The organism is Variovorax ginsengisoli, from assembly GCF_030486595.1.
Taxonomy (GTDB): Bacteria; Pseudomonadota; Gammaproteobacteria; order Burkholderiales; family Burkholderiaceae_C; genus Variovorax; species Variovorax ginsengisoli_B.
The window spans coordinates 1-57,671 of record NZ_JAUJZH010000040.1 but is presented as its reverse complement, the minus strand read 5'-3'; the positions used below and the strand labels follow the sequence as shown (position 1 = coordinate 57,671).

The following is a 57,671-nucleotide window of genomic DNA, read 5'->3' as shown; positions in this document are numbered from 1 at the left end:
GCATAGGCAGCGATCGCGTAGTGGCCGTGCGAGAGCAGGAAGCGGTCACGGCCTTCCCACTCTGGGTCCTCGGGCTTGTAGGTCATGGCGTGCTTGTAGGCGACCGCCAGGACGTCGGCCCAGCCGAGCGCCTGGCCGATGTAGCCCTGTCCCTGAACTTCGCCCATCTGCAGTGCGTATCGGCGAATGCGGTAGGCGCTTTGTTGAAGCGACGATAAATCAGACATGAAAATCTCCTTGCTAGAGGTGAGTTGGGAGGGTGAGCGGGGAGGTGAAGGGGTCAGAGGAAGCCGATGGAGATCCATGGGATCGCCGCGACAAGAACCGTTCCGAGGAACAAGGCGACCATGTAGCCCACGATAGGCTTCATGCCCTCGTTCGGATGAATCCGGCTGATGGCGCACGCCGCGTAGTAGCCGACGCCGAATGGCGGCGCAAAGAGACCGATGCCCATCGCAAGGGTCACGACCATCGCGTAGTGCACTTCGTGGATGCCGACTTGGCGGGCGATGGGGAACAGCAGCGGTCCAAGCAGCACGATGGCGGGGATGCCTTCGAGCACCGAGCCGAGGATGATGAAAGCCACCACCGACACCGCCATGAAGGTGATCCCGCCGCCCGGCAAGGCTTTCATCGCGTCGGCGAGAGCGGTCGAGAATCCCGATTGCGTCAGCGCCCAGGCCATGCCAGTGGCGGCACCGATGATGAACAGGATCGAGCCGGAGAGCGACGCTGTACTCACCAGCATCGGATAGACCCGCTTCCAGTCGAACTGACGGTACACGAGAAGCCCGGCAATCACCGCGTAGACAATGCCGATTGTGGACACCTCGGTCGCCGTGGCGACGCCCTCGACCACCGCTGCGCGGATGACGACCGGAAGAGCAAGTGCCGGGATCGCAATCATGAAAGATTTGGCGATCTCGCGACCGGAAGCCTTGCGCACGCCCTTGAGGTTCTCGCCCCGATAGCGCCACCACACGAGTGCGGCCAACGTCGCCCCCACCACGACACCCGGCAGCAGGCCCCCAGTGAACAGGGCTGCAATCGAGACGCCCGTCGCGGAGCCGATCGTGATCAACACCAGCGACGGCGGGATCGTCTCAGTCTGCGCGCCCGTTGCCGAAAGCAGGGCCACCAGGTCTCCAGGCTTCGCGCCCCGCTTGCGCATCTCCGGGAACAGGGCTGGTGCCACGGCTGCCATGTCGGCCGCCTTGGAGCCCGAGATGCCCGAGACCAGGTACATCGCGCCGATCAGCACATAGGACAGCCCACCGCGCACATGCCCCAGCAGGTTGGCCAGGAAGTTGACCATGGCGCGGGCAATGCCGGTCATTTCGATGAGCAGGCCCAGCAGCACGAACAGCGGAACGGCAAGCAGGATCAGGTGGCTCATGCCCTCGTCCATGCGGCCGACGACAACGACAGTCGGCGTCGTGGTGGTCAGCGCGATGTAGCCGAAGGTCGCCAGTCCGAACGAGAACGCGATCGGCACCCCAAGCAGCACCAGTGCACCAACGCCAACCACGAAAAAGAGCAACAGATTCCAGTTGCCGAGCTTCGCGAACAGCGGGCCTACCAACGCCATCGCCCCAATGACGAGGGCGACGAGGCCCAACGCCAGAAGCGCGTCCTTCAGTCGGGCGATTCGGAACATCTGGATGACGCCGACCAGCAACATCAGCCCGAGGCCGATCGGCAACGCCGAAGCCCGCCAGGAGTTCACGATGCCCATCGCCGGCGTCGTGACAAAGACCTCGTCTTGCGCGAACTCGTAGGCAGGATGAACCACGAATGCGAGGAACGCAATAGCCGCAGCGATGGCGACCAGATCCAGGAAGGCTCGTTTTCGGGGTTCGAGCTTGCCGACGATCGCCGTCATGCGCATGTGTTCGCCGCGTTGGAAGGCAACGATCGACCCCAGCATCGCCAGCCACAGGAACAGGATCGATGCCAGTTCGTCAGACCACACGAGCGGCTCGTGAAAGACGTAGCGGCTCGTCACCCCTGCCAGCAGCACGACGACCTCGGCCAGCACCAACAGTGCGGCCGGAATTTCGATCAGCGTGCCAAGCGCCTTGTTCAGCGTCTCCAGCCAGGCAATCGGCTCGCGCCTGGCCACGGCGCTCGCCGCTTCAAGCTCATCACTACTAATGTTCATGGCTTTCTTTCGGGCGAACGGTGGCCGAGGGCCTGCGCAGCAAGGCGCGGCTCACCGATCAAAATGAATGAATGAATGATCCACCGGGCCCCGGAGACATCCGGAGCGAGGCAGCGACCTGTCAACCGAGCTTGCCGGAGACCTTTTCGAGGAGTTCCCACGGCGCCGCGCCGTACTTTGACTTCCACTCGCCGTAGAAGCCCGTGCTCGCCAGCTTCTTGCGGAAGTCTTCCTGCTGCACGTCGAGGAAGGTGATGCCCTTGGCCTTGAGGTCGGTCATCAGGCTGGTGTTGAGCTTGGCAACGTCGACCCGTTGATCGGTCGCGGACTTGTCGAGCTCCCGCTTGATGACCTGTTGCACGTCCACCGGCAGCTTGTCGAATGCGCGCTTGTTGCCCAGCACCCAGTAGCCGTCCCAGACGTGGCCGGTCAGGCTGCAACTCTTTTGAACCTCATAGAGCCGCGCCGTTGCGATGATGGCGAGCGGGTTCTCCTGGCCTTCCACCACCTTCGTCTGCAATGCGGTGTAGACCTCGTTGAAGTTGATGGGCGACGGGGCGGCCTCCAGCGCCTTGAAGAGGGAGGTCAGCGGCGGCGCAGCAGGCACGCGCACCTTGAAGCCCTTCAGGTCGGCTGCGGTCTTGATCTCTTTTCCGGAAGAGGTGATTTGACGGAAGCCGTTGTCCCAGATCTTCGACACGGTGAAGATGGGCGTCTTCGCGATCTCGGCCCGAATATGGTTGCCCAGATCGCCATCCATCGCCTTCCACACGTCGTCATAGTTCTTGAAGGCAAAGCCAACGCTGGTCATGCCCGACACTGGCACGAAGGTCGACAGAATCAACGACGAGAGGTTGAAGAACTCGACCGAACCATTGCGCACCTGTGTCAGCAGGTCGGTATCGCTGCCCAACTGATTGGCCGGAAACAGCTTGATGTTGACCCGACCCGAGGTGGCTTCGCGGATGCGGTCGAGCGCTTCCTTGGCACGCACGTTGACGGGGTGCGTCGGGTCTTGCCCGGTGGCGTACTTGAGTTCGAACTCGGCCGCGTCCGCACGGCGCGTGAGGATCGAGAACAGGGGCAGTGCTGCACCTGCGGCCAGCAGTTGCCGACGGTTGAACTTGGTAGGGGCGAGCTTGGGATCGGTCATGTCTGTCTCCTGGTTGTAGAAGTGAAAGCGGTCGCTGATGACTCAATGGATCAACATGCCGCCGTTGACGTCGAGCGTGATGCCCGTGCAATACAGCGACAGGTCGCTGGAGAGGAATACGCAGGCGCCAGCAATGTCCTCGGCGCGGCCCAGGCGGGCGAGCGGGATGGTCTCGGCAATCTCGGCCTTCTTCTCTTCGGTGAGCTTGCCTTTGATGATGTCGGTGCCGATCAGGCCGGGCGTGATGCTGTTGATGCGGATACCGACTGGACCGAACTCCCGTGCCATCGCGCGTGCCAGGCCCAGCACACCGGCCTTCGCCGCGGAGTAGTGCGGACCGCCCAGAATGCCGCCGCCGCGCTGCGCGGAAACCGACGAGATGCAGACGATCGACCCGCTCTCTTGCTCCTGCATGGCCGGCAGGACGGCCTGCGACATGTACAAGGTGCCGCGCAGGCTCACGTCGAGTACGCGGTCGTAGTCCGAACCGCTGATGTCGAGCGTCTTCACCGGCTGCGTGATGCCCGCGTTGTTGACCAGCGCATCGATGCGACCGAATGCCTTGAGCACCGCTGCGGCAGCGGTATCGCATGAAGCCTTGTCGGTGACATCGGCCACGATGCCGAGATGGCCCGGGCCAAGTTGCGCGGCCGCCGCCGCCGGGTCGGCGCGCTCCAGGTCGAGCACGGCGACCCGTGCACCGTGGGCAGCCATCAGGCGCGCCGTAGCGAATCCGAGACCGTTGAGGCCGGCGCCGCCGGTGATGACGATAGCTTTGTCTTTGAGAAGCATCGATTTGTCTCCAGAGTGGTGTGAAACGGCTGCGGCGCGGACATGCAAATTTGTTGTCTGTGACCGCCTGCAGCGAAGTGGTCTCGTTGCATTGGGGCCAATGGTCCTCCGGTGCGAGCATGACGACAAGCGAAGTGTTTTCAGCCTAAGATGACGTTCTTTCATCTAACGACCGGGTTGACCCTATGTCCACATTGCCCGCCGTGACCAACCTGCAGGCGTTCGAGGCGGTAGCGCGTCGACGAAGCTTTGCGCTTGCAGCGTCTGAGCTCAATCTCACTGCCTCGGCCATCAGCCATCAGGTCTCGCGACTCGAAGCGCATCTCGGCGTGAGGTTGTTCGAGCGCAGCGCGCACGGCGTGCGCCTGAGCGCTGCGGGGGACATGTACCTGTCGAAAGTTGGCGGCGCGCTGTTGGCCATCGCATCCGCGACAGACGACTTGCGCCAAGGCGTGAGCAACAGCCTGTATGTGCACTCGGCGCCCAGCATCGCGAGCCTCTGGTTGATGTCGCGGCTGCGCGGCTTCGCGCAGGCCTTCCCGGACATCTCGCTCAACTTGTCAGCTGCGCACACGCCCAGCGATTTCGCCCTCGGACAGTCCGACGTCGACATCCGCTACGGCATACCGAACTGGCCCGACCTGGTGGTGGAACCCTTGTTCGAGGAACGCATCGTGCCGCTCGCCAGTCCTGCGTTCATCAAGCAGCACGGCCTGAAACGCATCGATCAGCTTTCCACCGTGAAGCTGATTCAGAGCAATGTCAGCGTGGTGCAGTGGTCGGACTGGTTTGGGCAGTTCAGCGACAAGCGGGCGCCGGACTGGTTCGCCGTGCGCTTCGATCGGGCCCAGATGTCGCTCGATGCCGCCACTCAGGGCCTCGGCGTCGCGCTTGAAAGCACGACGATCGCCGCCAAGCATATCGCCGAGCGCAAGCTGAAGCCTGTGTTCGGCCTCGATCAAGCCGTCAAGGTCAAGGCGCACTTCGCCGTGTATCCACCACGGCACGCCAAGCGACCCTCCGTCAAGGTGTTTCTGGAATGGATCCACGGCGAAGCGGCAAGAAGCTGATCGCACTCACGGCGCTAACTTCAGCGCTGGCCATAGAGAGCATTTCACTGCCAAGCCCGTGCGGCGCGTTGCGTGCTTTGCGAACGCCCGCTTTCCGTTGCAGCGGACCTTGTGGATTCCCAAACGAAAGACGGCACCGGGCCCTGAACGCCAGTTTTCGCGATTGAAGAGCAGTCGTTGGCCGACGCTTCTGCCACTTCCCGTCGCCGACCGACGAGCGAAGTCAGGTTCCGGCGTAGAGCCGACGCTTGTCCGGAATATCGCCAAAGTCGGCTCTCGGTAACCGCTGTCGTTCCGCTGCAAAAAGCGACCGGCAGCAGCCAGTCTGAACCGGTAGTAGTCTCTGCGCAGACCCCACGCAGGACCCGGCATCGCGGGCGAGTGTACGAAGCCGACACGGCTTAATATCGACCAGCGACGATAGAAAGCTCGATGAGCATGTCGAACGTGTTCGCGCAGATGGTTGTGCTGGCCGGCAACGCGGCGCTGCAGTGGCGGCGCATGTAGACCGGCGAACCGACGCAGGCTGTCGGAGCCGCGCCGACGATCCCCGACGCACGCCCTCAGGGCCGCATCCCGACACTGAAGATGCCGGCTGCGTGCGGCTGGTCCGACGGGCGCAAGCCAACACCGGCGCCCGGTCTCGAGGTCAGCGCTTTCGCCACCGGACTGCAGCATCCGCACTGGATCCACGTGCTGCCCAACGGCGACGTGACGGTGGCCGAGGCGCTGTTCGAACCGGGCCCGATCAAATCGGTGTTCGAATATGCGATGGTCAGCACGATGCGGCGCGCCGCCGCGATCGGCCCGAGCCCGAATCGCATCACGCTGCTGCGCGATGCCGACCGCGACGGCGTCGCCGAGGTCCGCTCGGCGCTGCTCGAGAATCTGAGTCAGCCCTTCGGCATGGCGCTGATCGGCGACGTGTTCTATGTCGGCAACACCGACGGTGTGGTGGCGTTCCCGTACACCCCTGGCACAACGCGCATCGACGCGCCGGGCCACCGCCTGAACGAATTCGAGCCGGGCGGCCACTGGACGCGTAGCCTGCTCGCGAGCCCCGACGGCAGCAGGCTCTACGGTCGAAACCGGGCGCGCCTGCATCTACGGGATCGACCTCGCCAGCGGTCGCAGCCGGACTTACGCGGGCCGCCTACGCAACCCGGTCGGCCTCGCTTGGGAACCGACCACCGGTCAATTGTGGACCGTGGTCAACGAGCACGACGGCCTCGGTGACGAGAAGCCGCCCGACTACCTGACCTCGGTGCGCGACGGCGGCTTTTCGGCTGGCCGTACTGCTACTGGCTCCGCACGGTCGACGACCGCGTGCCGCAGGACCGGGCCGCGGTCTCGCGTGCGCTGACACCCGATTCCGCACTCGGCGGGCACACTGCGTCGCTCAGCCTGTGCTGGCTGCCCGCCGGCGCCCTGCCCGGCTGGCCCGCGGGCATGGCGATCGGTCAGCACGGCTCGTGGAACCGAAGCAAGCTCAGCGGCTACCGGGTCGTGTTCGTGCCGTTCGAGGGCGGCCTCCCGGCAGGCCTTCCGCGCGACATCCTGGGAGGCTTCCTGTCGCCCGACGAAAGCGAGTCGTACGGGCGTCCGGTCGGCGTCGCGATCGGGCCCGAGGGCGCGCTACTGGTGGCTGACGATGTGGGCGACGTCGTCTGGCGCGTCACCGCCAGCGGCGCGGGCTAGTCCAAAAAGGCCCGCCACCTGCTCGCGGTTCGGGTCTACACGCTCGACAGCGCCCAGCCTCGGTCCTATAGTCCGATTTCTCTTGGGTCACGAACAGCCGCAGGAGAGATCCGCGGCTTGCCGGCGGTGCAAGAGATTTCGACAGTTGTGCATATCCAATAATCCAGGAGACACAATGAACAAGTCGCTTCTCAAGTTTGTCGGCGCAGCATTGGCGGCGCTTCTCGTCGCCGCACCGGCGATGGCCCAGAAGAAGACCCTGGCGGTCGTGGTCAAGGGTCTGGACAACCCCTTCTTCACCGTGCTCGGCGATGGCTGCGCGCTCTGGAACAAGGAAAACCCAAGCTCCGAATACACCTGCCTGTACACCGGGCCGGCATCGAGCGCGGACGAGGCCGGCGAAGTGCAGATCGTCGAAGACCTCATCAACAAGGGCGTGGCGGGCATCGCCATTTCGCCCTCCAACGCGCCGGCCATGGCCACCATGCTCAAGGCCAAGGCACCGAAGATGCCGATCATGACCATCGACGCCGATCTTGCCGCGGCCGACCGGTCGCTGCGCAAGACCTACCTGGGCACCAACAACTACGACATGGGCGTGCTGATGGCCAAGCACCTCAAGCAACTCAATCCCAAGGGCGGCACGGTGTGCATGCAACTGGGCAACGTGGCCGCCGACAACATCAATGCCCGTGCAGCCGGCTTTCGCGACACCATTGCCGGCAAGAAGGGGGTCGACCGGCTGAAGGGTGACGGCGGCTGGACCGAGATCGACGGCTGTCCGCTCTTCACCAATGACCAGATCGACCTGGCCAACCAGCAGATGTCGGACGTGTTCACCAAGAACCCGAAGCTCAATGCCTTCATCCTCGTGGGGGGCTGGGCCCAGTTCGGTCCGTCCGCGTATGCACAGGTGACGGACCAGGTGATGGCCAAGCTGAAGTCAAAGGATCTGATCATCATCGCCGGTGACACGTTGCCGCCGCAGCTCGACGCGCTGAAGAATGGCCGCAGCCATGCGCAGATCGGCCAACGCCCCTTCGAAATGGGGCATCGCGCGCCCGCCGTGCTGATCGACCTCATTGGTGGCAAGAAGGTCGCCGACCCGCTCTACACCGGGCTGGACGAATGCGTGCCGACCAATCTGGACAAGTGCCCGGCGAAGTAATCGCATGGCCGTTCTGGAGCTCGCCCGGGTCTCCAAGCATTTCGGCGCCATCCAGGCGCTCATCGACGTCTCCCTGCGCATCGAGCCCGGCGAGGTCGTCGGCCTGATGGGCGACAACGGCGCCGGCAAGTCGACGCTGGTGAAGATCGTCGCGGGCAACTACCCGCCCAGCGACGGGACGGTGATGATCGAAGGCCGCACGGTGGCCTTTCACAAGCCGGCCGATGCGCGCGGCGAAGGCATCGAGATCGTCTACCAGGACCTCGCGCTCTGCGACAACCTGACGGCGGCCGAGAACGTCTACCTCGGGCGCGAACTCACGCGCGGCTTCGGCCCCGTCAAGGTGCTGGACTATCGCGCCATGTTCAAGCGCGCGGCCGAACTCTTTGCCGAGTTGAAGTCGGAGACACGGCCGCGCGACCTGGTGCGCCGGATGTCCGGCGGCCAGCGGCAGGCGGTGGCCATCGCGCGCACACGCCTGGCCGATCCGAAGATCGTGCTGATGGACGAGCCCACGGCCGCCATCAGCGTGCGCCAGATCGCCGAGGTGCTGAATCTGATTCGGCGCCTGCGAGAGCACGGCATCGCGGTGGTGCTCATCAGCCATCGCATGCCGGACGTGTTTGCGGTAGCAGACCGCATCGTCGTGCTGCGCCGCGGCGTGAAGGTGGCCGACAAGCCCATCGCCCACAGTTCGCCGGAGGAGGTCACCGGCCTCATCACCGGCGCCATCGAAACCGCATGATCACACCCGACCCAACGACAAGGCAGTCCGACATGGCCGCAAGTCTCGAGGACAGCATCGACCGGCGCGTGCATGGCAACTGGCTGAGCTGGCTCGTCAGCCAGCAGACCTTCTGGGTCTCGGTGGCGGCCGTTGTCGCGTTCGTGGTGCTCACCTTCGCGAGCGATGTCTTTGCGACGCAGCAGAACCTCTTCAACGTCACTCGCAACTTCGCCTTCGTCGCGATCATTGCGATCGGAATGACGGCCGTCATCGTTACCGGGGGCATCGACTTGTCGGTGGGCGCGGTGCTCGTGCTGTCGGGCATGGTGGTCGGGATGACGATGCACACGGGCACATCGATCTGGGTGGCGATTCCGCTGGCACTGGGCGCATCGTTGCTGGCGGGTGCGATCAATGGCTTCATGATCGCCTACATCGGCGTGCCGCCGTTCGTGGTCACGCTGGGCATGCTTTCCATCGTGCGCAGCCTCGCGATGGTGCTGTCGAACAACCGCATGGTCTACGAGTTCGGCCCGGACCAGCCGAAACTGCTCGCGCTGGGTGGCGGCTTCGTCAGCGTGTCCTTGCCCTTCGTCGACCCCATCCGGGTGCCGAGCCCGGTTCTCTTCCTGATCGTTCTGCTCCTGATCGCGAGCTTTCTGTTTCGCTGGACGCGCTGGGGCCGGCACCTGTATGCCATCGGCGGCAATGAACGTGCGGCGACGATGACGGGTGTGCCGGTGAAGTTGGTGAAGGTGAGCGTCTACATGTTCTGCGCGCTGTGCGCGGGCATTGCGGGCGTGCTCGAAGTCGGCTGGCTCGGCACTGTGACGACCAGCCTGGGACAGGGCATGGAGTTGTCGGTGATCGCGGCGTCCGTCATCGGCGGAACCAACCTGGCGGGCGGCATCGGCACGGCTTTCGGCGCCGTGGTGGGCGCGGCCTTGATCGAGGTGATTCGCAACAGCCTGATCCTTCTGGGCATCAGTACCTTCTGGCAGGGCACCTTCGTTGGAGGATTCATCATCGTGGCGGTGCTATTCGACAGACTACGGGCGCGCAGCGCGAACGAGTGACACGTTGGGCCACGCGCGCCCGCAAAAGGAGCTCAGCCGATCGGTGCGGCCGGACTCAGCAGGCCGGCGGACTGAAGGTCGCGCCACAGTGCGGCCGGCACGGGCTGATCGGCATCGGTGGAGTTGACCTGGACCTCCTGTGGCGTCACGCCACCGAGCAGCACCGTCACGACCGCGGGATGCGCCATCGCGAACTGCACCGCCGCGCGGCGCAACGGTGTGGCATGCGCTGCGCAGATCGCCTCGATCTTGCGCACGCGCTCCATGATGTTCTCGGGCGCCGGCCCATACTCGAACTTGGCGCCCGGCACGGCGCCGGTTGCGAGGATGCCGGAATTGAACACACCGGCCAGCATCACGCCGATGTTCTTCTCGAGCGCCAGCGGCAGAAATTCGTCCAACGCGTTCTGGATCAGCAGCGAGTAGCGGCCCGCCAGTATCGCCACGTCGAAATCGCCGGCCTTCGCGAACTTCACCGCGATGTCGGACTCGTTGATGCCGAACCCAATGGCCGCGACGATCCTCTCGCTGCGCAACCTCTCGAGCGCCTTGTAGGCGCCCTCCATCACCTCCTTGAAGCGCACGGGCGCATCGACTGGACCGTGCGTCCACACGTCGCAATCGTGGATCAGGAGGATGTCCAGGCGATCCAGGCCGGTGCGCAGCAAAGACTGTTCGACCGAACGCATCGTGCCGTCGTAGGAATAGTCAAAGCGCGGCGCATGCGGATGGCCGCCGGCAAAGCCCGGCGAAAAAACTTCGGGGTTCTTCGGCGGTGGCTTGGCAAAGGCATCCATGACTCGCCCGATCTTGGTCGAGACGATCACGTCCTGGCGCGGCAGATGGCGCAGGCCTCCACCCACGCGCGCTTCGGCCAAACCGTTGCCGTAGTGCGGCGAGGTGTCGAACACGCGCACCCCGCTGGCGTATGCCTGTTCGATGGTGACGATGCAGGTTTTCTCGTCCAGCGGTTCGTACAGGTCGCCCAGGGGTGCCGTACCCAGACCGAGGGCCGAGAAGGCGAGTTCCGTTCCATTTCGAGTCGTGAAGCGGCGTGACCTCATTGCGTTTCTCCTCGTCGGATTGCGAGTGGAAGGCCCGCGCAAAGCATAGCGCGCGCGCCAGGGAGATTTCGGACATCGCGCAGGACATCGCCGAAGCCAGCGCTCGCCCAATCCGCGCGATCCGCGGCGGCCCTTGGTACCTCACGCACTGGCACTTCGCGCCCCTCCGATATTCCCGATCGCGCGCGTGCTCGGCGCCGCCCTGATCGTCGCCGGGTTGCCCATTTTGCTCGATTCGTTCGCTCGCTTCGCGTTGCAGGGCCCAGGCACACCGACGCCCGTCATGCCTCCCAAGCGCCTCGTCGCCACCGGGCTCTATCGTTACGTCCGCAATCCGATGTACATCGCAGGCACGGCGATGATCGCCGGCCAGGGCCTCCTGTTCGGGAGCGTCACGGTGCTGGCGTACGGCGCGATCGTGTGGGCCGGATTCTTCTTGTTCGTTGTCGCCTACGAAGAGCCTGCGCTGGGCGAGCAGCTCGGCGACGAGTTCAAGCGCTATCGGGCGAACGTGAGGCGATGGTTTCCGCGCATCACCCCATGGCGCGGGTAGGTGGGGTGCGCTGATCGTGAGTCAGCTCATCGCTGCATCGCAGACGTTCATGCGCCACATCGCCAACGCCCGGAACGGGACGTGAGCACCAGTTCGCGGCCGCGCTTGTTAGCTGACCTTCGGCGTGGTCACGCTGTTGGCCAAGGGCGGCTATCGGTGAGTTTGGCGAACAGGCACGCACGGCCATCGCCGGTCGGTCGCCCTCACCTCTGCTACGGTAGGTTCCGCCCTGACTGCAATCATTCAATCTGATTCAGTCAGCTTTCGCCTCCGTCCACTGCGCACCTTCTGTCGAGCCCTCTCCAAAATTGATGCTGGTGCGGCGCGGGCTGCGATTGACCATCAACCTGACCACGTCGCCACGCGCATAGTGCCCCGACGGGTCGTAAGCCGCCTTTGCAACGGCAATGGTGGAAAGATCGATGTCGGCGTAGAGAATGCCTTCCTGATCCTGCGGCAGGTGCTCCACCAACGGCTGGCCATCGGGGCCAAAAATCATCGAGTAGCCACCGCCGGGCTTGCCGCCGTCGGAATTCAGCAGGAGCGCTTTTTCGGGCGTATCGCACATGACGTCAAACATGTCCTTTCCCGTGATGGCACTCGAATGCAAGACGAAGCAGCCGCCTTCCAGCGCATAGATCTGACTTGCGGAGAGATTCACTTCGTGGCCCAGCGCATAGGCGGTGCCACGGTACAGCGTGAACGACGGCCACGAAGCGACATGGACCTGTTCGTGCATTGAGTACATCGCGTACTTCGAAAGCGGCTGGATGTGCTCGGCGCAGCAGAGTGCACCCAGGCGACCAACACTGGTGTCGACCACCTGAAAATCTGAACCATCTCCCTCTCCGAAAAGTGTGCGCTCTACGTGCGTCGGTTTGAGCTTGCGACGCTTGAAGACCATCTCGCCCTTGTCGCTGATCAAGGCCTGGCTGATGTAGAGCGATCCACCATCGATTTCTGAGAAGCCGATCACCACATTGATGTTCGCCGCAGCGGCAGCCGCCGCGATGGACGCTAGTTCCGGACCATCCGCGCGCAATGAGTTTGCGTGGTAGCGCGAGACAAACTGCATGCCCCAAGCCGGCGTGCCGAGCCAAAGCCACCAAGGGTAGCCAGGGATGAACACCTCGGGAAAAGCCAGCAGCTTGGCCCCATTTGCGCCTGCGTCGGTGATCAGGCCAATAGCCTTTTCCGTGGAAGCGGCGGCGTCTAGGAAGACAGGGGCAGCCTGCACGACAGCGATCTTGAATGCAGTTTCAGACATTGGGTTTCCTTGCGTGATGAAGAACAGTGGAATTACTTGCGCGGCATGTCGCGTCTCACACCGAAGGGATCGACAGGCCACTTGCGCGCGATGAGACTCCAGGCGCCACCAGGAGCGAAGACCATCGTGAGGATCGCGAGAGAGCCCAGCCCGATGAAATACCACGAGCCGTACGAGGCGAAGTTCTCGCGCAGGAGGAAGTAGAGGAGCGTGCCGAGGATCGGTCCTTCCAGCGTCCCGATGCCACCGAGCACCGCGATGAAGATCGCTGCCGCCGACCAGTTGAGCGAGAACGTCGCGTCGGGCGTGACTTGCAATGTGTTCATGTAGGCCACTGCGCCTGCCACGCCGGTGATCGAGCCCGCGATGACCCACAGCGCCAGCTTGGCCCTGCGGATTGACACCCCGGAGGCCGCAGCAGCTGCTTCCGAGTCGCGCACGCTCATGAGCGCCAGGCCCAGTCGCCCTCGCAGGATGCTGCGCGCGACCACCAGTGTCCCGACGCCGACAACGAGCGCGGCCCAGTAGACACCGGCGTTGCGTGTCCAGCGATCGAAGCTGCCCAATGCTTCCAGCGGCATGCCGCCGCCCGCGCCGAGCCATTCGCCATTCAGCGTCAGGATCCTCAGCATTTCGGCCAGCACCCAGGTGCCGACCGCAAAATGAGCGCCGCTGAGCCGGAACATCGGATAGGCGCTCACGATCGCGAAGAGCCCGGCGGCGACCGCCGCGAGCGGCAACATCAGCCATGGATTGAGTTGCAGCTTGTTCGAAAGCGCGAACAGCGCATACGCACCCACGCCAACGAACATCTGGTGGCCGACGACCACGAGCCCGCCGTAGCCGGCCAGCAGGTTCCACGCCAGGGCGATGGCGAAGACGGTGAAGACTTCCACCATCAGGCGCTGCGTCGCAAAGCTGGTGAACCAAGGCGCGGCTGCGAAGAACACGCACAGCACGAGCAATGCGATCGCAATCGACGCACTTCCGGTTCTTGCGCGCATGGCAACGGGGGGCTGCAAGGTGGTGCCGGCGTTCATCGCTGCGCCTTTCCGAGCAAGCCCTGGGGCCGTGCCAGCAGCGCGACCAAGAAGACCAGATGGCCGAAGAAGGGACCCAACCCCGAAGAGACCTTGGCGCCGAACAGTTGCGCGACACCGATGATAAGGCCGCCGATGAAGGTGCCCCAGATGTTGCCGAGCCCACCGAGGACCACCGCCTCGAACGAGTACAGCAGGCGCTCCGGGCCCGCGGTGGGAGAGAAAGGCGTGCGGATCCCGTACATGACGGCGGCGAGCGCGATCACGGCCAGGATGAATCCGGTAACGAGCGCGAAGAAGTTCCGATCGTCCACCCCCACCAGGCGCGCCGTGCCGGGATCGTCCGCCACGGCCCGCGTCTGGCGGCCGAGGTGCGAATGGCCGATCAGCCAACTGGTTCCCGCGAAGATCAGCACGCTGATCAGCGTCGAGACCAGAGGCAGCAGCCCGACCGACACGCCCGCGATGTCGAAGCCGCGAACCGACAGGTCACCAGCCTGCAGGCTTCGGGTGTCGGCGGTGAACGTTTCCTGCAGCACGTTCTGCAGGACGATCGAAAGGCCGAAGGTGAGCAGCAACGGCGACAGCGTGCCCTTGCCGACCACCCGATTGAGCAGCACGCGTTGCAGGACGTAGCCGATGAAGAACATGATCGGCACCACCGCGACAAGTGACACGAAAGGTCCGATGCCAGCCAGCTGCATCACGGTTGCGCACAGGTAGGCACCAAGAACGATCAGGTCGCCATGCGCGATGTTGATCATCTTCATCACGCCCAGGCTCAGGCTCAGGCCGAGCCCGAAAAGGGCATACAGCGCACCCAGCATCAGTCCACCGAGCAGCGTTTCAATGAATGTTGTCATTTCAGATCCCGAAGTAGGCTTGCGCCACTTGCGCGTGGTCGGCCGATTCCGATGCGCCCTCCAGCACAACCTTGCCCTTTTGTATGCAGTAGTAGCGATCGGATTCCGCCAGGGCGCGCTTGACGTTCTGCTCGACCAGCACCACGGCCAACCCGTCGTTGCGGGCCCGCCCCAGCAGGTCGTAGACCTCGTTGACCGCCACGGGTGAAAGCCCCAGCGAGATCTCGTCGCACAGCAGGTACGCCGGATTGCAGACCAGTGCGCGCGACAGCGCGACCAGCTGCTGCTGGCCACCGGACAAGGCTGTCGCCGGCCGATGCTGGAAGGCTTGCATCACCGGGAACTCGCGCATCAGGCGGTCGATCGTCCAGGCACCGGCTCGGCCGTTGCGCGCCGCGAGTTGCAGATTCTCCAGCACGGTCAGGCTCGCGAAGAGTCGACGCCCTTCGGGTACCAGCGCGATGCCGCGGCTAAGTTGCTTGCGCTCGGACTCGCCGCCGACGGGCTGGTCGTCGAGCACGACGCCGTCGCGACGGGTTCGCACCGAGCCGACGATCGAACGCAGCAAGGTGGACTTGCCGGCACCGTTCGAGCCGATCAACGCCACCGTTTCGCCGGGAAACACCTGGAAGCTGAAACTGAACAGCGCCTGGAACAATCCGTAATAGGCGTCGAGTCGGTCAGTGCGCAGCATGGTCGAGTTCCTCCTCAATGTCCGATCCCAGATAGGTGTCGCGCACCATCTGGTCGGCCATCACCGTTTTCGGATCGCCATCGCAGATCACGGCGCCGCTTGCAAGAACGACGAGCCGATCAGCGGCTGATACGAGGGCGTGAACTAAATGCTCGATCCACAGAATGGTCACGCCGCCTTGATGAATCGTCACGATCAACTGCAGCAACTGCTGCATCTCGTCATCCGTCAGCCCCCCGGCAACTTCGTCGAGGAGCAACAAGCGCGGACGCGTGGCAAGCGCTCTCGCCAGTTCGAGCCGTTTGCGCTGCAGAAGCGTCAAGGTTCCCGCGAGTTTGTCGGCCACAGCTTCAAGTCCGCAGCCCTCTATAGCGTCGACGGCGGCGGCCTGCGCCGCATGCCCGTGCCGCCCATTGCCGAACGTGGCGGCGACCAGCGCGTTCTCAAAGGCCGTCATGCCTTCGAAGGGTTGCGGGATCTGGAAGGTGCGCCCGATGCCGGCCTTGCAGCGCTCGGCGGCATCGAAACTGGTGATGTCCTTGCCGTCCAGGAATACGCTTCCGCTGTCGCACGCAGTGCTGCCGGAGATCAGCCCGAACATCGTGCTTTTTCCGGCGCCGTTCGGGCCGATGACGCCGATGAATTCACCGTCCTCCACAGACAGCGAGAGTTTGGGAATCACCACCATGTCGCCGTAGCGTTTGCTGGTGTCACGCAGTTCGAGCAACATGGTGTTGCCCGTCAGGCGATAGCCAGCAGTTCGAACTTGCGCTGAACCGGGATCTCGGGCGCCGTCTTGTTGTTGGTGATGAAGAGCTCTGGCTTTCCACCGTTGAGAATGCGCCATTGACCGCCGACCACGCGCATCTTCGACACGTTCTTGATGCCGCTGGAGGTGAAGTCGAGCTTGCCTATGATCGTGTCGTGCTTCATCACGCGCAGCGCGTTGGCGACCTTGACGGGATCCTTGGGATCACCGCTCGCCTTGAGGGCCTGAATGCCTGTTTCGAACAGGGCGTGCACGACACCCAAGGGTTGCGTCCACTCGCGCTTGGTGGCGGCTGTATACGCGTCGGCGAACTGCTTTGCGGTCTGGCCGGTCAGGCTCGACTTGAACGGATAGGCGGGCGTCCACCAAATCTCCGTTGACATGCCATCGGCGCGCGGGCCGAGGGCGGCAACCCCGCCGGGAAACAGCAGCGCTTTCGCCACCGTGGCCGCCTTCGGCTTGAAGCCCATCTGTGCAGATTGCTTGACGAACGAAGCCCATTCAGGAGGATTGAAAAGGCCCGTCACGATCTCAACATTTTCCTTCTTGAAGGCCTGGATGTACGACGAGAAGTCATCAGCACCGACCGGGAATCGTCCAATGTCGACGATCTTGTATCCGGCCTTGGTGAAAGCGGCTGGCATGCCAAGCTTCATGTCGCCCATCGCGTTCCCCGGCACATCGTTGCTGAATGCCGATCCGATCACCTTGTTCGACGGCACACCTTGCCAGATGTCGAGATAGACGTCGGCGATGTCTTCCAGACCCCAGAAGAAATGGAAAGCGCTCTTGAAGCCCTTGGATGGATCGCCCTTCAGAGGAAACATCCATGCTTGCCAAGGACCGACCGTTGAAAGGCATGGCACGCCGTTGAGTTCACACTGCTGGGAAGCGTTTGGACCGATCGCCACCTGCGCCAGCATCAGATCGATGTTTTCCTTGTTGATGAGTTCGGCGGCCAGGTTCGATTGGCGATCGGGGCTGCTTTGGTCGTCTCGCGCAAGGATTTCGACCTTGTATTTTTTGCCGCCGACGACAAGCCCATCGGACAAGGTCTTGCGGACCTGGTCGAGTATGAAATCGTCGGCTTCCGCAAAGGGCGAGAACGGTCCCGTCTTGGGGCTGATGTAGCCGATCTTGATCGTGTCCTTGTCGGCCGCCCATGCCAGGCTGGCCTGACCCAGGGCGGCGACTGCCGTCAGCGCGGCGGCGCCACGCAGGAGGTCCCGGCGACTCGATGAAAGCCCCGCGACGGTGGCAGTTTGGGTGTCGTTTGCAGTGGTCACAGTGCTCTCCTTTGAAGTAGAGGCCTTCACAAGGCCCTGAGAGCAATGGTCGGCCTTTGAGGGCCAAAAAACTTTGTTGCATCAGCCTGGAAACTTGTCTCAAACGGCCCTAGACCGACCGTTCCAACCGTGCCGTCAGCGACAAATGCAAGGGTTTGTTTGGCATCAACCTTGCATCGAATGGTCGAAAATCACTAGAGCTTCTGGTTTTGATCCGTTTCGGTCTTGCTCAGCACCATCAATGTGCGAGCCAAGTCCTGGTCGTGCGCAATGCAACCCCTTACTGCAGAACCCTCCCCACGAGTCATCGACGCTTCCACTGCCGGTCTGAACCAAACCGACAAGTTCGAGTTCTGGCAGGAGGTGGTGTGCAAGGCTCTCGTCGACCTCGAATGCCGACCTGACGGCAAGAATCCGTTTGAAGCTTCTGTCAGCGGGACTCGCCTCAGTGCGCTCAGCGTTGCGCGCATCGAAGCGTCGCCTCACCGCGTCGCGCGGTTGCCTGCGGGGATCTCGCGCTCAGGTGACGAATCCCTGATTTTCAACTTCATCCTTGCCGGCGTAGCACTGGCCGAGCAAGACGGCCGCTCTGTGGTGTTGAAGCCGGGCGACGGTGCGGTATGCGACGCCCAGCGACCCTATTACTTGCGTTTTGACGACGCATTCAAGCTGATCACCGTCAAAGTCCCACTCGCCTCGTTGTCTCACCGTTCTGCGGGTGTTCATCGCATCACGGCACGCAGCCTGACGGAAGCGGGCCAGATGTGCCCGATCCTTTTCGGCTACCTCGTCGGCTTGAATCAGCAACTGCCGTCCCTCGACGCTGTTGCGTCCGAGAAAGTTGCGCGCAATTTCACGGAGCTTCTCGCGTCGGCGCTCGACGAGGCAACCCTCAACTCGCCGTTGCCACTCTCCGAATACCGCGCAGTGGCACTTGTCCGGGTGAAGGACTTCCTGGAACGCAACCTCGACGCTTGGGACCTAGACGCGACCATGGTCAGTGCCGCGCTCAATCTGTCGCCGCGATATATCAACAAGTTGTTCGAAGCCGAGAATACGTCCCTCGCGCGCTACATCTGGCGCCGGCGCCTGGAACGTGCGGCAAGCGATTTGCGCGATCCGGCGCGCCAATCGCTCGGGATCTCAGCGGTCGCGATGGCCCATGGCTTCAACGACCTGAGCCACTTCAGCCGCGCATTTCGTCAAAGGTTTGAGATGTCGCCGCGTGCCTATCGCGTCGCAGGGGGGCGCGGTCCGCTGGAATGACAGCCTAGGTGAAGTTGCCGCTTGCGCCCTCGAGCGCGCCGGGCAAAGCGGACACTGACGTCGCCCCGAGGAGGGTCATGGTGCGCAGCAGTTCAGCTGCAAGCAGCTTGATCACCGCCTCGGCACCTTCAGCCCCGTCGGTTGCCAAGCCGTAGAGCGCAGGACGACCCAGGAAGGCCGCACTCGCACCTAGCGCCAGGGCTTTGGCAATGTCGCCGCCGCGCCGGATCCCGCCGTCCATGAACACAGGAATCCGACCGTCGATCGCCGCGACCACCCGTGGCAACGCTGAAATCGCCGACGGCGAAGCGTCATTCTGGCGCCCCCCGTGATTGGAAACGATCAAGCCGTCGACGCCATGGTCCAAAGCCAATCGAGCGTCGTCGGGGTGGAGGACTCCTTTCAGCAACAGTGGGCCTCTCCACAGCCCGCGCAACCACGCGAGCGTGTCCCAGACGACTGAGCGATCCATCGCCCGGGCAAGAAGCGCGGCCTGCACATTGGCCGAACCCGCGTCGCCGCCTGCCGTTGTCAAGTTGGCGAAATCTGGCGCGCCATTAGGCAGCATGCGCATCGACCACCTCGGGTGCGTCACCACGTCCCAGGCCAGCTTGGCGGTCGGCTTGAAAGGCATGCGAAAACCGTTGCGCAAGTCTGGTTCCCGATTGCCACTGACCGGGACGTCGACCGTCAACACCAGCGCTTCATAGCCCGAGCGCGCCGCGCGCTCGACGATTTGTCCCGCCATGTCCCTGTGCATCACGTAGAGCTGCATCCAATGCATGCCATCTGGAGCTCCGGCACGCACGTCTTCCAGCCGCATGTTCGACGCAGTAGACAGCGCGAATAAAATGCCGTTGCGCGCCGCAGCGGTCGCAAGCAGTCCGTCGCCCCTAGGCCGAACGAGGCCATTCAACCCGGTCGGAGCAATGCCGAAGGGCAGCGCCCACTTCCGGCCGAATACCTCGATCGATGTGTCGACTGCTGTGGTGTCACGCAAAATGCGTGGCGTAAGTTCGACGGCCGCCAGATCGCTCAGATTGCGACGAAGACAATGGCCGTCGTCGGCCGCTCCTTCGATGTAGTCGAAGACAAAGCGCGGAAGGCTTTTCCGCGCCTGGCGGCGAAAGTCTTCCGTGTTGATGCGCATGGTGTCGATCACAATCCCAAGGCCATGTTTGGATCAGTCGAGTGTAATCTGCCGGTCACGAATGAGCTTGGGCCAGTACTTCGATTCATCGCTCCAATGCCTGGCCATTCCGGCGGCGTCGCTCGGCGTAGCTTCGAGGCCCATGGTTGCGAACTGCGTCTGGATGGCCGGAGATGCGATGGCCTTTTGCAGTTCGGTACTCAACTTTGCAATCACGTCCTTGGACGTGGATGCCGGCACGACCAGGCCTTGCCAGGCAGCGGCTTCGATGTCGGTGTAGCCAAGTTCCATCAGGGTCGGAACATCCGGCATCGACGGCAGCCGGGTCTTCGAGAAGGTCGCCAGCGGCTTGAGCTTGCCGGCCTTCATCATCTGCATGCCCGCCGCCGTGTCGACCACCATGATCGGGAGTTGACCGCCCACCACGTCCTGAATGGCCGGGGCTGCACCCTTGTACGCGACGTGCGCGGCGTCGACCTTGGCGCGCTCCTTGAGCATCTCCATTGCCAGATGGTGAGGACTGCCGACGCCCGGCGTCGCATAGCTGAGCTTGCCGGGTTGCTTTCGCATGGCTTCGATGAGTTCCTTCGCGCTTCCATACCCCGAACTGGGGTTGACTGCCAGCACGAGAGGAAACTTGGCCATCAGCCCGACAGGTGCGAAGTCCTTGTTCGGGTCGTAGGGCAGCTTCTTGAAAAGCGCCGTGTTGAATATCAGAGTGCCATTGTCTGCCGTGAGGACGGTGTAGCCGTCTCCTGCCGACTTGGCCACCGCGTCGGCCCCAATCACGGTTGCGCCGCCAGGCCGGTTGTCTATCAGGACCGATTGGCCGAGCTGTGTGGAGAGCTGAGCGCCGACCGCGCGTGCCAGTGCGTCGGAACCGCCCCCGGCCGAGTATGCAACTACCCATCGGATGGGCTTGGTCGGATACGCATCGGAGGCGCTGGCGGCGGTCACGGCGACCGACAGGCACGTGCACGCGATGGCAAAGATCTTCGAGAGTTTCATGATTTGTCCCCTAGTGGATTGAGGTATCGGACCAAACGCGTCATGTCAGGCGAAAGCACGAGCTTCCGCAAGGCGCACGAGCGACAACAGCGTCTCGGTAGTGGGTAGCTTCATCTCGAGGCGCCTGGCCGCAGCGACCACAGCACCATTGATGGCCTCGATCTCGGTGCGACGTCCCGCAACAATATCCTGCAGCATCGAGGGCTTGTGTCCTTTGTGCTGTGCGATGGCGCCTGCGACGTTGGTCTTGCACATGTCAGGATTCACGTTAATGCCAAGGCGTTGTGCGACCGAAAGCACCTCCGAGACGACCTCGTCTGCAAGGCGGCGACCGTCAGATACCAAACCGAGCTGATCAACGGTGCATCCGGAAACAGCGCAGATGCTGTTGAGTGCAGCGTTGAACGCAACCTTCTCCCAGATTGCAGCCCACACAGTGGCATCCGACGTGCACTCTAGGCCAGCACGTGAGAGCGTTTCGGAAACCAATGTGACTATCGGTCGAGCGATCCCATCGGCTGCCATGAGCCGCACGACGCCTTTGCCGTGAGAATGCACGTGACCCGGTCCAACCAAGTCGGCCGGCCACGTGGTCACACCGATGAGAACGCGCTCCGTATCAACGAATTCGGAGATCGCCTCAACATTGCCCAAGCCGTTCTGCAAGCTCACCAAATGCACATCAGGTCCGATCAGATGTTTCACACCCGAGAGTGCGGCGTGCGTGTGTAGCGTCTTGGTGAACACGACGAGTAGCTCTGGGATGTCAGTGGCCTCTTCCGGCCGGCAAATCTTGAGCGCCTTGATATGCCGATCGCCGCTATCGGTAGTCAGGCGTAGGCCGTCAGCGTGGATTGCGCTAACGTGCGCATCGTTGACGTCGATCAGCGTGATGTCGTTGTCGCATTCGGCCAGCAGGCCCCCGAACATGGAGCCCATAGCTCCCGCACCGACGATAGAGATTCTCATGATCTGTTTCGATTGCTGAGTTGCACGATGAGATAGGCGTGAACAGGCCTGGCGGTTAGTTCGTGGCCGTCGCCGCTTGGCTCGGGCGCAGCAGTACCGCGCGCTTCGGGATGTGGCGCCTGACGGCCAGGAGGGCAACCATCGCGAAGACCATCGCCGAACCAAGCAGCGTCAGATAGGCCGTAGCGCCGCCCGCCGTGATCACCGCAGCGCCTGCAAAGGCACTGAGGATGGCGCCCAGCCGTCCGAAGGCAAGGGCGGAAGCCGTCCCGGTCGCCCTGACACTCGTGGGGTACATGAAGGCGCACAGCGCATACATTGTGGACTGCACCGCATTCACGAACATGCCATGCACACCGAAGCCGAAGATCAGCAGGTTCGTATCGCGTCCCACATTCAAGGTTTGCAAGGCGAACGCACTTGCTGCCGCACCCGCGCAGCACAGGACCAATGGCCAACGTGAACCGAAACGGGTGATCGCAACGGCGCAAACCAAGGCGCCAACGACGCCTCCGAGGTTGTAGGCAGTCAAGCCCGAGCCCGCAACAGCCATCGACAGGCCTTCGGAAGCGAGCATGGTCGGCAACCAGCTGAAGGCGCTGTAGACGGCGGTAAGACACATGAAGAAGGCCGCCCAGGTCGCCAGCGTGTCACCTGCCAAGCCACCTGAGAAGAGCGCACCGAAACCAGCGCGTTTCTCGACGACCTGTTCTGCAGCGTCGCTGTAGGTCACGTCGGCAGCCATCGGACGATTCATGCGGCCCAGCAGCTTGCCCAACTCACTCCAGCGCGCCGGATGGCGTGCGAGAAAGCGGGGCGACTCAGGCAGCGTGAACAGAAGAATGACGGCCAGAGCAATCGGAAAGCTTCCACCGATCATGAACAGGCCGCGCCAGCCGAAGGCCGGAAGGATTTCCGCAGCGAACAATCCAGCGAGCATGCCGCCGAGCGGTACGCAGACGATCGTTGCCGTGACCGCCAGTGTTCTGCGTCGCGCCGGGGTGAACTCCGCCGTGACCGTAGTCGAACTCGGCAGCGCACCCCCGATGCCTAGACCGGCAACAAACCGGAGTGCGGCGACAGTCAGGACGTCCGGTGCGAAACCGATGGCACAAGTGACTGAACCAAACACAAGAACACTTGCAATGACTGCCATCCGACGGCCGAAGCGGTCAGCGAAGAGACCCGCGCAAGCGCTGCCAATCCCCATGCCAATCAGGCCCGCGGCCACCGCCGGTGCGAAGGCGCTGCGGGTGATGCCCCATTCCTTGATCATGAGCGGAATCGCGAAGCCGATGAGTTGGCCATCGAAGCCGTCCATCACGATGGACATGGCTGCCAGAAAGACCACTACCTTTTGCATGGTTGTGTAGGCGCCATCGTCGAGCAAACGACCGATGTCGGCATTGCCCCTGAAGGGGATTGCTTGGGCGGTCATGCGCATGCTCCGGAGTCACAGGTAGCTTGCATCGAACGCTGAGGGGGGCGGTGCGAGCGCAAGGATTGCGCGACAGCCGTCAACGGGGTTCGTTTAATCATGTCTTGTCTCCTGGTTGAGCGCTTCGGCGTCGCCTCGCGCTTCGGTAATGCAGTGTCAAAGTTGGAGCACTATCTGGAAATTGCTTTAATGAGAGATAGTCATGCCACCCGAGCATGGCTTTGGACGCAGTCCGCCTCTGCACGGGCGGTTCTGCATGGACTCAGTCCTCGAAGGCGTCGAAGGGAAGACCCACGTAGTTCTCCGCCAGTGCTGTTGAAGCAGCGCGCGACCCCGTGACGTAGTCGAGTTCGGCGACCTGCACCTTGTGCTGGAACTCATCGGCACCGGGGAATCGATGCAGCATCGATGTCATCCACCATGAAAAGCGCTGCGCCTTCCAGATTCGTCGCAACGCGGTTTGGCTGTAGCGCTCGAGCAGATCCTCTCGGCCCGCCTTGTAGAACTCGCCGATGGCGCGCGCAAGCACACGCACGTCGGCCACGGCCAGATTCAGGCCCTTGGCCCCAGTCGGTGGCACCACGTGAGCCGCATCACCAGCCAGAAAAAGCCGCCCGTACTGCATCGGTTCGGTCACGAAACTACGCATGCCGACGACAGTCTTGCTAAAAATCTGGCCCTCCTTCGGTGCCCAACCGTCGCGCGTCGCCAAGCGAGCGCGAAACTCGCTCCAGATGCGGTCGTCGGACCAGTTCTCGATCTTGTCAGTTGGCTCGCATTGAAGGTACATGCGCTGCACATCGGGCGAGCGCGTGCTCACGAGCGCAAACCACGATCACTCAGGGCATAGATCAACTCCTCGGACGATGGTGGCGCCTTGCAGAGGATGCCGAGCCATCCGAAAGGATAGGGGCGCTCAAAGCCTCTCAGCACGCCTTTTGGAATTGCGGGCCGGCTGACGCCCTGCGTGCCATCGCAACCGGCGATGAAGTCAGCTTCGATCGTCTGCAACTCGCCGCCTTGCTGGCGAAAGCGCACGCTCGGCGACGTCGTATCCAGGTCATGGACGCTGACATCGGTCACTTCGAAGCGGATGTCGCCGCCGCTGGCCAATCGCGCTTCAACCAGATCCTTGATGACCTCGTGCTGCGCGTACACCATCACAGCCTTGCCGCCGGTGAGCTCCGGAAAATCGATGCGGCGGTCGATGCCATCGAAGCGCAGGATCGTTCCATCGTGGCGAAAGCCTTCGCGTTCCATCCGGGCGCCGACGCCGATCTCCTTCATGAGATCGACCGTGCCCTGTTCAAGCACGCCGGCACGGATGGTGGCCTCGATGGCCTCGCGGCTACGTGTTTCGAGTACGACGGACTCGATGCCCTGCAAGTGCAGGATATGGGAGAGCATGAGGCCAGCGGGGCCAGCACCAATGATGGCAACTTGGGTGCGCATGATGATTCCTTCGACTGCGTTGATGCGTTGACTGGGTGCGGGGGTGTCCGTACTGCTCGTTGGAGCTCAGTCCCCGACGATCTTTTGCTCGCGAATGACCTTGCCAAATCGCTTTCCGTCCTCGAGCGCCTTGTCTCGGAACTGTTCCGGCGTCATAGGTGCAGCTTCGCCGCCGAGGGCTGCAATGCGCTCGCGTGGGCCGGGCAGCGCGAGGGCCTTGTTGATCTCGAGATTCAATCGAGCGATGACTTGAGTTGGCGTACCTGCGGGTGCGTAGAAGCCAAACACAGTATCCGCATCGAAGCCTTTGAGCCCTGCCTCGTCCAGCGTCGGCACGTCGGGAAACAGCGGAGATCGCCTGAGGCTGCCGACGGCAAGAACCTTGACCTTGCCCGCCTTGATGTGCGGTATCGCAACACCCGGGTCGAACAGGAAGTCCAGCTGGCCAGCCAACAAGTCCGTCAGAGCAGGTGCGGCGCCCCGGTATGGCACATGCGTTGCAAAAACGCCGGCTTGCGACTTCATCATCTCGGCTGCGAGGTGAGGCGAGCTGCCATTGCCTGGCGAGCCAAACGAAAGCTTGCCCGGGTTTGCCTTGAGATGAGCCAGGAAGCCCTTGGCGTCTTTGGCAGGGAAGGCAGGCTGCGTCACCAGGAAAACCAGCACGCGCGCCGCCGAGGCCACTGGCACCAGATCCTTGGCGGGATCGAACGGCATCTTGGGATAGATGTGCGGATTGACGGACACCATGCCGCCAGAGCTCATCAACAGGGTGTAGCCATCGGGCGCCGCTTTTGCCACAGCTTCGCCGCCAATATTGCCGCCGGCACCGCTCTTGTTCTCGACGACCACCGGCTGGCCTAGCGCTTCCTGCAGCGGCTGCGCCAGGGATCGTGCAATCTGGTCTGCGGCACCGCCGGGAGGGAAGTTGACCACCACCTTCACAGGCTTCGCGGGCCATGCTTGGGAGAAGGCTGCGGTGGGCAAAGCCAACGCAATGATGGCAGCCAACACAACACTGGCGTTCCGGCCGCGGGGGCCCGTCGCCGGTGCACGAGAGTGAATCAAGCGCATTGTTGTCTCCTTGGAATTTGAGGACGCACCGGTCCAATCCGACCGCAATGACGCGGTCGGTGTGCGCCAGAAAGCACCGAGTTGTTAGAAGGGATAGTGACGCGGTGTTGTCTGCACAGTCATCCAGCGCAGTTCGGTGAATGCGTCCACGCCAGCCTTGCCGCCGAAGTGCCCGATCCCACTTCCCTTGACGCCGCCGAACGGCATCTGCGCTTCGTCGTGCACCGTCGGGCCGTTTACATGGCAAATCCCGGACTCGATGCGTCCGGCCACCTGGATGGCCCGCGCAATGTCACGGCCAAAAACAGCGGCTGCCAGGCCGTACTCGTTGTCGTTGGCGCAAGCCACCGCCTCGTCGACGCCACTGACGCGCACGATGCCTTTCACCGGGCCAAACGCTTCCTCTCGGAAGATGCGCATGTCGGCGGTGACATGGTCGAGCAGTGTCGCTGGCATCAGCGTGTCGTTCGCCTTCCCGCCCGTCACGAGCGTCGCGCCCTTGGCGATCGCATCGTCGATCAGATCGTTGCAGCGTTTCGCCGTGCTCATGTCCACTACGGAGCCGAGGACCACCGGGCCGAGGCGCGGGTCACCGAGCGGCAGACTCGATGCGCGCGCGCCGAGCTTCGCAACGAATTCGTCAGCAATGCTCTTGTCGACGACGATGCGCTCGGTTGACATGCAGATCTGGCCCGAATTGGCGAATGCACCGAAGACGGCCGCATTGACGGCTGCGTCGACATCAGCATCGTCCAGGATGACCAATGGTGCCTTGCCACCGAGCTCAAGCACCACTGGCTTCAGGTGCTTGGCACAGGTCGCGGCAATGAGCTTCCCGACGTGGGTCGACCCGGTGAAGTTGACGCGCCGCACGGCTGGATGCGCAATCATCGCTTCGACCACGGCAGCTGCGTCCGCCGGCGCATTGGTAACAAAGTTCACGACGCCCTTGGGCAGACCAGCTTCCTGCAACGCTTCGATGATCAGGCCGTGGGTGGCCGGACAGATTTCACTTCCTTTCAGCACCACGGTGTTCCCGCAAGCCAGAGGTGTTGCAATGGCGCGCACCGCAAGGATCACAGGCGCATTCCAGGGGGCAATGCCCAGGACGACGCCCGCAGGCTGACGCACGCCCATCGCGAGGCTGCCCGGAACGTCCGAGGGGATGATTTCGCCACTGATCTGAGTTGTCAGCGACGCGGCCTCGAGCAACATGCCAGCCGCAAGGTGAACGTTGAAGCCCGCCCAGATCGCTGAGGCACCCGTCTCGGAAGCGACGGCTGCTGCAAATGCCTCGGCCTTGGCTTCCAGCGCCTGTGAGGCCTTCATCAGCAGCGCGCGGCGTTCGCTCGGGCCGGTGCGCGACCAGGCCTTGAAAGCCGTGGCGGCGGCCTCAACGGCAGCGACAGCGTCTTCCGCGGTGGCTGCGGGTGCGATAGTGGCGACACTGCCGTCGAGCGGATTGCGTCGCTCGAAGGTGGCGCCGTTGCGAGCTTGGGTTGGCTCGCCGTTGATCAACATCGAAATCTTCATGGCTTCTGTCTCCGGCTGGTGATTTGAATGTGGGAATCGGATAGGCGTGAAATCGAGAGGTGGGAGCAGTCAGGCGACGCGAACCTCCACGACGCAGGGGGCGTTGCTGGCCAGGGCGCGATCAAGCACCTCGCGCAGTTCGCCGGGAGCGGTGACGCGGGAAGCGGCGCAACCCATTCCCTTTGCCAGCGACTGGAAGTCGATGTCGGGCAATTCGGTCCCCTGGACAACATCGGTGGAAGAGAACCCGAATACCGGCGCGAACTCTTGTAGCGCTGCGTAGCGCCGGTTGTTCAGGATCACGAATGTGATCGGCAGTTTGCTCTGGGCTGCACTCCAAAGCGCCTGTATGGAGTACATGCTCGACCCATCGCCGATCAGGCAAATGACGCGGCTTTCCGGTTTGCCAAGTGCGACGCCGACAGCCGCAGGCATGCCGTATCCGAGGCCGCCACTGTCCATCGTGTAGAAGGTTTCGCTGCGCGTAATGGGTAGGTAGGACTGCATCACCGCACGGGCGCTGGGTGCTTCTTCGACCACGATGTCATCGGGTTCCTTTGCTTGCGCAAGCGTCTGCAGCACGTATGCAACGGACATCAGCGACGAAGGCGCTGCTCTCGGTACTGCGCTTTTCGCGGGTGGAATGGGACGATCTTTTTGCGGCGGGCGCGCCAGCAGATCGAGGACACCCAGACGGATACTTCCGACGGCCGATATGCCGACTGGCGCCCAGGCTGCGGTGTCCGGGTCTTCGGTCAGCTGGCACAAAGTCGCGCCAGCGGGAATGTGCGGGCCCGCACCCTCGATGTGGTACGCGAACGCAGGCGCACCAACGGCCAGGATCAGGTCATGACCGCCCAACAGTTCGACGATCCGTTCCCGCATTGCAGGCAGGAACCCGGCAAACAACCTGTGGTCTTCCGGGAAACTGCAACGGCCCGACATCGGTGCAACCCACACGCGGGCATTGTGTGCTTCAGCTAGCGCGACGACCTCGTCCCACGCGTTGTCGCGGTCGATCGCGGCGCCCACAACGATTGCAGGTCGATCGCTTGCGCCTATTGCATCAGCGATCTGCGCAAGGACGGCAGGCTGAGGACGCAATTCGGTACTGACAACTCGCGCCGGCACCAATTCAGCCGCCCGGTCCCAATCGTCGACGGGCACCGAAACCAGCACCGGGCCGCACGGCGGCATCATCGCAATGTAGTACGCCCGAGCAATCGCCAACGGGACGTCTTCGGCACGCGCTGGCTCGATGCTCCATTTCACGTAGGGCCTCGGCAGTTCTGTAGCCTGCGCGGAGGAAAGGTACGGATTGAACGGGAGGATCGAGCGCGCCTGCTGACCGGCCGTGATGACCATCGGCGTGCGATTCTTGTGCGCCGTGAAGATATTGCCCATTGCATTGCCGACACCCGCGGCCGAATGCAAGTTCACGAAGGAAGCATTGCGGGTTGCTTGAGCGTAGCCATCGGCCATGCCGACGACGCTGGCCTCCTGCAACCCAAGTACATAGCGAAAGTCGCTGGGAAAGTCCCGAAACATTGGCAGTTCGGTCGACCCCGGATTCGCGAACACGGAGGTCATGCCGAAGCGGCGCATGAGATCGAACACTGCGTCGCGAACGGTAATGCTGGTGGGTTGCTGGGCCGTCTCGGCGACGGCGTGCGGTCCTGGTCCGGTCATTTCGCGCTCTCACTTTCTGGCTGTGCGCTGGGGAACGTCCCAACGCTTGTCTCGATGCCTGAAGTGTGGAATCTCGCGGCCTCCTTGAAAATTGCCTTTTCGAGCAAAAGTCATTACTGTTACGTATGACTTTCGATCTTCAACATCTCATCGCTTTCAATGCCATCGTCTCGTCCGGAAGTCTTGGCCGAGCAGCCGCTGCATTGAACGTGACGCAACCTGCCTTGAGCCGCACGATTCGCAGGTTGGAGGAACAGGCGGGCGCGCCGTTGTTTGAGCGTCACTCGAAAGGAATGGAGCTGACGGAGGTGGGGCGCGCGCTGCAACCGCACGCGGTCCTTTTGCAGCGCGAATCGGAGCACGCAAACGAGGACATCAAGGCAATGCTGGGCTTGGCAAAGGGCACCATTCGTGTCGGCGCCGTCGGTAGCATCGCGTGCTTGGTCCTTCCATTGGCGATCGGCGCTACCTGCGAAAAATGGCCGAACCTGCAGGTTCAGATCATTGAAGGCGTGTGGGATCGCCTTGCGAATGCGCTTGTTTCACACGAAATCGATCTTGCGCTCGGTGTCGACATCGAGGACACCGATGAGATCGTAGCGGTCAAGGATTGCCGGTGGGAAGACACAAGCTACGTCGTCGCGGGTCGACGCCATCCATTGCGAAAGGAACCGAAGCTGAAACTTTCAGACACGCTGTCTGAGCGATGGGCCATCCTTCCAAAGGGAACTGGACCTTTTGAGCACATGAAGAAAGTGTTTTCCCGACAGAACCTGGCACTGCCAAACGTCGTAGTCGAGACGCGTTCCGTCACCGCGCTCAAAAGCTTGATCGGCCGCTCAGGCTTCCTTGGCTGGATGCCTGAGCCGATGTATGACGCCGAGCGGAAGGCTGGACTGATCGACGCCCTGGATATACCGGGTGCTTCCGACCGCCGGACGCTCACCGCCTTCAGACGTAGGGCAGGTATGCTGCCCGGTCCCGCGGTAAAACTTCTTGAGGCACTACGTTCGATGACAGCAAAGTAGGAAACCTTTTGCGGCGGTGTGATGGCAACGTTCACCAGCGGTCCAATTGCGTGTGACAGGTGTCGAGTGCAGTGCAGTCGCGCGTCGGGTTGAGTCACAAGACGGCTTGGGCCCCTCTACCTGCGCCCGTCGTGTGGCTGCTGTGCAGATGCTATGAGGGGCTGAAGGAAAGCGTAAAACAGCGGCTCCAGTTCTCTTAAAGGAGCATCGAAATGACTACAACTGGAACAGCGCCACGGTGCCAGGAGAAGGCCAAGCCCGAAGACCTGTACATGAGCTTTGAACTGGGCGACAAGCAGTGGAAGCTGAGTGTCGGCGACGGTCGCAATACGGTGAGTCGATTCACGATCTCTGCGGGCGACCAAGTTGCCGTGACCGACTGCATCGTGCGAGCCGGCAAGCGATTCAAGACGCCCGCGTGCGCTCAAGTGCACACGTGCTACGAAGCCGGCCGCGACGGCTGGTGGCTGCATCGCTGGCTCAGCGAACTGGGTGTAGACAACATCGTGGTTGACGCCGCGAGTATCGAGGTCAACCGGCGAGCCCGACGCGCCAAGACCGATCGGCTCGATGCCGACAAGCTGCAGACGATGCTGGTGCGTCACCACCGCGGGGAGCGAGTGTGGTCGGTGTTGCGCGAGCCCAGCAAGAGCGACGAGGACGAACGCCGTGAACCTCGTGAACTCGAACGGCTGATCCACGAGCGCACCTCGCACACCAACCGAATCGGTTCGCTACTGGTGCTGCACAACCTGCGCCCACGCGTGCACATCGGCGGCCGCGACTGGTCCACTTGGTGGGCACAGCACGGTGAACAGTTGGGCAGAAAGCTGTGCGCGGAAATCGAGCGTGAACTCGCGCGGCTGCAACTCGTCAAGGAGCAAGTTCGCCAGATCGAGGCTGCACGCCGCATCGCGCTTCAACAGGGAGAAAAGCCGATGGTCGCGCAGTTGATGCGCCTATGCGGGATCGGTGAGACGGGAGCCTGGGTGCTCGTGCACGAGATATTTGGCTGGCGTCGGTTCGCCAACCGGCGGGAACTCGCCAACTGCCTGGGCCTGGCACCCACACCGTATGCCAGTGGCGACAGCCAGGTCGAACAGGGCATCAGCAAGGCTGGCAACCGAAGGGCCCGAACTCTGCTGGTGGAACTGGCGTGGGGCTGGTTGCGCTTGCAGCCAGGCAGTGCGATCGCCCGCTGGTTCAACAAGCGCTTCGCGGGCGAAGGTGCACGCATGCGACGGGTGGGTATCGTGGCCCTGGCAAGGCGTCTGGCCATTGCCCTGTGGCGCTTCCTGCAAGACGGCGAGATACCGGCCGGTGCGCAAATGAAGGTCGTCCAAACCTGATGCCCCGGCGCCGAGTCACTTGTTGATCCAGATGAACTTCATGATCGAATGTCGAAGCGCCCGTGCAACCACAGGGTCACATCTCTATTGTGACCGGTGCTGCAGATGGGGCGCCTCGCAAAGCGGGAACCTGCCAGCGCGTCTGGCGCGCATGCAGCATGAGGTGCAGGGTTCACGGACCCGCACGGATAGAAGCTCGTCCGGGCACGGACTCGGACTTCCATCGGTTCCCGACCTTCGATCGCTCAGTCTTGACGATCGACCGCCATGAAGGGCCTTGACATTCCAGCCCTCATAGAAGCGGTTGCTGTTCTTCCCCGCTGCCGGGCGAACTCACGCTGCGATGCCGTTCGCAGTCGTCTGGAGGCGCGTAGACCTCTGATTCGAAGGCCGCTTCCAGCAGTGATGCAGACGTTGCCCGCCGCTGGCCCGTTGAGCGGCCGATGTCACGCCTTGGATTTGGGACCGATTGAATGGCCGCTCTCCTGGTTGCCGCACAGGTGCTCCGGGCCCCAACGCTGACACTCTGTCGAAGGGTTTGACCCAATGAAGCTGACGTCCGCATCCCGGGCGCTCAAGCACGCCGTGTCGGCGCGGAAATGCCAAGCCATCAGACGTCATAGCGCCAGGCCGGCCTTGCTCAGACCCTCGTAAAAACGCTCGCGCTCAGCCCAGAATTCAGGGCTCCTGGAGCTTTCGGTCGCCCTCAGGCCACTCACGGTCTGATTCGGAATGAGCTTCTGGAACGACGCGAGGTTGGACCGCGCCGACTCGTCGCGGCCATGCAAGGCATCGATGACCGCGATCCACTGCCAGGGAAAGCCATTGCTTGGATTGGCCGCCGCGGCTTTGCGCATCTCCGCGTAGGCTTCTTCGTCGCGTCGCAGATGAAACTGCGCCATCCCGAGAAAGACGTGCCCTTGCGAAGCCCACTGGCTGTCAAGCGGATTCAAGCGCAAGGCAAGCCGGACCCGCTCGACCAATTCCGTCGGCCGACCTTGCTGCAGGCGGTAGAAGCCCAGTCGCTGCAGCGCGTAGATGTGGTTCGGCCACAGCGCGAGGGCCTGCTCGCAGGCCTGAGCAGCCTCGTCGATGCGACCCCGCACGTACAGGATCTGGCTGCGGCCGTAGTGCGTCATCGCATAGTTGGGCGCGAGTACCAGCGAGCGGTCAAGCAGCTTCGAGGCAGTCTCGATGTGTGAGTCGCGCTTCGTGCTCCAGCGGTGCGACACCTCTGCGATGTGCGTAAAGGCCAACCCGTCGAGCGCGACGACTGAGTCCGGATCGGCCAACAGCGCCGTCGCGAACAAGCGCCTCGCGCGGTGCATATCCTCACGCACCTTGGCGTGCCGAAGCATAAAGTCGCCCTTCTGCGTTGCCTCGATGGCGCCCATGGCGTAGCCGGCATCCGCTGCGTGCGGAACGTGTGCGTCCCGAAGCCGGGTGTCCAACGCGTTGGCCACACGCTGCGTGATGTCGCGTTGCCAGTCCCAGTGCGCCACACCGGTGTATTCGAAGCGTTCGCTCCACAGGAACGTGGACTCCATGGCGTTGCGCAAATGGGCGCGGATCAGCACCGACTCTCCGTCCCGCAGTACGCTGCCGGTCAGCACGTGTGTGGCGCCCAAGGCCTTCTGCGCCCTTGACGCATCGACCTTGGCATCGCCGAATCCGGCTGTTGAGCCGGTGGAAATGACGAGCGTCTCCGAATGCTGCGCGACTGCGACCGTCAGGTCTTCGACGACCGCCTCGGCAAACGCCGGTGACACCGGCTCGCTCAGATCGCTGAAGGGCAGGAGGCGATGACACGGGTGGCCGCGATGGCTCGATCAATGTTCGGGTGGCCCTGTTGCAGCCACCACGTAACTCCCACTCCAACCAGAGAGAGCGATCAGCAAGGCGAGCACCAGCCGCTTTTGCACCCCGCCTCCTGGCGAACGGGCATTTGCGACGCTTGCCGCAGCCGCATCGCTCGAATCCGGCCTGGACGCCAGCGCACTCGACGAAACCACCACGTCGAGCAGGTAGCCGCGCCGCGGTATGGTCTTGACCAGCACCGGCCCGCGCGCGCCAAGCGCCGCTCGCAATTCGCCTACGCACTGGACCACCGAGTCTTCGGTGACCACCGTGCCCGTCCATGCCTATTCCAGCAGCTCGTCTTTCGAAACAAGCCGACCGACATGTGCCAGCAAGTAGCACAGCAACGCGTAGGTCTTCGGCCGCAGTGGAGTCTCGACATCGGCCGACCGAAGCGTTCCGCGACGCAAGTCGAGTTGAGAACGATCGAAGGCGTTGATCTCGCAGCCGCTCGCCATTGTGCCAGGCCGGTTTCCGACTTTCGGCGATGTTTCGGCGTCTATTCGACGTTCCTTCGGGACCGAATCGCGGCCCGACGTCCATCCTAACCCTCGTTTGTGGGCCAGCGCGCCAAGGCGCTGCCGTTGCGCCCGATCCCACAGCGTCCACCACCAAGGAAGAGACCGATGGACCACTCGCAACGTTCCAGAATGTTGTCGCCCTGCTCGCCCTCAGGAGCCCATTGGATGGGGCATCCTGACGGGAAGCTTCATTTATGGATGGGACAAGATCGCCGGCATAGGGCTCTCCGGCCAAGCCGTCGTGCGGAAACCAGGGGCTTTGGTGGTCATAGTGCTCGGCGCTGGCAGGAAAGCCATTCACCTATACCGCGGGGCCGACCGGTCCGGGCCAGTACGTCATCGACTTCAAGGTCGAGTGAACAGGGCCATCGTCGTCACGATGCGCTTGCCGACGGGCTCTGATGAAGAGTCGATCACCTTGCTTTGTGAAAACGACGAAACAAATCCGAATCAGGCTTTAGGGGAAAGGGGCGGCTTCGCACAGATAGCGCGGCTTTCATGCGGGACAGCGGTGAAGAACTCGCGCGGCCAGGCATCGAGCCCGGCATGAAGGTGCTCGATGTGGGCCGCGGCGACGACGCATGACAACGTTGCCGGAAGCGAAGCTTGGAGCTGACGTGCCTTCTTCGACCTTGCCCGCAACCTGATTGCCGCGGCCGGCGATGCGCGCGACGGCGTCCAAGCCGTTCGACGTGGCCGGGCGTTCGAGCGTGTCGCCAGGCACGGCGGCCGGATCATCATGGGCAATTGGATTCCGAACGATCCGACCTTCGTCGCGCGAGTCCTGACGATCAGTTCCGCGTATACGCCGCTGCCGCACGAAGGCTTCATCAGCCCGATGACCTGTAGATCCGCCGCCAGCCCGAGGTCGGGTCCGCGGGGGACCCCGGCGGCCGTGAAACGCTCGACCACGTGCGCATGTTCGAGATCGCGTCACCGATCAGCCAACGGCGGCCAGCAGTTCGTCCAGACGCTCCACCGGCAGTTCCGCATGCTCGCGCTGGAACACCAGCGGTGGGCGGATCTTCAGCACATTGGCCTGGGGGCCGGTGGCGCTCAGCAGCACCTTGCGCAGGCGCAGGCCGTTGACGACCTTCGCCGCCTACGCCGTGGCTGGTACGCGCGTGGCGCGGTCGGCCACCAGTTCCAGGTCGATGAACAGGCCGGCACCGCGAACCTCGCCCACAAGGGCGTGTCGCTGCCCCAGCGCGGCCAGGCGATCGCGCCGGTAGTTGCCGACCTCCAACGCGTTGCGCTGCGGTTGCTGCTGCTCGAGCACATCCAGCACGGCGGCGGCCGCGGCCATCGAGACCGGGTTGCTGCCGAAGGTGTTGAAGTAGCGGCTGGCTTGGCCGAAGGCCTCATCACCTCGGGCCGCACTGCCAGGCCGGCCACCGGGTGGACGTTGCGCATGGGTTTGCCCATGGTCATCACGTCAGGCACCACGCCGGCGCATGGAGCCCCAGAAGCCCCGCCCGTTCGGCCAAATCCGGGCTGCACTTCGTCGGCGATTAACACGCCGCCAGCTGCGTGGATGGCATCCAACGCCGCGCGCAGAAAGCAGGCTGGCGCGGTGAGCACGTCGTCGCTGGAGAACACGGTGTCTGGCGTTGTTGCAGATGAGGTAGGCCGTGTTGTCGGGCGGGCGCGCACGAGGTCCAGTAGCACGAAGGTCTCGCCCTCGGTCAGTGGCAGGACGGAGTGGCAGTCTGCCGCGAAGCGAGCAATGGTGGTCAGCGCGTCGCCCTTCTCATCGATGTGGTACGACGCGGCCACTGCCAAGTCGTTCACCAGTGGCGCATGCGCCATGTCGCCAAAGTCAAGGATGCCGGAAACGCGCGCCGGTTCATCGGGATCGACCAGCAGGTTGTACAGGTTGAAGTCGTTGTGGCGCACGCGCTCGGCGCGCTGGATGTCCCAGGGCAATTCGCCCTCGCCGGCCGGGTGACTCAGGTGGGCCAGGGCCCGGTCGAGCCGCGCCAGCATGCTGGCCACGATGCTGCGCTGGGCGGCCGAGCGTGGCGCCTGCGGCGTGGGCATGCCTTCGAGGTAGCTGAACACGCGGGCCACGCGCGTGCGGTCCTCGGCGTCCTGAATCTGCACCGAAGCCACGCCGTGCAGATCGGGCAGCAAGCGCTGCACCGGCAGGCTGGGGTCGGAGCGGGCGACATGCAGGAGCGCCTGAGTCCGGAAGTCGGCCACCAGCGGCGCCTCGATCGGGTGCGAGAGCTTGAACATGCACCGGGCGCCGCCGTCGCTGGCTCCAGCAGGAAGTTGGCATCGCGCTTACCGGGCAGCGGATTGAGCTGCCCGTGCAGGCCGCAGACGCTGCACAGCAGACATGATGGGCGCCGCCCAGTAGACAGGCGGCGACCATCATGTCTAGGCCGCGTGCGCCTGGCGCGCCCGCTCGACTGGTGGCACGATGGCGCCCGCCGAGGCGATGGCCTCGGCCAGAAACTCCGCATCCCGCGCCACGCCGGAGAACCGGCCCGAGCCCCAGGTATGCAACCACGGCAACCCGAGGAAATAGAGCCCCGGCTGCCCGGTCACGCCGCGCAGATGCACCGGCTCGCCGCGCCCGTTGAACACCGGCGCATCGACCCAGCCGAAATCGGGCAGGAAGCCGATGCACCAAACCACGCTGGTGATGCCCGAGGCGCGAAGGCCCAACCTGGTGCGCTCCCGGTCGGGTTGCCAGACCGGCACATACGGCTCCCCCGGCGGAGCGTCGATGCCGCGGCTGGCGATGAACTTGTCGATCGACGCATTGATGCCGTTGAAGATGCGGTCCGCATGGTCGAGGTTCTCGCGCAAGTTCGGCTGGAACTCGAGCTCGTCGCCGTCGAGGCCGGTCATCAGGCCGTAGAGTTCCATGCCTTCCAGGGCAAAGCGCCGCAGGTCGATATCGCGGCCGCCGTCGCGGCCAGTGACGTAGTGGTTGGTGTTGTCGCGCACCCCTTCGCGCAGCGGATGCTGGGTCACGGGCATGTCGTAATAGTTCATCTCCGCCAGCCAGTCGACCACATCCTTGCCGCGATAGAAGCGGGCACAGCGCGGCGCGTTGCCGGTCGCGAGGTAGACCTTGCGCCCCGCCAGATGCAGGTCTTCGGCGATCTGCGCGCCCGACTGACCGCAGCCGACCACCAGCACCGCGCCCTCGGGCAACTGCGCAGGGTTTCGATACTGGGCCGAGTGGTATTGCACGATGTCCATCGGCAGCTTCTCAGCCATCCGCGGCACCACAGGCTTGTGGTAGCCGCCCGAAGCCACGACCACCTGACCGGCGGTGAAGCTGCCGGCGCTGGTCTGCACGGTGAACTGGTCGGCGTCGCCCGCCCGCGACACCTTTTCGACGGTCACGCCTTCGATCGCCGGCGGCTGCACCTGCTCGACGAAGCCCGCGAGCCAGTCGTTGATCTGGTCCTTGACCATGAAGCCGTGCGGATCGTCGCCCTGGTAGGACCAGCCCGGCAAGTTGCATTGCCAGTTGGGCGTGACCAGGCAAAACGAATCCCAGCGCTGGCTGCGCCAGCTATGGACCAGCGTGCGCTTCTCGATCACCAGGTGGTCGATGCCGCGCTGTTGCAGGAAATGGCTCATCGACAAGCCGGATTGGCCGCCCCCGACGATGATGACGCTGTAGTGGGTGGTCTTGGGAGACATGATGTTCTTTCGGATGTGAAGCAGTGGGAGTGTTCATTCGAAGGCCACGACCGTGACCTCGGCGTCGGGCCGATCGGCGAACTGGCCAGCGATCCGTTCGATTTCGGCCAGCTGGTCCATCGCCTGAGAGCAGGCAAAGCCGAACTTGGCGCGGACCCGCTCGGAGGCGATGCCGAGCGCTTCGCGGGTGCGCTGCAGAAATTCTTCCAGCGCATAGCTCTGGCCCGGGGTCAGATAGTCCTGGACCACGAGGGACGGCGAGTAGCAGCGCGTCTCGCGCTGGTCGGGCCATCGAATGCTGAAGTGCATGACGGGCATGGGGTTCTCCGTACGGGTTGCGATCTAGGAATGGGAGGCGTGCAAGCCCTGGCGATAGAGCAGCGCGTGCCGCCGTGCGCTCGCAGTCCAGCTGAACTGCCGGCCCAGGCGCTCGGCCGAGCGCGCGATCCGGTCGCGGTCGCGGGTATCGACCGCACGGCCCAGCGCGAGCGCAATCGCCGCCGGATCGCAGGGGTCCGCCCACTCGCAGTCCTCGTCCCCGAGGTATTCGGTGAACGGCGCGATGCGCGACACCACCACCGGCACGCCGCTGGCCAGCGCCTCGAGCACCACCAGCCCGAAGCCCTCGACCAGCGACGGCATCGCCACCACGTCGGCCTGCCGGTAGAGGCCAGGCATGTCGTCGTCGGCCAGCGGTCCGGTGAGCACGATGGCTGGCCCGGGCCGATGCCCAGGCCGCTCGCCCGTGCCAGCGCCTTGAAGTCGAGCGTGTAGCACGCATGGTCCAGCAGGCTCGCACCGCCAGCCACGACCAGTTGGGCATCAGGCCTCTGCCCGCGCAGCGTCACGAAAGCCTGCAGCAGCCGCAGCGTGTTCTTGCGCTCCTCGATGCCGCCCACCGCCAGTACGACCGGAGCGTCGCGGCGAATGCCGAGCCGCTGTCCGAGCGCAGCGTCCGACGGCTGCCCGACGGCGCTGAAGCGCGCTCGATCGACACCATTGCTGATCTCGGACGCGCTGACGCCATGCTGGTGCGCCAGGATGTCCCGCCACATCCGGCTGGCGCAGAACACCTGGCTGGCGCGCCGGAAGCCGCGCGACTGCCAGGCCATGAGCTGCGCCGAGGCGAAGACTTCCAGGTGATGCACCGTGCGCACGAAGCCATCGATGAGGCCGGCGTCCTCGAGGTCGGCCAGCGCGTTGCCCCCGATCGGATCGTGGGCATGCAGCACGTCGAAGCGCGTACGCTCGAACTGCGGCGCCAGGTGGCGCTTGAAGGCCTCGATGCGGGTGGCGACCATCTCGACCATGTCGGTCGGCACAGCTCCCACGGGCACCAGTTGCGTCGCGCAACGCACCGGCCGGAAGAAGCGCTGCCCCTCCACCGCCGGCGCCATCACGGTCACGACGTGCCCGGCGTCATGCAGCGCATGGGCCAGTTCGAGCGTATGGACGACACCGCCGCGCGGATTGACCGAGTGCGTCAGCAGCCCGATCCTGAGCGGGCCCCGAGCCGGCATGTCATGCATGCAAGCCCTGCGCAACGGCAGCCTCGCGGATGAAGACATCGTCGTTCAGGTCCCAGAGCAGTTCGTGATCGCTGTCCCGGCGGAGTACCAGCTGGCGCGTGTCGTCGACCTGCCCCACCACTGCGCAGTCAATGTCGCGCGCGGTAAATCGCCGCTTCACTTCGGCCGCGTGCGACGGCCGCACGCTCAAGACGAAACCGAAGCTCGGGAAGGCGCCGAGCCAACGCGGCAAGGGCGCGCCGTTCGGCCTCGGGATGGCGTCGACGTCGATCGTCGCGCCGACACCGGAGCATTCGAGCAACATCAACGCGGTGCCGACCGCGCCGGCCATGCTGATGTCCTTGGCCGCATCGCAGAGGCCGTCTTCGGCCAGCTGCGGCAGCAGTTCGAGATCGCCGCACAGGCGATCCGGCGGCGCAGAGGTGGAGGCGTTCCAGTACGGAAACGGTTCCTCGTAGGCGCCGCGCAGGTCGATCGCCATCAGCAGGCTGTCGCCCGGTCGGGCATCGAAGCTGGTCAGCAGGCGCTTGGCGCGACCCAGGATCGAGACCGCCAATTGCGGCCGCTCGCTGCGGTTGTTGCTGTGGCCGCCGACGATCGGCACGCCGTAGCGGCTGGCCGCGGCCGCCATGCCCTTGAGCATCTGGTCGGCCGGGTCCATGCCCGCGCTCCACAAGGCGTTGACCACGGCCACGGGCCGGCCGCCCATCGCGTAGATGTCGCTGACGTTGACCATCACGCCGCAGTAGCCGGCGAACCACGGCATGCGGACGATGAAGTCCTCGACCAGGCCCTCGATCGCGAACAGCAGATAGCCGCCCTGGCCGTCGGGCAGGGCCGCGCAGTCGTCGCCGACCGGTACCGCCTGGCCGAGGTCGGCGCTGCCGTTGGGCAGCGCTCGGCCCAGCGCCGAGACAACATCGCTGATGTCGCGCTTGTGCGCAAAGCCGCGACTGGCCCGCAGCGCGGCGCTGAGTTCTGAAAGGCTCATGAGGCACTCCGCGCGCGCGAAACGAAGCCGCTCACCGGGTCATGGCAAGGCGGGTAGAAGTCGAGCCCGGCCCGCATCTCGGCATGCGGCCGCCCATGCACGACGAGCTCGCCTTCGAGCGTCCAGTGCAGCTTCTGGAACAGGGGCACGTTCTGCGACTGCACGTGGGCGTGAAAGTCGATGCAGCCTTGGGCATGCGCGCGGCACACCGCCAGGCGAATCAGCGTTGCGCCCAGGTGGCCCTGGCTCCTGAAGGCCGGATGCACCGCCAGCCGCGAACCCCACCAGACCTGCGGCGCGCTCTCGTGGATGCGCACCGTGCCGACCACTCGGTCGGGCATGCCGCCGATGCATGACATCGCGACCAGCAGTTGCGCGCGATCGTCGATGGCGTCGCGATCGTCGCCGACGAAGATGCCCTGTTCGATGCAGAACACGGCGCGGCGCAGCGCATGCGCCTGTTCCCGCTCCCAGTGCTGCACGGCTTCGCGCACCAGGAACTCGATTGGCTGGTACTGCGCTGCCGGCTCGAGCCGGTCATCGACGATGCAGCCCATGGTCAGCTTTCGTAGACCGACAAGGACGAGCAGGCGCCGCACTTGCCGCAACCCGCCTTGATGTCGCTCGAGCGCAGGTTGGCTGCCGTCACCATCCGCCCGAGCGGCTCGAGAATCGACTTCATGAACGCCGGCGTCGGCGCCGGATGGTCTTCGAGCGGCGTTCCGCTGATCGGCACGAAGGGCACCACGAAGGGATAGACGCCGAGCGACAGCAGGTGCGCGCACATCTCCAGGATGGCTTCGCGCGTGTCGCCGAGCCCAGCCAGGACGTAGGTGCTGACCTGGCCCCGGCCGAAGACGCCGACCGCCGCCTCGAAGGCCGTCATGTAGCGCGACACCGGCACGCTCGCCTTGCCGGGCATGATGCGTTCGCGCACCTCTGGCGTGACCACTTCGAGGTGCATGCCGAGCGTATCGATGCCGGATGCCTGCATGCGTCGAAACCAGCGGTCGTCGTCGGGCGGCTCGCACTGGCCCTGGATCGGCAGATCGACCGCCGCCTTGATCGCGAAGGCGCTCTCGCACAGGATCTGCGCGCCGCGATCGGTAGCGTTCGGCGTGCCGGTGGTCAATACCATGTGCTTCACGTCGTCGAGCAGCACGGCAGCACGGGCCACCTCTGCGAGCTGCTCGGGCGTCTTGCGCGCCACGGTCCGGCCGGCCGCCAGCGACTGGCCGATCGCACAGAACTTGCAGCTCTTGCGCCGGCTCTCGTAGCGGATGCAGGTCTGCAGCACCGTGGTGGCCAGCACGTCGCTGCCGTGCAGGGTCGCGATGTGCGAGTACGGCACGCCATCGAAGGTCTGCATCGCGTAGAAGCGCGGCTGCTTCGGAAAGCTGATGCTGGCGATCGGGATGCTGCCACGCGTGAGCGTGCTGCGGCCCTGTGCGTCGGGCGCCTGCGCCGTGAAGGGCGAGTGCCAGGCGCTCGAAGTATGGACCGGCACCATGATCGTGTGGCCGTCGACCGTCACGGCCTTGTGGTCCGAGGGTCCGGCACCGCCGCGGCGGCTCGCCGCCCCGGCGCTCGGGTCATCCAGCCGCAACCCGAAGGACTGCAACTCGGTCATCAGTTGCCGGCTCGATGGCGAGGCTGGATTGGCGGTCGTGGTCATGGAGGCTCCCGTTGGAGAGGGTTGAAGAATCGGTGGCGGACGCGGGCATCGCGAAGGTGGTCGCCGCGGGACGGCCATTGACGGCCAGGCTCAGCAATTCGGGCCGCGCGTAGTGGCCGACCGAATCCATCATCCGTTTGCGCTTGCTGATCAGCGCCATGTCGAGGTCGGCGATCAGCATGCCCTCTCCCTCGGTCAGCGGTGGCGCCAGGTGCTTGCCCTCGGGCGAGACGATCGCCGTGTGGCAGCCGCCGCGCAACGCCTTCTGCAGGCCGGCATCGGGCGTGATGGCGGCGATCTGCGCATCGGTCAGCCAGCCGGTGGCGTTGATCACGAAGCAGCCCGACTCCAGCGCGTGGTGGCGGATCGTGACTTCCATCTGCTCGGCGAAGATGGGGCCCACCAGCGAGCCCGGGAACTGGGCGCAATGGATTTCTTCGTGCTGGGCCATCAGGCTATAGCGCGCCAGCGGGTTGTAGTGCTCCCAGCAGGCCAGCGCGCCGACCCGGCCGACCGCCGTGTCGACCACTTTCAGGCCGGCTGCATCGCCTTGGCCCCAGATCATGCGTTCATGATAGGTCGGCGTGATCTTGCGGCGCTTGAGCACCAGCGCGCCATCGGCATCGAACACCAGCTGCGTGTTGTAGAGACTGCCATGGTCGCGCTCGTTGACGCCGAGCACCACCACGATCCCGCGCGAGCGTGCCCGCTCGGCCACGGCGGCCGTCACCGGCCCCGGCACCACCACCGCGCGTTCCATCAGCCGCAGGTGCGGCGGGCCCTGGAGTACCGGAGGCAACACGAAGGAAAAGTAGGGGTAGTAGGGCACGAAGGTCTCGGGGAAGACCACGATCTGCGCGCCCTTGTCCGCGGCCTCGTCGATCGCCGCGCAGACCTTGGCCAGCGTGCCGCCGGGGTCGTCGAAGTCCGGGGCGATCTGGACCGCCGCGGCGCGGACGATGCGTTGTGATGTCATGGCAGCCGCCGCCGTCACAGCGTCCAGGTGTCGAGGATCACCGCGCCGGCCTTCTTGTGCAGCAGCACGATGTCCAGCACGTCGAGCGGGTTGATCGGCACGATGCCGGGGATCAGCGCGCCTTCGCCGTGGCCGTACAGGGCCTGCAGCGCGAAGCGGCAGGCATAGACCTTGCCGCCCTCTTCCATGAACTTGGTGATCTGCTTGTTGAAGTTCTGGTGGCCAGGAAAGGCCTCGTCGCCGAGCGTCGGAAAGCCGCGCTGCACGCCCAGTGTCACGCCGGGCCCGTAGAGCAGCACCGAGGTCTCGTAACCCTTGCGCTTCAGGCGGGTGGCCTGCAGCAGGTTGACGAAGCCGATCGAGCCCTCGAAGGCGACCGTGTGGAACGTGACCAGGGCCTTCTCGCCCGGTTCGGCTTTGACGTCTTCGAAGACCTTTTCTTCGTAGTCGACGAGGACGTCGCCGGTGACGTTGGCTGCTTTGGTGACTTTGGGCATGTTTGCTCCGAGATGAGGATGAATGAAAGGTGTTGCGCGCCCTCTTCATTCGCATGCGCTGTGCCATTGCCGGCGGCCCCTCGTGCGATCAATGCGCGATCAATCAAGCGCCGCGCCCGATGCAGGGCCAGAAAAATAATCAAAGCCCTCCGGCGGGCGCCCTCAAGACGCCGGTAGCACCGCTCATTGCACTCAATTGATGCACTTTCGATGCAATCAATGCACCCGATCAAGGTCGGTGGATGCACGTGATCCATGCATCCATCACCCGTAGGGCCGGCACGCTTCATGCGTTCATCTACAGGTACCGATGCAATCAATCCATGCGATCAACTCCGCCATGACCAAACTCACCCAGCATTGGCAGAAGCGCCTGGAGGCCAGCCCGAAGCCGGCCTATCTGCTGCTTGCGGACCTGATCGCCGAGGACATCCGGACCGGGCGCCTGAGCGCGCGAGACCAGTTGCCGACGCTTCGCGACCTGGCGGCTGAACTGCGGCTCAACTACACGACCGTGGCGCGCGGCTATGCCGAGGCCCGCAAGCGCGGGCTGATCGACTCGCGCTCGGGCAGCGGCACCTTCATCCGCGGCGTCAGCCCGAGCCTCCCGCTGCGCGGTGGCGGCGGCGCCGAGATGACGATGAACCTGCCGCCCGAGCCGCAGGATGCGGCGCTGATCGAACGCATGAGCATGTCGGCCAGCCGTGTGATGGCGGAGGCTGGCCTGTACGACCTGCTGCGCTACCAGGACTTCGGCGGCTCGACGCGCGACCGCGAGGCCGGCATGCAATGGATCCGCCCGCGGGTGCCCGATTGCCGGCTCGACCAGATGCTGGTTTGCCCGGGCATCCACAGCGTGCTGACCGCGCTGTTCTCGCAGTTGGCGCGCCCCGGCGAGCTGATCTGCGTCGAAGCGCTGACCTACCCGGGTGTCAAGGCGATCGCGACGCAGTTGGGCATCCAGCTGCATGCGCTGCCGCTCGACGAGGAAGGGCCGATGGGCGAATCATTCGAGCACGCGTGCAAGACCCTCAAGCCCAAGGCGCTCTACTGCAACCCGACGCTGAACAACCCGACCACCGCCACCATCTCTCGCGCCCGGCGAGAGGCGCTGGCCGACATCGCGCTGCGCTATGCCATCCCGATCATCGAGGACGACGCCTACGCGCTGCTGCCGCGCCAGGTACCGCCCGCGATCGCCACGATGGCGCCCGAGCTCACCTACTACATCACCGGCTTCTCGAAAACGCTGGGCGCGGGGCTGCGCAATGCCTACGTGCGCACGCCCGGGGCGCGGCAGTCGCAGCGGCTGGCGGGCGCCCTGCGCGCGACCACCGTGATGGCCTCGCCGATCACCAACGCACTGGCCACGCTGTGGGTGGAAGACGGCACCGCCGACGCCATGCTGCAGGCGATCCGCAACGAATCGACGGTTCGCCAGGCGCTGGCGGCTCGACACCTTGGGGCGCACAACGTCGCCGCGCAGAGCGAGGGCTTTCACCTGTGGCTGCCGTTGACCTCGGCCTGGAGCACGGTGGAGTTCGCCTCCTACCTGCGTTCGCAGAACGTCGGCGTCGTTGCCAGCGCGGCGTTCTCGACCGACGGCTCACCCCCCGAGGCGGTGCGGATCTGCCTCGGCGGCCCGATGTCGCGCGAGGAGTGCGATCACGCTCTGCGCCTGATCGCTGACACACTGGCGCATCCACGACACCCCCATGCCACAGTGATGTAGGTGCACTCGAGGCCGGGTCAGCCGGGGCATGCTGGCCAACGTCATCCAGACTGAAGGCGATTCGTTTTCCGCGAGCATGCAACCGAGCCGCAGCAGTTATGCCCTTCCAGCCCTCGACACGGCGCGCGCCAGCGATGAAACTCGGGACATGCGGTGCCCACAGTGTCGCCATCCCAGTGCGCTGGATGCAAAGTTCTGCGAAGAATGCGGCGCTGCGCTGCCACGCCCGTGCGCCAACTGCGGCCATGAACTTGCGGCACAGGCGAAGTTCTGCAGCCAATGCGGCACGCCGGCCCGAGTCGCGGCGCCTGCACCTTCCATGCCAGAGGCGACGCACAAGCCCGCGCAGGACGAGCGTCGGCCGGCAACAGCAGCCACGACGACCGCGGACCGGCGACAGGCGGCTGTGCTGTTCGCCGACATCACTGGCTACACCGCGCTGTGTGCCAGCAGCGACCCGGAGCAGATCCAGGAGATGCTTGGGCGTTTTTTCGACGCGATGGACAAGGTCGTCGAATCCCATGGCGGCCGCGTGATCGACCGGGCCGGCGATGCCGTCATGGCGGTCTTCGGCGCGCCGGTGGCCCATGGCAACGATGCGCAGCGAGCGCTGCATGCCGCGCTCGCTATGCACAGCGCGGCCGCCGGCGTTCCAGACTGCCACGGCGCCCCGCTGCGGCTGCACATCGGCATCACCAAGGGCGAGGTGGTGGCCGCGGTGATCAGCGGCGGTGGCAAGGCCAAGTACTCGGTCACAGGCGATCCGGTCAATCTGGCCGCCCGGCTCGATGCGCTGGCCGTGGCGGGCGAGACGCTGATCTCCGACGCGCTGTACCGCGAAGTCGCGGCCAGCATCGAGGTGCAATCGGCCGGCAACCAAATTGTCAAGGGCTTCGCCGCGCCGGTGGAGATCTGGCGTGTGCTCGGCTTTCGCCTGGCCCGCGGCGAACGCATGCCCTTCGTTGGCCGGCAAGCTGAACTCGGGCAACTGGTCGGTGCGCTCAACGCCGTTCGCGAGACTGGCGTCGGAGTGACAGTGCTGGTCCGCGGCGACGCAGGTATCGGCAAATCCAGGCTGGTGGAAGAGTTCCAGGCGCGCGCGCGCGATCAGGGATTCGACACGCCCTCGGGGCAGGTGCTGGATTTCGGCGTCGGCAAGGGGCAGGACGCCATTTCGACGCTGCTGAAGACGGTGTTGCAGGTGAACGCGCGCGACGACGAGGGCCAGCGCCGCGCGGCGGTGCTGGCTGCCGCCGCAAATGGCCTTGTGACTGACGACGAAATGCTGTTCGTCAACGAGTGGCTCGACCTGCCGCAGCCGAAGTCGCTGGAGGCGATTTTCGAGGCGATGGACAACGACACCCGGCTGCGGCGCGCGAGCGAGGCGCTGGGTTCCCTGTTGCAACGGGCCGCCGCGGCGCGTTCGCAACTGGTGTTGATCGAGGACCTCCACTGGGCCTCGTCGGAGTTGCTGCGGCTGGTCGCGGCGGCCGCCCGGGCGGCCGCCCGGGCGCCGCTCGTCCTGCTGCTGACCTCGCGCATCGAGGGCGATCCGCTCGACAAAGCGTGGCGGGCATCGATCCACGGCAGCGCCTTCATGACCATCGATCTCGCACCCCTGCGGCCGCAGGAAGCTCGCCTGCTGGCCGGCGGGCTGGTGGAGGCGTCGAGCCGATTTGCGCTGATGTGCATCGAACGTGCGGAAGGCAATCCGCTGTTCCTCGAACAACTGCTGCGAACCGCGCGCGCCGGCGAGACACCTGGGCTCGTGCCAGCCGTGCCGCCGACCATTCAGAGTCTGGTGCTAGAGCGCATGGACCGCCTCGCCGCGCCCGATCGCGCTGCCCTCCAGGCCGCCGCGGTGATCGGCAAGCGCTTCTCGCTCGTCAACCTGCGCGGTGTCGCAGGCGCGCCGGATGCAAGCTGCGACGTCCTGGTGGCCGCCGACATCGTGCGGCCCGACGGCCCGGATTTTCTGTTCGCGCACGCACTGATCCAGGAGGCCGTCTACGCGTCGACGCTGAAGAGTCGGCGACGCGAATTGCACCAGGCCGCCGCGCGATGGTTCGGCGACGACGATCCGGTGCTGCAGGCCGAGCATCTCGACCGCGCCGACGACGCGGCGGCCGCGGCGGCCTACTTGCGTGCGGCGACCCAGGAGGCCGGGCGGTTGCGCTTCGAAAGCGCCCTGCGCCTGGCAGAACGCGGCGGCACGCTGGCAGCCGACCCTGCGCGAAGCGATGCCGACGCGGGCTGCGAACTCGCGTTGCTGTGCGGCGAGACGTTGCGCGAGATTGGACGCTCGACCGAGTCGATTGCCGCATTCCAGCGTGCGCGCGAACTGGCCGGCGATGACTTGCGACGCTGCCGCGGATGGATGGGCATCGCCGCGGGTTATCGCGTGACGGGCGAGTTCGAGGCGGCGATGCAAGCTCTCGGCGAGGCCCAGCCGATCGCCGAACGGCTCGAACTGGCTATCGAGCGTTCGCGCATTCATCACACGCGGGGCAATCTCTATTTTTCTCAGGGCCGAATTTCCGAGTGCGACGCGCAACATGTGCTTGCGCTGGAGGCTGCCGAGCAATGTGGCGACGCGGAGAGCCGAGCGCGGGCGCTGAGCGGCCTCGGTGACGCCCGCTACGCTCAAGGCTTCATGGCCAGTGCGCTCGATTACTTCAGACGCTGCGTCGCGCTGTGCGAGGGGCAGATCCGCATCGCCGGGCCCAACCGCTGCATGATTGGGCACTGTCTGTGGTACGCCAACCAACTGGACACGGCCATCGCCGAGGCCCATTCGGTCTGCGAGGACGCGCAACGCTTAGGCGTCGTGCCCGTGCGGGTCTTCGCACAGGCCACGCTGACCCAGGTGCTCACCGAAGCTGGCCGCTTCGAGGAAGCCCGCGCGTCAGGCGACAAGGCGCTTGTGCTCGCGCGGCTGGCCGGTTCACGGCGCTATGAGGCGACCGTGCTGTACTTCTCCGCCGAGCACAAGCTGCGACAGGGAGATCGCGCACGGGCGCGCGACGATCTGGACCAGGCACTCGCGCTGGCACGGCAGACCGGCCTCGGATTCATCGGCGCCGCGCTCGAGGGGCGGCTGGGACGGGTGGCAGATTCAGCCGAAGAGCGGGCCGCGCACCTGGCCGCAGGCGAAGCCTTGCTGAAAAACACTGGGCTCGCCCACAACTACCTCTGGTTCTACCGCGACGCCATGGAGGCCTGCCTCGCAGCGCGCGACTGGTCGTGCGCACTGCACCATGCGGCCTTGCTGGAGCGGATGTTCCAGGTCGAGCATCTGCCCTGGGTCGAGTTGATGGTCGAGCGAGCGCGTGCGATCGCCGCGGCGGCGGCGGCGGGCAATGACGCAGCGGCCACGGCTCGGCTGCGAGCGGTTCGCGCAACGGCTATCGCGGCAGGCAATGGCTGGGCTCTCGCGGGCATCGACCTGGCGCTGACATAATCGTTGGAGGCGTTCGGTTCGGACCTCCTGCCGCAATCCCGAGCCTGAAATCGTTCCGCTGCTCGAGAACGCGCCCAGCCTGGACAGAACGGCTTGAGCCGTTGACGTGGCCCGGCCCAGAGTGGCGACTCGCTTCTTTCGCCCACCTACAATGCTGCGCTGCACCATGTGTCCATGGCGACATCCGATTCCCGGCCCTGACCTCGTCAGCAAGCCCGGGCCCTGACAACCGGCGATCGCGGCTGCAGCTGCCCGATCGGCCGATTTGGAGCAATCAATGAACCGCACGCAACCCCCATCGTCCGACGGTGTCAAGCCCTCCCTGCTTCGCCGCATTCCACTGGCATTCGGCGCCTTGTTCGGTTTGTTGGCGAATGCAGATCTGGCTGCGCGGTATGCCGCGCTGCGCGATGGCGCTGCTGTACCGACTCCGGCTTCGCCAACGGCTGCAACGGCGCCCCCATCGTCGGTGCTGAAGGAACTGAGCCCCGACGCCGCGCTGCAGCTGCTCGCGCTGCTGCAGCGCGAGGCGCGGTTGATCGATTTCGTTGGCGAGGATCTCAGCGGCTATGCCGACGCCCAGATCGGCGCGGCGGCACGCTTGGTGCACGAAGGCTGCGCCAAGGTGCTGCGCGAGCATTTCAGCCTCGTGCCGGTGCGCGACGAGGCCGAAGGCAGCCGCGTCACGTTGCAGGCGGGCTTCGACGCCGCGGCGGTCCGGGTAACTGGCAACGTGGTCGGTCAACCGCCCTTTGCCGGCAGCCTGAGGCATCGCGGCTGGCGCGTCACCGAGGTGCGCTTGCCCAAGCTGGCCGAGCGACACGACGCGCGCGTGGTGGCGCCGGCGGAGGTCGAGCTGTGACCGGGCCGCGCTTTGCGATCGGCATCGACCTCGGGACCACGCACAGTGCACTGGCCTACGTCGACATTGCCGGCAGCGACGGCGAGGCCACCGTTCACGGCACGCTGCCGATTCCGCAGCTCACCGCGCTCGGTGCGGTCGAATCGATGTCGTTGTTGCCGTCGTTCCTGTACCTGCCGCATGCCGATGAAATGGCGGCCGGTGAGCTGATGTTGCCCTGGCCGTCCGACGGCCGGCAGGTGGTCGGCGAACTGGCACGCAGCCGCGGCGCGACGACGCCGATCCGGCTGGTGTCGAGCGCCAAGAGCTGGCTTTGCCACCCTGGCGTCGACCGGCGCGCCTCGATCCTGCCGCACGACGCGCCGCCCGAGGTGGCTCGGGTGTCGCCGCTCGACGCCTCGACGCATTACCTGGAACATGTGCGCAACGCCTGGGACCACGCGCACCCCGAGGCGCCGTTCGCGCAGCAGGATGTGACGGTGACGATCCCGGCGTCGTTCGACCCCGCCGCGCGGGAGCTGACGGTCGAAGCCGCCAAGACCGCGGGCTGCAGTTCGCTGACGCTGCTCGAAGAGCCGCAATCCGCGCTGTACAGTTGGATCGAGGCCAGCGGCGGCGCCTGGCGCAAGCAGGTGCAGCCGGGCGACATCATCTTGGTGATCGACGTCGGCGGCGGCACCAGCGACTTCTCGCTGATCGCCGTGCTCGAACGCGACGGCAACCTCGAATTGCACCGAGTCGCGGTCGGCGAGCACATCCTGCTCGGCGGCGACAACATGGACCTGGCGCTGGCGCATGGCGTCGCCCGCAAGCTGGCCGCTGCCGGCACCACTCTCGATGCGTGGCAGCTGCGCGCGCTGACCTATGCCTGCCGCAGCGCGAAGGAAGACCTGCTCGGCGCTGCCGACGGGCCGGCCGACACCGCCGCGCAACCCATCGTCGTGCCCAGCCGCGGCAGCAAGTTGATCGGCGGCTCGATCCGTACCGAGCTGACGGCCGACGAAGTGGGCATGACGATCGTCGACGGCTTCTTCCCGCAGGTCGAGGCTTCGGCACGGCCGATGAGTCGCTTGCGCGCCGGCCTGGCGCAGCTCGGTCTTCCGTATGCACAGGATGCGGCCGTCACGCGTCACCTGGCGGCGTTCCTCGGCCGGCAGCTCGGCGCGGTGGCCGAACTGGAGGGCTTCGACGACCGCATCGGCAAGGGCGCGGAAGGCGCCAGCTTCCTGCATCCAACCGCGGTGCTGTTCAACGGCGGCGTCTTCAAGTCGGCGCTGCTGGCCGATCGCACGCTGGCGACCGTCAACGGGTGGCTTGCCGCCGAGGGGGCCGCGCCGGCGCGGCTCCTGGCCGGCGCTGACCTCGACCTGGCGGTGGCGCGCGGCGCCGCCTACTACGGCTATGTGCGGCACGGCCACGGTGTGCGCATCCGCGGAGGCACCGCATTCGCGTACTACGTCGGGGTCGAATCGTCGATGCCCGCGGTGCCCGGGATCGAACCGCCGGTGGAGGCGCTGTGCGTGGCACCGTTCGGCATGGAAGAAGGCACCGAGGCCGAGCTGCCCGGGCTCGAACTCGGGCTGGTGATCGGTGAGCCGGTGCACTTCCGCTTCTACGCCTCATCGGTGCGACGCCAGGACGTGGTCGGCACGCTGATCGGCGCCTGGGCGCCCGAGGAACTGCAGGAGCTCGCCCCCCTCTCGGCCACGCTGTCGCCCGAAGGCCGCAGCCCCGGCGAGGTGGTGCCCGTGCGGCTGCACGCCCGCGTGACGGAAGCCGGCACGCTCGAACTCGAAGCGGTGCCGCGCAGTGGCGACGAACGCTGGAAGATCGAATTCGATGTGCGCGGCGAGCGCCGGCAGGACGCGTAGCGGGCCGCCGCCGGTTGGTCTTCTCATGAGCGCCGCCTGGACGGTCGGCATCGACCTCGGTACCACGCACACCGTCGTCGCCTGCGCGCCAGCGCAAGGCCGCGTGGACGCCATCCGCTTGTTCGACATCGAACAGCTGGTCGCGCCCGGCGAGGTGGCGGCGCGGCCGCTGCTGCCCTCGATGCGCTACCACCCGGCGCCGGGCGAACTGGCGCTGGGTGACTTGGCGCTGCCTTGGGCGCCGGACGCCGCCGGCAACGCGGCCGTGATCGGCAGCCTGGCGCGTCAACTCGGTGCCCAGGTGCCCGGGCGGCTGGTGGTCAGCGCGAAGAGCTGGCTGTCACATGCCGCAGTCGACCGGCTGGCGCCCATCCTGCCCTGGGGCGCAGCGGCCGATGTGTCGAAGGTCTCCCCGGTGGAGGCCAGCGCGAGCTACCTCGCGCACCTGCGCGCGGCCTGGAACCATCGCTATCCGACGGCCTTGCTCGAGCACCAGGAGCTGGTGCTGACGGTGCCGGCCTCGTTCGACGACGCGGCGCGCGCCCTGACCGTCGAAGCGGCACGCGACGCCGGCCTGCCGCTGCTGCGCCTGCTCGAAGAACCCCAGGCGGCGCTGTACGACTGGCTGTTCCGCCACCGCGACGCGCTCGGCAAGGCGCTGGAGCGCACTCGGCTGGTGCTGGTGTGCGATGTCGGCGGCGGCACCACCGACCTGAGCCTGGTGCGCGTCGACTGGGATGGGGGCGAGCCACGGCTCGAGCGCATTGCGGTCGGCCGCCACCTGATGCTCGGTGGCGACAACATGGACCTGGCCCTCGCGCATCTGGTTGAAGCCAGACTCGACACGGCGGCGGGCCAGACCGCGGCACGCGTGTCGGCCGGCCAGCTGTCTCAGCTGGTCGAGCGCTGTCGCGCCGCCAAGGAACGGCTCCTTGCCGCCGACGCGCCGGCCAGCGCGCAGCTCACATTGCTCGGCGCGGGTTCGCGCCTGGTCGGCGGCGCACGCTCGGTGACGCTGAGCCGCGAAGAGGTCGAGCGCATCGTGGTCGATGGCTTCTTTCCGCAGGTGGCGGCGACCGAACTGCCGCGGCGCGAGCGCGCCAGCGGCCTGGTCGCGTTCGGCCTGCCCTACGCCAGCGATCCGGCCGTGACGCGCCATATCGCCGGCTTCCTGCAACAGCACGCGTCGGCCGGCTTGCCCGACGCGCTGCTGCTCAACGGCGGCGTGTTCCGTGCCGATGCGATTGCCGCGCGTCTTCACGCGACGCTCGGCGCGTGGCGCGGCGCGCCGCTGCAGACGCTGCACAACGCCGACCCGGACGTCGCGATCGCGCGCGGCGCGGTTGCCTACGCGCTGGCGCGGCGCGGCTTGGCGCCGAAGATCGGCGGCGGTTCGGCGCGCAGCTACTTTCTGCCGATCGACGACGGCAAGGGGCGAGCCGTCTGCGTGCTGCCGCATGGCAGCGAAGAAGGCCGCGAGATTCGCCTCGAAGGCCGGAACTTCGAGCTGCGCGTCGGCGAACCGGTACGCTTCCGCCTCGTTTCGACCACGGCCGGTGGCGCGGGCCAGCCCACGCCGCTGGCCGGCGAACTGGTTGATCTCCGCGAGCGCGATGTGCAGCCGCTGCCGCCGGTTGCCACCGTGGTGCGGGCCGATGGCGGCACCGCGCGACGCCACATTCCCGTACAGCTGGTGACGATGCTGACCGAGGTTGGGACGCTCGAGGTGCACTGCATCTCCGCCAGCGACCCGATGCAGCGCTGGAAGCTCGAGTTCCAGCTGCGCACCGATTCGACTGCCCCGGCATCCGCCGGGGCCGGACTGCCAGCGCGCTTTGGGGAGGCGCTCGAATGCATCGAGCGCGTCTTCGGCGCCCGCGACCGCGAGGTCGGACCCAAGGCCGTCAAGCAGTTGCGCACGCAACTCGAAGCCCTGCTCGGCAGCCGCGAGCGCTGGCCGACCGCGCTGCTGCGTCCGCTGTTCGACGCGCTATGGCAACGCGCGCGTGGCCGCCACCGATCGGCCGACCACGAACGTCTGTGGCTGAGCCTGGCCGGCTGGTGCCTGCGGCCGGGATTCGGCGACGCGCTCGACGGCTGGCGCATCGAACAGTTGTGGTCGATTTTCGAGCAGGGCGTGCAGCACAGCCGCGATCGCCAAGTCGATGCCGAATGGTGGACGCTGTGGCGCCGCGTTGCCGGCGGGTTGGACGACGCAGCCCAGGCGCGGCTGCTCGAGGATTTCGCGATCAACCTGCGTGGCGAAGAGGCGGGCATCCACGCAAGACCACCGCGGCTCGTCAAGGGGGGCTGGGACGACATGGTGCGTATGGGCGCTTCGCTCGAACGCATCCCGGCCGATCACAAGGTTGAGATCGGCGACTGGCTGGTCGAGCGCCTGCAGCGACCGGGCGCCGCAGGCGATCCTCAGGCCCGCGACACCTGGACGCTGTGGGCCATCGGCCGTATCGGTGCGCGCGCCCCTCTGTACGGCAGCGCCCATGGCGTGGTGCCGGCCGCCGCCGCCGTCGCCTGGCTCGACGCCCTGCTCGCGCTGGACTGGAGAAGAGTCGAAGGCGCCGCCGCCGCCGCTGCCAACCTGGCCCGTCTGAGCGGTGATCGTGCTCGCGACCTGTCGCTCGAAGCGCGCGAACGAGTCATCGCCCGGCTCGAGGCCCATCGGGCTCCGGCGCCGTGGATCGCCCGAGTGCGCGAGGTCGTTCCGCTCGACGAAGCCGGTGAACGCGGCGTGTTCGGCGAAGCCTTGCCGCCGGGCTTGAGGTTGATCGGCTGAACGCCGACCCAAAGAGGCCTCGGTCTCAGTGCATGAACTCGCGCACCAGCACACGGCGGCTCTCCGGCTTCGACGGCCATGGTCGAGGGGGCAGTCTCAGCCAGCACCGATACGGGCCATGCGAATACCGCGAATGGCGGCTCGTTCGCGATGAATCCGGACGGCATCATCAACACGGTCTTGTGGAAGGACTTTGCGCAACGCGGCATTCACGAGATGGCAGTCAAGACGAAGCCTCTCACTCAAGCCTATTAAGGATCGCCAGCACGCCATGCCTACTGAAACGGCTTCTCGACCGGCGGCCGCCAAGGTCACATGGAAGCGCAAGCCAACCCGGCGGATTTCGACGGCATCCTGGCGGGCGCACCGGTCGTGAACTGGAGCAAGTTCATTACCGCCGAGCTCTATCCGCAGAGGCGAGATCTCGGTGGTGTGCCACTCACCACTGCGCAGGCGGCGTCGATGGGGAACGCCGCCATCAACGCCTGCGACGTGGTCGGAGGCGTGCACCTGGGCTACATCCCCGACCCGGCACAGTGCCACTACGATCCTACGCTCGATCCCGCCGTTCTTTGTGCGTCCGCCGGCGGCACGGCACCGGACACCAGCTGCGTGACGCAGCTGCAGGCGCAGGCCATGAACAAGATCTGGTATGGCCAGTCCGCGGACGGTTCCGTCCCCGCGCCGGGCACCGACAACGGCTTCGGCCTCGAGTCGACGGGCAAGCAGCGGTGGTACGGCCTCACACGTGGAACCGCCCTCGGCGCCTCGGCGGGCCGACGCCGTTCACGATCGCCGCCGACATGGTCGCGCTGGAACTGCAGGATCCGACCATGGCGACGACATCCTTCGTCAACGCTACGGGGAGCGGTGCGAAGCTCTACGGCGCACTCACGGACTGGGTCGAGAATGGCAACTCTCCGGATCGCATCGATGTCAGCGCTCCTGCCACGCCCTCGGCGCCGACGTCGACCCGGCCGCTGCGCCTCTATCCTGCAAAAGCGACCTTCATCGGAGGGAATCCCCAGGCAGCGTCCTCATACACCTGCGCATAGGCCGCACGAGAACTCAAAGGCGCGCGTCCGGGCCTACAGCAAGAGGGGATGCGTTCAGACATGGTCGAGTCCGGAAACACCCAAGATGAGCTGTCCAGCAGAGCAGTTTTTGGAGGTCATCATGAGCGACGAAGCAACTTTCTCGGAAACCCCGAGCACCACGAGCGGGATCACAGCTTCCGCATCCCCCATGGTCGCCGGATTCAAGCCATCGGCGGCCGAGGCAGGACAGGCGGTCAAGGAGGCCGTTTCCGATGTGGCCGGCCAAACCCGCCAGTCCGTCGCGAAGGCCGCCGAGCAGGTCCAGCGCGCCGGCGTGCAAGCTGTCAATGCGACGAAGGCCTACGCCCACGATGCGGTTGATGCGGCCGGCCGCAAGTTGCAGGCTGTCAAGACGCAGTTCGAGACCACCAAGTCGAGCGCTGCCGAATACATCCATGAAAACCCGGTCCGCGCCGTCAAGATGGCGGCCATCGGGGGCGCCGTGCTGTCCGCAGCGCTCGTGCTATTCACCCGCCGGGCGCGTTGACCGAAGGCGACTGGGCGCTGTGCGGGGTGGTGCGGCCGAACGCGACTCACAGCGCGGCTGACGCTGTCAGGTGGAAAGGAGCGATTTCGCATGTTCACGCGCCTGCGTCCTGCTTGGCGTGGCGGCAATGGCGTTGTCGATCAGTCTCGTGGCCGCGCAGCCACTTCCCAAGCCGTCCGCACGGCCAGGGTCGGAAAGCCAGCGGTCGGGCGCCGACCCGGCGATGGTCGTGAGGCCCCCGCCGTCGGGCGACCCCAAGATGGCGGAGCCTGCCCCGCGTCAGATCGATCCGGGCCTGGCCGAGCGCCCCCCGGCGGATCGACGTCCGGGCGATCGAGCGAAGCCCGGCCTCGATCCCTCGGCACGCTCGCGTCAGGACGACTGCAGGGGGTCGGCCGCGGACTGCAAACAGACTTCGGCGCGATAGGGGCAAGTCCACGGTCGGCTGAAGCGCCCTGCCTGGGCACCTACTTCTGCGGCTTTCCCAGATGTTGCCGGACGGCGTCGGCACTGACCCCTACGGCCACCACCGTCTCGCGCAGTTGCGGGGGCTGTGCTCGGGCGATGGGAAGCTCCTGTCTAGCGGGTGGCTTCCCGTGAATCTACGTCCATCGCCCACGTCATTGCCGCAAGGTGTGAGGCATTGACCCTCTCCGCACTCAGTCCGACCGACTTCGCCAGACTTGCGGCCCCACTGGCGTCGATCTCGCACGTCTCGGCCAGCGCAACGAACTGCCCGTACAGGCCGCCACGCGTCCGGATGGCTTCCTGCACCGCTCCGGGCAGTTGCACCTTGGTCAACACTTCTTCCATGGGAATACCCAGCACACGGTCGATCAGCGAGAACATCCCTGCGACGAAGAGATTGTTCGACTCTTCCGCCGGAAGCGTGCCTTGCCCCATCAATTCGACAAAACGCCCGCGCATGATGGCCTTCTTGGTCATGTACGCCAGGCCACTGGCTTTGGTGCTGGTCGCCAGCAGCAGCGACAACCACCGGAACAACGCCGCGTAGCCGAGCAGACCGACCGCGTGGTGCAGCGAGTGCACCTCCACGTCGTGGCTGCTGGCGAGCGTGTTGATGTGGCGTAGCAATCGGGCTGTCAGCTCTTCATCGATCCGCAACGCAGCCTCGACTTCACGGACGTCCTCATTGCGCTGGAGCATCTGCAAGACGCGGATGATGAGGACAGACTCCGGTTGCAAGCGGGCGCCCGACTCCAACTCGGCCGCGATGGCCAAATCGCCGCCCACGAAGGCGTCGAGCTTGCGCGAGGCGCATGCGTCGAACTCGGGCCAATTTGCGATCCGGGTGGCGATTGGCAAAACGGCCGGCTCTCCCGGCCCTCGAAGGTGTCGCGCGCCGTCGACCAAGTCCTTGCGCCCGTCGAGCACGTCCAGGTGCGTGATGAAGGACAGGCCGCCATACTGGTCCTCCGATATCCGGGATCGCTCATCCCCCGTTTCCGATGGCACTGGTTCTGGCGCTTCGAGAGCTTGGGGCAAGACCTCCTGACCGCACAGCATGACCCCAAAGCCCTGAGAACGAAGCGCCTCCAGCGAGGGACGCAGCTTCATGTCGGCCAGTTCGGCCAGGCGAAGACAGAGAACCACACGGTCCGCCGGAAGGGCCTGCAGTTCCTTGAAGCCCAGACCTTCGGCGGTGGCATCGATGTAGACCACCAGCTTGCCCAGCCGCCAAGCCGTCTTCGCGCCCCTGAGGTTCAAAGCCAGAGTGGTGAGCAAGGTCCTGAAGTTTTCGGAACCGCTCGCAGCATCCGACTCCGCGCGCCACTCGAACTTGCAGCCCTTGATGTGTCTTTCCGAGTCGAGCTGAAGCGCGCAGGTCAAAAAGCCTCCCTCAGGCGCTGGCCCGGTCGAGCTCGACGCCTCTGTCGCCTGATCGGCGGGAGGCCCGGCGGGTTCAGCCCGTTTCCGTCGGAAGATGTTGAAATACATTGCTGTTGTCCCTTGCCGGCGCATGCGCCTTCTCTATGGGCACAACCACCTCGACCCCCGGCCGTGCTCCTTCTATATCGGCACATCTTCCAGTTCCTTTAGCGATGTCGCCGGCAAGATTCGGCCAGCTGCTGCGTACTCACCCTCATTGCTCGCCATCGTCCGGCCGTAGAAACAAACCGAGGAGGCCGCAGGGGACGATGCGGCCAGGCAGCGAGGGCTTTCTACGCCGGGCTGCTCGGAGCAGGTCTCATACCAATTTGCGTTCAATAGATTAGATATGATGTTGTCCCACGAACTTCAAGGAGTCGTGGATGAAGACATTGATCGTGGGTGATAAGCCGACTGTCGAGCGCTTGG

General features: G+C 65.0%; 48 protein-coding genes and 3 pseudogenes (1 of these 51 running past the window's edge). 18 read left to right on the top strand and 33 right to left on the bottom strand.

Going from position 1 to position 57,671, the window contains the following annotated elements:
- The 4 genes from QZH52_RS34825 to QZH52_RS34810 all read right to left on the bottom strand — a co-directional run.
- Window positions 1–227, bottom strand: partial view of a transketolase gene (locus tag QZH52_RS34825; RefSeq protein ID WP_301815842.1) — the start only. It extends 616 nt beyond the left edge of the window; only the first 227 of its 843 coding nucleotides appear in the window; its start codon is at window positions 225–227; its stop codon lies off the left edge, out of view.
- Between the two features lie 53 nt (window positions 228–280).
- Entirely contained in the window at window positions 281–2,161 is a 1,881-nt protein-coding gene (locus tag QZH52_RS34820; RefSeq protein ID WP_301815829.1) for a TRAP transporter large permease, read from the bottom strand.
- Window positions 2,162–2,282: 121 nt separating this feature from the next.
- On the bottom strand, window positions 2,283–3,314 hold the full coding sequence (locus QZH52_RS34815) for a TRAP transporter substrate-binding protein (RefSeq protein WP_286525099.1): 1,032 nt from the start codon (window positions 3,312–3,314) through the stop codon (window positions 2,283–2,285).
- A gap of 42 nt (window positions 3,315–3,356) precedes the next feature.
- Complete coding sequence (locus QZH52_RS34810) at window positions 3,357–4,106, bottom strand: SDR family NAD(P)-dependent oxidoreductase (RefSeq protein WP_301815841.1); 750 nt, start codon at window positions 4,104–4,106, stop codon at window positions 3,357–3,359.
- A 185-nt stretch (window positions 4,107–4,291) separates the two neighbouring features.
- Between QZH52_RS34810 and QZH52_RS34805 the strand changes: the two genes are divergently transcribed.
- The 6 genes from QZH52_RS34805 (at window position 4,292) to QZH52_RS34780 (ending at window position 9,845) form a co-directional block, all read left to right on the top strand.
- Window positions 4,292–5,176: a LysR substrate-binding domain-containing protein gene (locus QZH52_RS34805; RefSeq protein WP_301815828.1), complete on the top strand. Its 885-nt coding sequence runs from the start codon at window positions 4,292–4,294 to the stop codon at window positions 5,174–5,176.
- A gap of 588 nt (window positions 5,177–5,764) precedes the next feature.
- Entirely contained in the window at window positions 5,765–6,412 is a 648-nt protein-coding gene (locus QZH52_RS34800; protein WP_301815827.1) for a PQQ-dependent sugar dehydrogenase family protein, read from the top strand.
- 90 nt (window positions 6,413–6,502) lie between these two features.
- On the top strand, window positions 6,503–6,874 hold the full coding sequence (locus QZH52_RS34795; protein ID WP_301815825.1) for a PQQ-dependent sugar dehydrogenase family protein: 372 nt from the start codon (window positions 6,503–6,505) through the stop codon (window positions 6,872–6,874).
- 175 nt (window positions 6,875–7,049) lie between these two features.
- Window positions 7,050–8,042 carry a substrate-binding domain-containing protein gene (locus QZH52_RS34790; RefSeq protein ID WP_301815824.1) on the top strand — a complete coding sequence of 331 codons (993 nt, stop codon included), beginning with the start codon at window positions 7,050–7,052 and terminating at the stop codon, window positions 8,040–8,042.
- Between the two features lie 4 nt (window positions 8,043–8,046).
- A complete protein-coding gene (locus QZH52_RS34785; RefSeq protein WP_301815823.1) occupies window positions 8,047–8,787 on the top strand; it encodes an ATP-binding cassette domain-containing protein in 741 nt (246 codons plus the stop codon).
- A gap of 32 nt (window positions 8,788–8,819) precedes the next feature.
- Window positions 8,820–9,845 (top strand): ABC transporter permease, encoded by a 1,026-nt coding sequence (locus QZH52_RS34780; protein WP_286529209.1) that lies wholly within the window; start codon window positions 8,820–8,822, stop codon window positions 9,843–9,845.
- A gap of 32 nt (window positions 9,846–9,877) precedes the next feature.
- Here the strand turns inward: QZH52_RS34780 and QZH52_RS34775 are convergent, their stop codons facing one another.
- Complete coding sequence (locus tag QZH52_RS34775) at window positions 9,878–10,909, bottom strand: aldo/keto reductase (RefSeq protein WP_301815822.1); 1,032 nt, start codon at window positions 10,907–10,909, stop codon at window positions 9,878–9,880.
- A 187-nt stretch (window positions 10,910–11,096) separates the two neighbouring features.
- On the opposite strand from QZH52_RS34775, the gene QZH52_RS34770 reads away from it, so the two are divergent.
- Window positions 11,097–11,462, top strand: coding sequence for a methyltransferase family protein (locus QZH52_RS34770; protein WP_301815821.1), 366 nt, complete (start codon window positions 11,097–11,099; stop codon window positions 11,460–11,462).
- 253 nt (window positions 11,463–11,715) lie between these two features.
- On the opposite strand, the gene QZH52_RS34765 is transcribed toward QZH52_RS34770, so the two are convergent.
- From QZH52_RS34765 to QZH52_RS34740, 6 genes are read right to left on the bottom strand one after another with little or no spacing between them, the layout of a single operon-like run.
- Window positions 11,716–12,729: a nitrilase gene (locus QZH52_RS34765; protein ID WP_301815820.1), complete on the bottom strand. Its 1,014-nt coding sequence runs from the start codon at window positions 12,727–12,729 to the stop codon at window positions 11,716–11,718.
- 32 nt (window positions 12,730–12,761) lie between these two features.
- Window positions 12,762–13,769, bottom strand: coding sequence for a branched-chain amino acid ABC transporter permease (locus QZH52_RS34760; protein ID WP_301815819.1), 1,008 nt, complete (start codon window positions 13,767–13,769; stop codon window positions 12,762–12,764).
- Window positions 13,766–14,632: a branched-chain amino acid ABC transporter permease gene (locus QZH52_RS34755; RefSeq protein ID WP_301815818.1), complete on the bottom strand. Its 867-nt coding sequence runs from the start codon at window positions 14,630–14,632 to the stop codon at window positions 13,766–13,768. Before QZH52_RS34755 ends, QZH52_RS34760 begins: the two co-directional genes overlap by 4 nt.
- 1 nt (window position 14,633) lies before the next feature.
- A complete protein-coding gene (locus tag QZH52_RS34750) occupies window positions 14,634–15,326 on the bottom strand; it encodes an ABC transporter ATP-binding protein (RefSeq protein WP_301815817.1) in 693 nt (230 codons plus the stop codon).
- A complete protein-coding gene (locus QZH52_RS34745) occupies window positions 15,313–16,056 on the bottom strand; it encodes an ABC transporter ATP-binding protein (protein WP_301815816.1) in 744 nt (247 codons plus the stop codon). Before QZH52_RS34745 ends, QZH52_RS34750 begins: the two co-directional genes overlap by 14 nt.
- 11 nt (window positions 16,057–16,067) lie before the next feature.
- Complete coding sequence (locus QZH52_RS34740) at window positions 16,068–17,381, bottom strand: ABC transporter substrate-binding protein (protein ID WP_301815815.1); 1,314 nt, start codon at window positions 17,379–17,381, stop codon at window positions 16,068–16,070.
- A gap of 225 nt (window positions 17,382–17,606) precedes the next feature.
- On the opposite strand from QZH52_RS34740, the gene QZH52_RS34735 reads away from it, so the two are divergent.
- Window positions 17,607–18,647, top strand: coding sequence for an AraC-like ligand-binding domain-containing protein (locus QZH52_RS34735; protein WP_301815814.1), 1,041 nt, complete (start codon window positions 17,607–17,609; stop codon window positions 18,645–18,647).
- 4 nt (window positions 18,648–18,651) lie between these two features.
- On the opposite strand, the gene QZH52_RS34730 is transcribed toward QZH52_RS34735, so the two are convergent.
- The 8 genes and pseudogenes from QZH52_RS34730 to mdlC form a co-directional block, all read right to left on the bottom strand.
- Complete coding sequence (locus QZH52_RS34730) at window positions 18,652–19,797, bottom strand: alpha-hydroxy acid oxidase (protein ID WP_301815839.1); 1,146 nt, start codon at window positions 19,795–19,797, stop codon at window positions 18,652–18,654.
- Between the two features lie 33 nt (window positions 19,798–19,830).
- Window positions 19,831–20,805, bottom strand: a complete 975-nt coding sequence (locus QZH52_RS34725; protein WP_301815813.1) for a Bug family tripartite tricarboxylate transporter substrate binding protein — start codon at window positions 20,803–20,805, stop codon at window positions 19,831–19,833.
- A 45-nt stretch (window positions 20,806–20,850) separates the two neighbouring features.
- Window positions 20,851–21,774 carry a ketopantoate reductase family protein gene (locus tag QZH52_RS34720; RefSeq protein ID WP_301815812.1) on the bottom strand — a complete coding sequence of 308 codons (924 nt, stop codon included), beginning with the start codon at window positions 21,772–21,774 and terminating at the stop codon, window positions 20,851–20,853.
- Between the two features lie 55 nt (window positions 21,775–21,829).
- Entirely contained in the window at window positions 21,830–23,212 is a 1,383-nt protein-coding gene (locus QZH52_RS34715; protein ID WP_301815811.1) for an MFS transporter, read from the bottom strand.
- A 262-nt stretch (window positions 23,213–23,474) separates the two neighbouring features.
- Window positions 23,475–24,664 (bottom strand): annotated as a pseudogene (pobA, locus tag QZH52_RS34710) (4-hydroxybenzoate 3-monooxygenase).
- 66 nt (window positions 24,665–24,730) lie between these two features.
- On the bottom strand, window positions 24,731–25,738 hold the full coding sequence (locus QZH52_RS34705) for a Bug family tripartite tricarboxylate transporter substrate binding protein (RefSeq protein ID WP_301815810.1): 1,008 nt from the start codon (window positions 25,736–25,738) through the stop codon (window positions 24,731–24,733).
- Window positions 25,739–25,822: 84 nt separating this feature from the next.
- Entirely contained in the window at window positions 25,823–27,271 is a 1,449-nt protein-coding gene (locus QZH52_RS34700) for an aldehyde dehydrogenase (RefSeq protein WP_301815809.1), read from the bottom strand.
- Between the two features lie 69 nt (window positions 27,272–27,340).
- On the bottom strand, window positions 27,341–28,960 hold the full coding sequence (mdlC, locus tag QZH52_RS34695; RefSeq protein WP_301815808.1) for a benzoylformate decarboxylase: 1,620 nt from the start codon (window positions 28,958–28,960) through the stop codon (window positions 27,341–27,343).
- Between the two features lie 125 nt (window positions 28,961–29,085).
- On the opposite strand from mdlC, the gene QZH52_RS34690 reads away from it, so the two are divergent.
- On the top strand, window positions 29,086–29,988 hold the full coding sequence (locus QZH52_RS34690; protein WP_301815806.1) for a LysR family transcriptional regulator: 903 nt from the start codon (window positions 29,086–29,088) through the stop codon (window positions 29,986–29,988).
- A 212-nt stretch (window positions 29,989–30,200) separates the two neighbouring features.
- A complete protein-coding gene (locus QZH52_RS34685) occupies window positions 30,201–31,337 on the top strand; it encodes an IS110 family RNA-guided transposase (protein WP_436411663.1) in 1,137 nt (378 codons plus the stop codon).
- A gap of 617 nt (window positions 31,338–31,954) precedes the next feature.
- Here the strand turns inward: QZH52_RS34685 and QZH52_RS34680 are convergent.
- The 13 genes and pseudogenes from QZH52_RS34680 to QZH52_RS34620 form a co-directional block, all read right to left on the bottom strand.
- The gene (locus QZH52_RS34680; protein WP_301815804.1) at window positions 31,955–33,106 is read right to left on the bottom strand and encodes a tetratricopeptide repeat protein; all 1,152 of its coding nucleotides are present in this window, start codon (window positions 33,104–33,106) and stop codon (window positions 31,955–31,957) included.
- 60 nt (window positions 33,107–33,166) lie between these two features.
- A complete protein-coding gene (locus QZH52_RS34675; RefSeq protein ID WP_301815803.1) occupies window positions 33,167–33,463 on the bottom strand; it encodes a hypothetical protein in 297 nt (98 codons plus the stop codon).
- 702 nt (window positions 33,464–34,165) lie between these two features.
- A complete protein-coding gene (locus QZH52_RS34670; RefSeq protein WP_301815802.1) occupies window positions 34,166–34,627 on the bottom strand; it encodes a hypothetical protein in 462 nt (153 codons plus the stop codon).
- A gap of 28 nt (window positions 34,628–34,655) precedes the next feature.
- The gene (locus tag QZH52_RS38830) at window positions 34,656–34,781 is read right to left on the bottom strand and encodes a hypothetical protein (protein WP_366919360.1); all 126 of its coding nucleotides are present in this window, start codon (window positions 34,779–34,781) and stop codon (window positions 34,656–34,658) included.
- Window positions 34,772–35,953: an aminotransferase class III-fold pyridoxal phosphate-dependent enzyme gene (locus QZH52_RS38920; RefSeq protein WP_436411662.1), complete on the bottom strand. Its 1,182-nt coding sequence runs from the start codon at window positions 35,951–35,953 to the stop codon at window positions 34,772–34,774. The genes QZH52_RS38830 and QZH52_RS38920 overlap by 10 nt, the downstream gene beginning before the upstream one ends.
- 144 nt (window positions 35,954–36,097) lie before the next feature.
- On the bottom strand, window positions 36,098–37,381 hold the full coding sequence (locus QZH52_RS34655; RefSeq protein WP_301815801.1) for an MSMEG_0569 family flavin-dependent oxidoreductase: 1,284 nt from the start codon (window positions 37,379–37,381) through the stop codon (window positions 36,098–36,100).
- A gap of 33 nt (window positions 37,382–37,414) precedes the next feature.
- Window positions 37,415–37,699, bottom strand: a complete 285-nt coding sequence (locus QZH52_RS34650) for an MSMEG_0570 family nitrogen starvation response protein (protein WP_301815800.1) — start codon at window positions 37,697–37,699, stop codon at window positions 37,415–37,417.
- A gap of 24 nt (window positions 37,700–37,723) precedes the next feature.
- Window positions 37,724–38,910 (bottom strand): annotated as a pseudogene (locus QZH52_RS38915) (MSMEG_0565 family glycosyltransferase).
- Complete coding sequence (locus QZH52_RS34640) at window positions 38,903–39,901, bottom strand: sll0787 family AIR synthase-like protein (protein ID WP_301815799.1); 999 nt, start codon at window positions 39,899–39,901, stop codon at window positions 38,903–38,905. Before QZH52_RS34640 ends, QZH52_RS38915 begins: the two are co-directional and overlap by 8 nt.
- Window positions 39,898–40,458, bottom strand: a complete 561-nt coding sequence (locus tag QZH52_RS34635) for an MSMEG_0567/Sll0786 family nitrogen starvation N-acetyltransferase (protein WP_301815798.1) — start codon at window positions 40,456–40,458, stop codon at window positions 39,898–39,900. Before QZH52_RS34635 ends, QZH52_RS34640 begins: the two co-directional genes overlap by 4 nt.
- Before the next feature lie 2 nt (window positions 40,459–40,460).
- Window positions 40,461–41,531, bottom strand: coding sequence for an MSMEG_0568 family radical SAM protein (locus tag QZH52_RS34630; protein ID WP_301815838.1), 1,071 nt, complete (start codon window positions 41,529–41,531; stop codon window positions 40,461–40,463).
- Window positions 41,494–42,552: a Nit6803 family nitrilase gene (locus tag QZH52_RS34625; RefSeq protein ID WP_301815797.1), complete on the bottom strand. Its 1,059-nt coding sequence runs from the start codon at window positions 42,550–42,552 to the stop codon at window positions 41,494–41,496. Before QZH52_RS34625 ends, QZH52_RS34630 begins: the two co-directional genes overlap by 38 nt.
- Window positions 42,553–42,566: 14 nt before the next feature.
- Window positions 42,567–43,049 carry an MSMEG_0572/Sll0783 family nitrogen starvation response protein gene (locus QZH52_RS34620; RefSeq protein WP_301815796.1) on the bottom strand — a complete coding sequence of 161 codons (483 nt, stop codon included), beginning with the start codon at window positions 43,047–43,049 and terminating at the stop codon, window positions 42,567–42,569.
- A gap of 340 nt (window positions 43,050–43,389) precedes the next feature.
- Here QZH52_RS34620 and QZH52_RS34615 point away from each other — a divergent pair, with 340 nt between their 5' ends.
- From QZH52_RS34615 to QZH52_RS34580, 8 genes and pseudogenes are all read left to right on the top strand, one after another.
- Window positions 43,390–44,781: an aminotransferase-like domain-containing protein gene (locus QZH52_RS34615; protein ID WP_301815795.1), complete on the top strand. Its 1,392-nt coding sequence runs from the start codon at window positions 43,390–43,392 to the stop codon at window positions 44,779–44,781.
- Between the two features lie 28 nt (window positions 44,782–44,809).
- Complete coding sequence (locus tag QZH52_RS34610; RefSeq protein WP_301815794.1) at window positions 44,810–48,241, top strand: adenylate/guanylate cyclase domain-containing protein; 3,432 nt, start codon at window positions 44,810–44,812, stop codon at window positions 48,239–48,241.
- A 277-nt stretch (window positions 48,242–48,518) separates the two neighbouring features.
- The gene (locus tag QZH52_RS34605) at window positions 48,519–49,103 is read left to right on the top strand and encodes a DUF2760 domain-containing protein (protein WP_301815792.1); all 585 of its coding nucleotides are present in this window, start codon (window positions 48,519–48,521) and stop codon (window positions 49,101–49,103) included.
- A complete protein-coding gene (locus QZH52_RS34600; protein ID WP_301815791.1) occupies window positions 49,100–50,974 on the top strand; it encodes an Hsp70 family protein in 1,875 nt (624 codons plus the stop codon). Before QZH52_RS34605 ends, QZH52_RS34600 begins: the two co-directional genes overlap by 4 nt.
- Window positions 50,975–50,999: 25 nt before the next feature.
- Window positions 51,000–53,768 carry an Hsp70 family protein gene (locus tag QZH52_RS34595; protein ID WP_301815789.1) on the top strand — a complete coding sequence of 923 codons (2,769 nt, stop codon included), beginning with the start codon at window positions 51,000–51,002 and terminating at the stop codon, window positions 53,766–53,768.
- 315 nt (window positions 53,769–54,083) lie between these two features.
- Window positions 54,084–54,440, top strand: a pseudogene (locus QZH52_RS34590) (tannase/feruloyl esterase family alpha/beta hydrolase); the annotation flags it as partial.
- Window positions 54,441–54,571: 131 nt separating this feature from the next.
- A complete protein-coding gene (locus QZH52_RS34585) occupies window positions 54,572–54,823 on the top strand; it encodes a tannase/feruloyl esterase family alpha/beta hydrolase (RefSeq protein ID WP_301815837.1) in 252 nt (83 codons plus the stop codon).
- Window positions 54,824–54,944: 121 nt separating this feature from the next.
- A complete protein-coding gene (locus tag QZH52_RS34580; RefSeq protein WP_301815843.1) occupies window positions 54,945–55,352 on the top strand; it encodes a hypothetical protein in 408 nt (135 codons plus the stop codon).
- Window positions 55,353–55,931: 579 nt separating this feature from the next.
- On the opposite strand, the gene QZH52_RS34575 is transcribed toward QZH52_RS34580, so the two are convergent.
- A complete protein-coding gene (locus QZH52_RS34575; protein WP_301815787.1) occupies window positions 55,932–57,311 on the bottom strand; it encodes an EAL and HDOD domain-containing protein in 1,380 nt (459 codons plus the stop codon).
- Window positions 57,312–57,671 lie beyond the last annotated feature (360 nt).

Excerpts from the sequence above, each read along its gene's own strand:
- QZH52_RS34820 (WP_301815829.1), bottom strand. The coding sequence starts at position 2,161 with ATGAACATTAGTAGTGATGAGCTTGAAGCGGCGAGCGCCGTGGCCAGG.
- QZH52_RS34815 (WP_286525099.1), bottom strand. The coding sequence starts at position 3,314 with ATGACCGATCCCAAGCTCGCCCCTACCAAGTTCAACCGTCGGCAACTG.
- QZH52_RS34810 (WP_301815841.1), bottom strand. The coding sequence starts at position 4,106 with ATGCTTCTCAAAGACAAAGCTATCGTCATCACCGGCGGCGCCGGCCTC.
- QZH52_RS34805 (WP_301815828.1), top strand. The coding sequence starts at position 4,292 with ATGTCCACATTGCCCGCCGTGACCAACCTGCAGGCGTTCGAGGCGGTA.
- QZH52_RS34800 (WP_301815827.1), top strand. The coding sequence starts at position 5,765 with ATGCCGGCTGCGTGCGGCTGGTCCGACGGGCGCAAGCCAACACCGGCG.
- QZH52_RS34790 (WP_301815824.1), top strand. The coding sequence starts at position 7,050 with ATGAACAAGTCGCTTCTCAAGTTTGTCGGCGCAGCATTGGCGGCGCTT.
- QZH52_RS34785 (WP_301815823.1), top strand. The coding sequence starts at position 8,047 with ATGGCCGTTCTGGAGCTCGCCCGGGTCTCCAAGCATTTCGGCGCCATC.
- QZH52_RS34780 (WP_286529209.1), top strand. The coding sequence starts at position 8,820 with ATGGCCGCAAGTCTCGAGGACAGCATCGACCGGCGCGTGCATGGCAAC.
- QZH52_RS34775 (WP_301815822.1), bottom strand. The coding sequence starts at position 10,909 with ATGAGGTCACGCCGCTTCACGACTCGAAATGGAACGGAACTCGCCTTC.
- QZH52_RS34765 (WP_301815820.1), bottom strand. The coding sequence starts at position 12,729 with ATGTCTGAAACTGCATTCAAGATCGCTGTCGTGCAGGCTGCCCCTGTC.
- QZH52_RS34760 (WP_301815819.1), bottom strand. The coding sequence starts at position 13,769 with ATGAACGCCGGCACCACCTTGCAGCCCCCCGTTGCCATGCGCGCAAGA.
- QZH52_RS34755 (WP_301815818.1), bottom strand. The coding sequence starts at position 14,632 with ATGACAACATTCATTGAAACGCTGCTCGGTGGACTGATGCTGGGTGCG.
- QZH52_RS34750 (WP_301815817.1), bottom strand. The coding sequence starts at position 15,326 with ATGCTGCGCACTGACCGACTCGACGCCTATTACGGATTGTTCCAGGCG.
- QZH52_RS34745 (WP_301815816.1), bottom strand. The coding sequence starts at position 16,056 with ATGTTGCTCGAACTGCGTGACACCAGCAAACGCTACGGCGACATGGTG.
- QZH52_RS34730 (WP_301815839.1), bottom strand. The coding sequence starts at position 19,797 with ATGCGCATCAACACGGAAGACTTTCGCCGCCAGGCGCGGAAAAGCCTT.
- QZH52_RS34725 (WP_301815813.1), bottom strand. The coding sequence starts at position 20,805 with ATGAAACTCTCGAAGATCTTTGCCATCGCGTGCACGTGCCTGTCGGTC.
- QZH52_RS34720 (WP_301815812.1), bottom strand. The coding sequence starts at position 21,774 with ATGAGAATCTCTATCGTCGGTGCGGGAGCTATGGGCTCCATGTTCGGG.
- QZH52_RS34715 (WP_301815811.1), bottom strand. The coding sequence starts at position 23,212 with ATGACCGCCCAAGCAATCCCCTTCAGGGGCAATGCCGACATCGGTCGT.
- QZH52_RS34705 (WP_301815810.1), bottom strand. The coding sequence starts at position 25,738 with ATGCGCTTGATTCACTCTCGTGCACCGGCGACGGGCCCCCGCGGCCGG.
- QZH52_RS34700 (WP_301815809.1), bottom strand. The coding sequence starts at position 27,271 with ATGAAGATTTCGATGTTGATCAACGGCGAGCCAACCCAAGCTCGCAAC.
- mdlC (WP_301815808.1), bottom strand. The coding sequence starts at position 28,960 with ATGACCGGACCAGGACCGCACGCCGTCGCCGAGACGGCCCAGCAACCC.
- QZH52_RS34690 (WP_301815806.1), top strand. The coding sequence starts at position 29,086 with ATGACTTTCGATCTTCAACATCTCATCGCTTTCAATGCCATCGTCTCG.
- QZH52_RS34685 (WP_436411663.1), top strand. The coding sequence starts at position 30,201 with ATGACTACAACTGGAACAGCGCCACGGTGCCAGGAGAAGGCCAAGCCC.
- QZH52_RS38920 (WP_436411662.1), bottom strand. The coding sequence starts at position 35,953 with ATGTTCAAGCTCTCGCACCCGATCGAGGCGCCGCTGGTGGCCGACTTC.
- QZH52_RS34655 (WP_301815801.1), bottom strand. The coding sequence starts at position 37,381 with ATGTCTCCCAAGACCACCCACTACAGCGTCATCATCGTCGGGGGCGGC.
- QZH52_RS34650 (WP_301815800.1), bottom strand. The coding sequence starts at position 37,699 with ATGCCCGTCATGCACTTCAGCATTCGATGGCCCGACCAGCGCGAGACG.
- QZH52_RS34640 (WP_301815799.1), bottom strand. The coding sequence starts at position 39,901 with ATGAGCCTTTCAGAACTCAGCGCCGCGCTGCGGGCCAGTCGCGGCTTT.
- QZH52_RS34635 (WP_301815798.1), bottom strand. The coding sequence starts at position 40,458 with ATGGGCTGCATCGTCGATGACCGGCTCGAGCCGGCAGCGCAGTACCAG.
- QZH52_RS34630 (WP_301815838.1), bottom strand. The coding sequence starts at position 41,531 with ATGACCGAGTTGCAGTCCTTCGGGTTGCGGCTGGATGACCCGAGCGCC.
- QZH52_RS34625 (WP_301815797.1), bottom strand. The coding sequence starts at position 42,552 with ATGACATCACAACGCATCGTCCGCGCCGCGGCGGTCCAGATCGCCCCG.
- QZH52_RS34620 (WP_301815796.1), bottom strand. The coding sequence starts at position 43,049 with ATGCCCAAAGTCACCAAAGCAGCCAACGTCACCGGCGACGTCCTCGTC.
- QZH52_RS34615 (WP_301815795.1), top strand. The coding sequence starts at position 43,390 with ATGACCAAACTCACCCAGCATTGGCAGAAGCGCCTGGAGGCCAGCCCG.
- QZH52_RS34610 (WP_301815794.1), top strand. The coding sequence starts at position 44,810 with ATGCTGGCCAACGTCATCCAGACTGAAGGCGATTCGTTTTCCGCGAGC.
- QZH52_RS34605 (WP_301815792.1), top strand. The coding sequence starts at position 48,519 with ATGAACCGCACGCAACCCCCATCGTCCGACGGTGTCAAGCCCTCCCTG.
- QZH52_RS34595 (WP_301815789.1), top strand. The coding sequence starts at position 51,000 with ATGAGCGCCGCCTGGACGGTCGGCATCGACCTCGGTACCACGCACACC.
- QZH52_RS34585 (WP_301815837.1), top strand. The coding sequence starts at position 54,572 with ATGGTCGCGCTGGAACTGCAGGATCCGACCATGGCGACGACATCCTTC.
- QZH52_RS34580 (WP_301815843.1), top strand. The coding sequence starts at position 54,945 with ATGAGCGACGAAGCAACTTTCTCGGAAACCCCGAGCACCACGAGCGGG.
- QZH52_RS34575 (WP_301815787.1), bottom strand. The coding sequence starts at position 57,311 with ATGTATTTCAACATCTTCCGACGGAAACGGGCTGAACCCGCCGGGCCT.